This is a genomic window from Kineosporia sp. NBRC 101731, assembly GCF_030269305.1.
Lineage (GTDB): Bacteria > Actinomycetota > Actinomycetes > Actinomycetales > Kineosporiaceae > Kineosporia.
In genome coordinates, this window is record NZ_BSTC01000011.1 from 113,455 (window position 1) to 165,032 (window position 51,578).

The following is a 51,578-nucleotide window of genomic DNA, read 5'->3' on the forward strand; positions in this document are numbered from 1 at the left end:
CCGTCGAGGACATCGCGGTCGCGGCCGGGGTGAGCCGGCGCACCTTCTTCCGGTACTTCTCGACGAAGTCGGATGTGCTGTGGGTGGAGACCCCGGGTGAGAACGAGCAGTTCGCCAAACTCCTGGCCCACGCCGACCCGGCCCTGCCCTACGACCAGGTGATCATCCAGGCCGCGCTGACCACACATCGCATCACCTCGCCCGCGCAGCGCGAATGGGCCCTGCACCGGGCGCAACTGGTGTTCAGTACCCCGGCCGTGCAGGCCCAGATCTGGGGCGCCTTCCAGGAATGGCGCAGCCAGGGAAGGGCTTTCGCGGCCCGGCAGACGGGGCTCGACGAGGCCGGCTTCTTCCCGCTGGCGGTCGGGCAGGCCCTGGTCGCGGCCATGCTCACCGCGCACGAGTACTGGGTCGAGAACCCCGAGACCGAGCTGGAACCGGCTCTGGTGCGGTCTCTCTCGCTACTTCTTCCCCCCGACCCCCGGTTCGTGCGGGATGGAATGCGGGAGGGGCGCTGAGCGTCCCTCCCGCCCTACGCGTCAGTCGGCGATGTAGTACAGCCGCTTGTTGCAGAACTCGTCGAAGCCCAGTGGGCCCAGCTCCCGGCCGAAGCCCGAGCTCTTGGTGCCGCCGAAGGGCAGCTCCGCGGCCTCGCCGGCCGGGGTGTTGACGTTGGTCATGCCGACGTCCAGACGACGGGCGATGCGCTTGGCGCGCTCGGTGTCGACACTGAAGACCGAACCACCCAGACCGAAACGGGTGGCGTTCGCCAGCTCGACCGCCTCGTCCTCACTGCTGACCTTGTAGACCACCGCGACCGGCCCGAACAGCTCCTCGCTGTAGGCCCGCATCTTCGGCGTCACGCCCGTGAGCACGGCGGGGGAGTAGTGGGCCGCCGGGCCCTCACCCAGCACCCCACCGGCGTGCAGGGTCGCGCCCTGGCCGACAGCCTCCTGCACCTGCTCGTCGATCGACTCCGCGGCCCGCCGCGAGGACATCGGGGCGTGGGTGGACGCGTCGATCGCCTTCGCCTTCTCGGTCAGCTGTGCGACGAACTCGTCGTACACCGAGTCCATCACGATCATGCGCTTGTTCGAGTTGCAGACCTGCCCGTTGTTGTAGACCCGGAAGTCCCACGCCGTGGCGGCCAGCTTCGCCACGTCGTCGGTGTCCAGCACCACCATCGGGTCGGAGCCACCCAGCTCCAGCACGCACTTCTTCAGGTACTTGCCCGCCAGCTGCGCCACCACGGCGCCGGCCCGCTCCGAACCGGTCAGCGACACGCCCTGCACGCGCCGGTCGGCGATGATCGTCTCGATCTGCTCGTGCGTGGCGAAGACGTTGACGTACGCACCCTCGGGGACACCCGCGTCCTTCATGATCTGCTCGACGGCCAGCGCCACCTGCGGCACGCTCTCGGCGTGCTTGAGGATCACCGTGTTGCCCAGCACCAGGTTGGGCGCCGCGAACCGGGCGATCTGGTAGGTCGGGAAGTTCCACGGCATGATGCCCAGCACCGGGCCCACCGGGCGACGCTCGACCACGGCCGTGCCACCGGTGTCGCTGCTGGTCGGGATCGTCTGGTCGGCACCCAGCCGCGGACCCTCGGTGGCGTAGTAGTCGAAGATCGCCTGGCTGAACTCCGACTCCTCCTTGCCCTCGTCGTAGGCCTTGCCCATCTCCTGCTGCGACAGCTTCGCCAGCTCGTCGGCGCGCTCGCCGAACAGCTCGGCCACGCGCTTCACCACGGCGGCGCGCTCTTCGAGCGAGCGGCCCCGCCAGGCGGTGAAGGCCGTGTGGGCTCCGGCGATCGCCGACTCGATCTCGGCGTCCGTCGCGAAGGGGAAAGTCTTCAGCACCTCACCGGTAGCGGGGTCGGTGACCTGGTACGACGGCTGCGTAGGGCTCATGCGCTTCTCCTGCAGGGGCTGGTGGTTGCGTCGGGGCTGAGCCTAGTTTGCCGGAGTAGGCTCAGTCTCGGCTGGGGTGAGTGCTGGCGTCAGATAGCTGTTCTGCTACAGGCGCTTCCAGATCCAGGACAAGATCTGGGGCGTTCTCCGGGCGGCGCTGGTCACTTTGCCGGTCACTACGCACATCGGCGGTCGTCTTGGTGCCGCGGCCGGTCTCAAGCTGGGCCGCGATCGCCTCGAGCACCGGGCGTGCACGCTCGGCCCGCACGGTCAGATAGTGCTTCTTCGTGACCGCGCCGTCGGGCGTGTGACCTGCGACCGCGGTGATCACCTCAAGGTCCGACCCTGCCTCGTGCAGGGCCGTGACGGCAGAGGACCGCAAATGCTTCAGCGTCGCTGTCCTGCTGGTCCCGGGCACGATCACATCTTGCATGATGCGGGAGAAGGTCCGCGAGATGTTGCCCGGCTGAAGTGGCCGCCCGTCGACCTGACAAAACACCAGACCATGGTCGGCGTAGTCGGGCCCGTACCGGTCACGCTCGAGGGACTGCTGGGCGTGGTGTGCGTCCAGGCGGGCACCCATGGACCCGATGATCGGCAGGATGCGCCGGCCCGCCTGAGACTTGGGTGGGCCGAAGTAGATTCCCTGATGGGCGCTGCCGCAGAAGGGGCACGCCCATGATCCGGGCTCCCGTACCAGGGCGCGGCGCACGCTGAACTGCTGGCCGGAGGGGTCGCGGTCGTCCCATCGCAGGCCCAGGATCTCGGAGCGCCGCGTGGGCCACAGCACGTACGACCACCACATGGCCTCGAGGCGGTCGCCGGCGATCCGCTCAAGGAACGTCCCGGAGATTTCCCGGCCGACGTCGACGGGCGGGCGGGTGACGACCTGGATGGGCTTGGACCGGTCGACCCAGTTCTGAGTGATGAGGTTGCCGTCGACGGCGTGGCCGAGTGCCGTGTGCAGGATACCGATGATCGTTTTGCGTGTGACCGCCGCCAGTCGCTTGGGGGGCTTCGCGGGGCTCGACTGGTACGTGTACGTGGACAGCGCTTTGGCGACCTGCTGGATGTGGTGGGGTCGAAGCTGTCCGAGACGCACGTGCCCGATGTAGGGGATGACGTGGATGGCGAGCTGGTTCTCGTAGCCGTTGACGGTGTTGGGTCGCAGGCCTTCAACGCGCTCGGGGTCGCCGGGGTCGAAGGCCGTGGCGCGCAGGCCGGCGATCCACTGCTCGAGGAACTGGGCCAGGGTTAGCCCGCGGTCGTGGGCGTACGTGCCATCGCTGATGGCGGTGCGCTTGTCGCGCTGGTCCTGGTCTGCGAGCTCGCGCGTGGGGAAGGTCTCTGACCACTGTGGTTTGCCCAGGAGACCGGTTGCCGGGTCGGGTAGCCCCATGCGGTAGCGCCATCCGACGGGGCAGGAGCACCAGCGCCCCCGCTTGTCCTTCTTCGGGTGGCGGGAGCAGTCCTTTTTGGCTTCGGACCAGGCGCGTGGCATGAGCGCTCAGGCGTCGGGGTCGATGCCGTGCTCGGCGAGGAGGGCGCGTAGGCGGGTCTCTTCTTCCTGCTGATCGCAGAGGAGGGAGATGACCATGTGGGCGGCGCGCCTTTTGGATCCGGTGAGGGTGTGGGCGCGTGCGTCGAGGCCTGCCGTGAAGGTGCTGGCGCTGGCGGTGTCTTTGATGCCGACCTCGCGGGCGAAGAGTGCGAGGACGTCCCACTCGGGCAGGCGCAGTGACGCGGCGACGGCCTTGACGTTCTTGGTGCGGGGGATGTCGGTGAATTGCTCGTCGGGGTCGAGCATGCGGTAGGCGGTGGTCTTGTCGACGCCTGCGGCTTTGGCGAGCCAGGGGCCGGGTTTTTCGTCGGTGATGCGGGCGGCTGCGTCGCGGAGCACCTCGTGTCGGCGCGGCATATCGGGCTTGGTGGGCATAGGTGGATGCTCCGGTCATTCATCGCTTATGGCAAACACGGCTGGGGGCCAGCCTACAAAAGTTGAGTTACGAACCGATCGTGAACGTCGGACGAGATCCCCGTCCATCCGGGCAGGTAGTCGCGGGAAAGGCGCGTCGCAGATTGACCAGAGTAGGATTAGGTCCTACTCTTGAAGTATCAGAAGCAAGGGTGCGCAAGGCGTACTACGGGTGGCATGGGGGCAGAGCATGGCCGAACGTATCCAGTGGGTGATCCTGCGCCGCGGGGTTGAGCTGGGATACCGCCTGGATGCCGTCGGTCTGACGGTCGATGGACTGGCTGAGGTCGTCCCGCTGACTGCCGTCCAGATCAATAAGGTCATCCGCGGCGAAGCCCGCGTCAAAGCGTTCGTCGCGGAAGCGATCCTCGCTGCAATCAGTCCGCGTCTGGAGTTCGATCGCTTCTTCGAGAGCGTTTCCCGCACGTCCAAAGGGTTGGATCTAATCCCACAGGCGCGTCGTACAATGCCTGTCGGGCCCCGGGAAATTGACCCAACCGGGCGAGGCTCCATCCTGGCCGGACGGGGGACCCAGTGAGCAGGGCGACTGACCTATCGGTGCTCCTGCCGCTGCCCCTGACCGTCCCGTTCCTGACCGCTGCCCGAGCGCACGGACTCGACCGGTCCGCGGCGTTCCGCGCCAAGCGAGCCCAGCGACTCCCGTTCCGGCTCCTGTCGGTAGGGGAGCGCTGCCACCAGGCCCTCACCATCGACCTCATCGACCACTTCGGGCCGGACGCCCGAGTGCTCGACCTGATCGGCGACGCCCCAGGGATCGCGTTGCGGGACCTTCTGGACGGGGACATCTCGTTGCCGCTCGCTCAGGCGGGGGCGTTCTTCCGCCGCGACCCGAGCACCACGTACTTCCTGCGACGCCGGGGAATGCTCCCGTTCCCTCTGGTCGGCGACGGCCGGGCCGCAAAGGCTCCCGTGTACGGGCTCCTGGAAGCGGCCGGATTCACGGGCGAGCAGATCGTCCACCTGCGGGACATCACCGCGGCCTCGAAGGCCGCCTAAGAGCTGGCGGCGGCGCCCGGCTGCTGATCGCGTCGGGGCCGCCGCCCACCAACCCATTACCAGGGCACCGCCATGCCCAGATGAGGAGATCACAGTGAGTCTGACACAGGTCGAGAGCGCCGTGCCGGTCTTGGATCCGGCGCCGATGCCGCCGGAGACGATGATCCGCGCCCAGGTCGCGACGGAGCGCGGGTGCAAGTCCCGCGAGGACGTCGTGGTCATGGTGAAGATCGCGGGCGAGGCGCAGAACATGTGGATTATCCCGGCGGAGGTCGACGACTTCCGTGGCTGGGTCCGCGATTCGGAGATCGTCGCCGTCGTCGAGGTGCTGTACGCGCCCACCCCGGTCGTGCCGGCGCAGCGGGTCGGGAGTGCGGCGTGAGCAACGACTACCGGCACGGCCTGAACATCACAGCCCTGGTCGAGTCTGGTTCGGATCGCAGCTACCCCGACGACCCGACGCAGGCTCGCCAGTGGGCGCACTTGCTGCCATCTGGCGAGTACCGCATAGACGGTGACCAGAACTGGACTCGCGATGGCCGTGGTCTGGAGGCGAAGAACTGGGACCGCCCGCAGGAGCTCGTTTTTCCGGAAGGGACGCGCATCGTCCACCGCGACATCTCCATCGGTTACGGCCCATGGGTCGATCAGGAGACGGGCGCGGCTGCCGCCGCTGCTAAGTCGTTCGACCTCAAGATCGGCGACACCGTGCGCGTAGTCGGATGCACGACCGCGGCTCATGTCGGTCTGGTCGGCAAGCTCATGGACAACCCCGAGCACGACGGTCCGACGGTGGATCTCGGTGATCAGTTTGCCGGGACCACCGACGGTGGCCCCTGCTGGGCGGATGAGGTCGCTCCCGTCTGGCAGGTCGGCGAGGGGGTCACTGAGGAGCCTCCGATCGGGACCACGGTTCGCGTCGGCCACGGCTACTTCCGGCGCGGCACCGACGGTAGCTGGTTCGACCTGTCTGACATGAACCGCTATTCGTGGGCCGACCTCCTGGCCATGGCTACCACGAATGGCGTGGATGTCATCTACGTTTCCGATTCCGAGGCCCGGCCCACCTTCGTCGTCGGCGAGGTGGTCACCCCCGAGATGGGCGAGCCACCCGTGGGTTCGGCGGTCAAGGATCGCGACGGGGACCTGTGGACGCACAGGGCCACTTGGGTGAGTGCGGGCTCGACCCTGACTGGCTGGTCCAGCGCAAAGGGGTACGGACCCCTCACCCTCGTCTCCCTGCCCGACCAGCCCACCGAATCCCATGCCCCACAGCCGAAGTCGCAGGAGGTTCCGACGGGTGGCATTCCTGACGCAACGGTCGCCGAGGATGGCCCACCCATCCACGACGACGTGAAGCAGGGCGACAAAGTCACCATCACCGGGACCGTGGCCAGCGTCGGTAAGCACAGCGGACTGCCGGGGTTCTGGGTGGACGACGTGGATCACAGCAGGCAGGAAATCCATGTCACGGATCGCAAGGTTTCGATCGCCCGGCCATCGACGGCGGAGGCCCGCGAGGTGCCGCTGAGTGAGATGCGTGATGGGGATGTGGTCTCGGCGTCGTTCGTGTTCAGGAGTGATCGCACCGACGAAGGGCACTGGAGTGACGGACTGCTGGCAGCCGACGCGGCGGGTGGGTGGCTGGTGTTGCAGGAAGCGTCGGCAACCCGACCCATCAAGGCCCTCCCCACCACTCCCGGCAAGGCCGTGCTAGCCACCATCAGGTACCCGTCGGGCCAGGAGTTCAACAGGGTCATCGGGCTCGACCAGTCGGGCCAGTGGTACGAGATTCTGGATCGCGAGCCTGTAAACGTCGATCAGGTGCTGGACTTCGTGAAGCTGCTGGCGGGTGAGGAGCGATGAGCGCGGACCGTCTGCACCTCTGGGATTACGACCACCCGTACTACGCATGCGAAGGCAACTACTACAAGCGCGATCACGCGCACCGATGGGCGTCCTGGGCTGAGTTCATGAGCGAACTCGGCTCGTCGGACGAGGACCTGAACCTGATCTACCGGTGGGACTGGTTCACCCCTGACCCGACCGATTATGAGGATGGCGAAGAGATCCCGTCGGAGCGAATCAACCTGTTCTTCATCTTGCAGCGCAAGGCCATCTGCATGTCCGCGCACATCGACGTGACCCGCGACCAGGAGCCAGAGATCCGCGCCTTCCTCGTCAAGCGCGCCCGGACCGTAGCGCAAATCTGGGAACCGATTGGAGTTGAACTGTGAACCTTCCCGATGACACGTTCCTCGGCTACCTGATCTGCGATGAGGCCTGGTACGCCGAGACACTGAGGCGAACGGGTGCCGCGAGGAAGTACCCCGAGATCATGGTCTCGGCTTCGGCGCGCGGCGGTGGCTGTGCGTGGGAGTTCCCGATCGAGGAGTTCGAGCTCGGTGGGAGGATGGTTACTCGGGCCCGGATTTTCAACGAGTCCTATGTGGCATTCCAGCAGGTCCCGGAACTGTTCGAGCTGCTGGCCGAACGCCGCCCGCAGACCTTGCAGCATGTCCGGGAGATCCTGGATGAGCTGGGCGCTGTCGATGAAACCCAGCGCGTCACACCCGAGCGCTACCGGACGTTGTCGTGAGCGTCGCGGAACTGGGCGCCGGCCACCCGACGGTCATCACCGAGCCCGGCATGTATGACCTACCGGAGAGGGTGTACCTGTCAGACCCGACACCAAACGGCTCGATGTCGTCGTCGACAGCGAGGCGCATTCTCAAGCCGGGCGGGCCGCGGCGCGTGCAGTGGGAGCGCAAGCACCCGCAGTTCAAGGACGCATACGACCTGGGCACCGTTACCCACCTGCACGTGCTCGGCAAGGGCGCCGAAGTGGTCGAGGTCGAGGCGTCGTCATGGCAGACCAAAGCGGCGCAGGCCGAGCGGGATGCGGCACGCGCCGAGGGCAAGACGCCAATCTTGACGAAGGATCTGCTGAAGGCGAAGGCCATGGCCCGAGCGGTCCTCTCCCACAAGCGGGTCCGTGAACTGGGGCTGTTCAAGGACGGGAATGGCCTGGCTGAGCAGTCGATCTTCTGGGATGACGAGGAGCACGGGATCACGCGTCGGGCGATGCTCGACTGGTTTGGTGACATCCCCGCGGACCTGAAGACGACGAACGATGCGTCACCTGAGGCGATCGCGAAAGCTGTTTACAGCTACGGGTATGACCAGCAGGACGACTGGTATCGGGCGGCGATCCGCTCCACCGGGCACGATGACAACCCGCCGTTCCTGTTCGTTTTCGTCGAGACCGAGGCGCCGCACTTCGTGGCCGTGGTCGAGCTCGATGACGCGTTCCTGGACCGGGGAGAGCGCCGCAACCGGGCGGGCATGGAGCGGTGGGCCAACTGCCGGGAGTCGGGGATCTGGCCCGGTTACACCGAAGAGATTCAGACCATCAGCCCGCCGCGGTGGGCACGCTACGAGGGGGACGACCTGTGACTGTCGAGACTTACACCATGCCCGAGGTTCCCGAAGCCAGTGGGAACCTGGACGGCCTGATCCAGTGGACGCAGGCCGCCGACGCGGTCTACAAGGTCGCGCAGAAGATCTGTGAGACCACGTTCTGCCCGGCCGCGTACCAGCGGAAGCCGTTCGAGGCGACTGCCGCGATCCTCGCTGGTTCGGAGGTCGGTCTCTCGCCGATGGCTGCACTGAAGGCATTCGATGTCATCCAGGGCCAGGCTGCGCCTCGCGCGATCACGTTGCGGGCCATCGTGCAGTCCCGTGGCCACACGATCGAGGTCGTCGAGCAGACGGGCGTCCGGGCCGTCGTCCGCGGCCGGCGGGTGGGCCAGGACGAGTGGCAGACGTCGACGTGGGATCTGGACCGGGCCCGTGGTCTCCAGCTCTTGTCGAAGGACAACTGGAAGAAGCAGCCGGGCGCGATGCTGGTGGCGCGTGCGACGTCGGAGTGTGCGCGGCTCATCGCGGCTGACGCAATCCTCGGTATCCCGTACTGCGCGGAGGAGCTGGAGGACGGCGTCTACCAGGTCACGGAGGCGCGTCCCGGCCGGGCGAAGGTTGCCGGGCGGGCGCTGGAGGCGATCCCGGACCAGCGTGCGCCGGAGGTCGAGGCGACAGCCATCGAGAGTGGCGAGCCGCAAGCTCGGGCGGACGTCAGCGGTTCGGTCGAGATGATCGACCAGGAGCAGGTGGCAGCGCTGGGTGAGATCTGGAAGGCGCTGAAGGTCACTGCGCGGGAACGCAAGGCTCGCGTTACGGCGGCTGTCATCGGGCGTGAGGTGGCGTCTTCGACGGACATGACGTACGCGGAGGCCGACAAGCTGCTGTTGGAGCTGGCTGAGGTCATGGCGTGCGAGGACCCGGCGGCCGAGTTGGACCTGATTGTGGCCCGAGCGCCTGGCGACGTCGTTCCGGAGCCGAAGTGATCCGCGAGCCGGGCGGCCCCCGGTTCCGTCGTGCCGCGGAGATGCTCCGCGATGACCCGTGGCTGGTCGACGAGACGGTCAGCAACAGCGCTGCGGGCAATCTCGACGAGGCGGCGCTGTTGCTGGATCGTGCGTTGATCGGTGACGTGGATGAGCGGCTGTCGACGGTGGACTGGCCGATGCTGTGGGTGGTCGTCCGCCGTGTCGAGCGGGAAGCGACGGTCCCGGCATGACCCATGTCGAGACCAGGTTCGAGCTGGTCTTCCCGGTCGCTGACGTGAAGCTGTTCATCAACGCGAACGACCGCACCCACTGGCGGGTGCGTCATCGCAAGACGAAGCACTGGCGGGGCGTGGCCAAGTTGATGGCCTCTTCGGCCCGGAATCGTGGCGGGTTGCCGCTGATGGAGCGTGCGGCGATCACGGTGTGGTTCACGTTTCCGACGTTGCACCGGCGCGACGTTGCGAACCTCTACCCAACGGCGAAAGCACTTCTCGACGGCGTGGTTGATGCTGGGGTCCTCCCGGACGACAACGACAAGCACGTGCTGGGCCCGGACTGCCGGCGCGAGCCGGGTAAGGGGCCGTTGTCGATGCGGATGGTGTTCGAGCCGCTAGATCCCTCGTGACCGCGCCCCGGTGTGTGGTGCGGGTGGTGTGCGCGTCGGAGTCGTGCTGGCTGGCCGCTGAGCTCCCGGCTGCGGTGTGCCGGGTGACCTCGGACGAGCATGGCCTGATTCTGATGTGGCCGTGTGGCGGGTGCGGGTGTGGCTGGGTCCGCCCTGTGGGCAAGGACCAGGTCGCGCTGCTGCGGGCGTCGGCGGTCGAGTGGACGCCAGGGGCGCTGGCCCTGGCGGCGCGGCTGCTGCATCCCGCAGGGCTCTGACGTGTGGCTCTCGCGCCCGGCCGATCTCCGGGCGCGGGGGCGACACATCAGTGTCGATGAAACAAGGAGCTGAGATGGGCAAGAGCAATGACGTTTCGGTAGAGGTCATCGATCCGGCGAGGGCTACCGCACTGCTTGCCACACAGAAGAAGAACCGCCTGCTGGGGCATGACAAGGTGAAGCAGTATGCGGGCGACATGAAGGCCGGCCGTTGGCGTTCCCGCTGCAGCACTCTGCATATTGACTGGAACGGCGCCTTGATCGACGGTCAGCATCGGCTGCACGCGGTCATTGCTGCGGGCTTGGGGCAAGAGTTCATTGTGAGCCGCGGCCACGATCCAGATGACCAGAACCATCTGGACAACGGCAAGAACAGGACCGCGGCCCAGCAGATGGGCCTGAACGGCGTGCCTGTCCCCGGAAAGCAGGCACCTGTGGCGCGCAACCTTCGGGCGTTCGACGAGGGCGCCCTGCAGGCGAGCATGGGCAACAGGAGCGGTGGCGCCTTCCCGGCGAAGCTCGCAACGATGGAAGCCCAGAAGGCCGAGGAGAAACTGATCCTGTGGGCTATCGGTCTGGCGGGGCCGAAGGCGGTCAAGCGGACGGCGTTCTCGGCGGCGTCGCTGCATTCTGCGGCGGCAATCATCGTCCGGCAGAGCGAGCTTCCTGCAGTGACCGCGGAGGCGGTGGAGGAGTTCTTCGATGAGTGGCTGAACCCGAAGCGGCCGATCGTCAGCAAGGCCATCACGTGGTTGAACGCCCTGGATCCCGGCACGTACACCAGCAAGCCGGGGCCCGCTCAGGTGGGGGCGTTGATCCGATCGTGGAACGACCACCGTGGAGGACATCGGTCGCGGTCTGGTGTCGCCTTGCAGGGCAAGGACGGGAAGTGGATTCCGTTCCCTGACCAAATCGCTCCTTAACGTGCCCCGCCGGCATCCTCGCCGCCGTGTTCCCCCGCCGCGCCGGACCAGTTGGTTGGTTTGCTCGAAGCGGTGCATGGACGAGGCGGAAGCTGGCCGAGTCCTGGCCCGGTACCGCGATCGCCGGGAGCGTGGCTGGGCGGATCCAACGAGGCCGTACACGGCCATCTATGAGTGCAGCGTCTGCGGTACAGGCGTCTGGCATTTGACGACGAAACCACAAGGGGAGAAGACGAAGTGACAACGACTGAGGATGAGATCGTTCCGGACGACACGTCCGCGCTGGGTACACCGGTGGACACGGGGCCGGCCCGGATGATCCTGAAGGTGTCGGCGCGCGACCTGCGGGCGGGCCTGACGTCGGTGAAGGAGCACCAGTCGCTGGATGACCTGCTCCCGGAGCTGTGCCGGATGCGGGCCTACGTGCGGTCGGGGAATCTGTTCCTCTCGGCCACGGACCGGTTCACGCTGGGCATGGCGTGTGTGTCCGTGTGGGAGAACGAGTACGACGATGACGGCGAGTTCTTCGACCTGTCCCGGGTGCAGGTCGGCGAGATGCTGGCGATGTTCAAGGCGGGCAAGTCGTCAGACGACATCGCCGATGACTTCCTGGAGATCAGGGTGTCGGACCGGTTCATCGTGGTGACCGATGTCGCGGGCATGATCCCGGGCAAGTCGGTGTCGTGGCCGCGGATCGAGAACGCCGACGGGTTCCCGAATCTGGTCGACATGATGGGTCGGATTCAGGGCCTGGCCGGGACGGCGACCAGTAGCGCGATGCACACCAACGGGAAGATGCTCAAGCGGTTCGACGCGGCCACGAAGGTGTACGAGAACGTCCTGACGATCCGTCCGACAGGCGAGAAGGCCGGGGCTTTGGCGATGGCATGCGGGGAGTCGTTCCGCGGCGCGCTGATGCCGGTGCCGCTGGCCGAGTTGGCGCTGGCCGAGTTGGAGGCGAACGACCGGGCGTGGGATCAGTGGCTTGGGGCCGTGGACATCGGTACGGGCGAGCTCCCGCCGATCGTGCCGGCCCCACGTGACCCGGAGCCCGACGTCGCCGAGGTCGAGGTGCTGGCCGGCCAGACGGACGCGGTCGAGGCCGCTGGTCTGGAGCTCCTGATCGCTGCGGCCGAGCTGGTGGTCACCGAGCAGTACTGCACGAAGGCGATGTTGCAGCGGAAGCTCCGGGTCGGGTTCGTGAAGGCCGCGGATCTCCTGATCGAGCTGGAGCAGGAGAACATCGTGGGCCCGGAGGCGGACGAGAAGTTCCCGGTGCTGGTTGCGGTCGAGGATCTGCCGGAGCTTCTCGCTGATCTGCGGGAGGGCCCGGCCAGCGAGTAGGAAGGTTGAGGCGCGCCCTTGTGTCGGTATCTGAAACCGCGAAAGTGGGATACGATCCGTCACGAGGGCGCGCTTCTGCGTCCGGATAAAGCTGAAGGCCAGCGCTGGACACGCTGGCCCTCGGACCCCTTACACAGGAAGGGGGTGTTGCCGTGCTTAACGCTACGGCCACTCCACCGCGCGTCAACAAACGCCGATACAGTGGCACCTGCAACAGGTCCCGCGACTGGGCCGTCCACGAAACACTCGCCCACATCGCCCGTGGCGACAAGCCCGCAGACGTGCCGACACTGCTCGGCATGAGCTTGCCCGCCGTCTACGAGGCACTCCGCCGCTCCGGCGAGACCGACATGGCACGCATCATCCGCGAAGACCACCGCGACGCGGCCGAGTTTGATCCTGCCACGATCCGCACCATGGCCCAGCAGCGGCTCATCGAACGTGCCGAAGACGCACAGGCCGACGCCAACGAAGACCCGGCCCCCACCGGCCGCTGGGTGAAGATGCCCTCCGGCGTCCGGAAGTGGGTGTCGGCACGATGACCCTCGCCGAAGCCAAGACGTCGCCGTTCGTCTTCAATGGCAGGGAAGTGCATGCCTTCAACGGCTCCGACGGGAAGCCGTGGTTCTGGGCGGCGGACGTCTGCCGCGAGCTCGAAATCAAGAACATCAGCGACGCCGTAGCGAGCCTTGATGGGGACGAAAAGGGTCTCGCCACTGCCGATACCCCTGGCGGCAGCCAGCAGGTTCGCATCATCAACGAGCCCGGCATGTGGTCTCTGGTTCTCCGCAGCCGCAAGCCAGAGGCGAAGGCGTTCAAGCGCTGGATCACACATGAGGTGATCCCCGTCCTTCGGGTGCACGGTGCGTACTCGATCCCGGGCCAGCGTCAGTCTCCCGTCCTGCCCAGCCGCCGGGAGCTGGCTCAGATGGTCATCGAGGTCGAGGACGCCCTAGCGGCGTCGGAGCAGAAGGTCGCCAAGCTCGAACCGAAGGCTGCATACGTCGACCGGGTAATCCTCGTCGAGGGCGATCTGTCGGTGCGGGACACGGCGCAGATCCTCAAGCGCGACCATGGTCTCGATGTTGGCGAGCATCGCCTCTTCGCCCGGCTGCGCGAGTGGAAGTGGATCGGCGCCGACCGTCGCCCCTACCAGCGGTACATCGAATGCGGCTGGCTCTCCGTCAAGGAACAGAGCTACGAGCACCCCAAGACGGGCGAGCGGACTGCCGCTTCTCCTCAGGTTCGCGTGACCGCCCGCGGACGCCTTGAAATCCACCAGCGACTCGCGGCTGGCCAGACCGCCCTCGAACTGGAAAGCGGTGCTCTCTGATGTCGACGAACACGAAGATCGAATGGGCCACGAAGTCCTGGTCTCCCGTTCTTGGCTGCGACCGGGTTTCGCCGGGATGTGATGGCTGTTATGCCATCCGCACGGTCCACCGCCTCGCGCACAACCCGAGCCCGAAGGTCGGCCCGCTGTACGTTGATTTGACCGAGCGCCGGGATGGGCGCCTGGACTGGACGGGGAACATCCGCACGATCCCTGAACGCTTGAACGACCCAATCGAGTGGCGCAAGCCGCAGCGCATCTTCGTGAACTCGCAGGCCGACCTGTTCCACAAGGACGTGCCCCAAGACTTCATCGTCAAGGTGCTGGCCGTGATGGCCATGGCGCCCCAGCACACGTTCCTGGTGCTGACGAAACGCCACGCCCGCATGCGGTCAATCCTGTCGGACCCGGCATTGCAGGCGGACGTTCAGGCCGAGGTGCGTCGAATGCACGCCGACCGGGACTGGGGCGAGCCGTTGCAGAAGCGGTGGCCGCTGCGGAACCTGCATCTCGGCGTCTCGGTCGAGGACCAGCACTGGGCGGACATCCGTATCCCTGCCCTGCTGGCCACGCCGGCCGCGGTTCGCTGGATCAGCGCTGAGCCACTTCTGGGGCCAATCGATCTCGATCTGCCGCGGTGTGACACCCATGGCCGGGATGAAATTCACGCCGACCAGAACGGTCAGCAGTGGTGCACCGACTGTTCCGCCGACGGGTTCGGCGGCGAGCTGTCTTACGGGCACTGGCTGACCCTTGACGGCGGCCTGGATGGCGTAATCGTCGGCGGCGAGTCAGGCCCGGCCGCGCGGCCGATGAACCCCAACTGGGCCCGCTCGCTGCGAGATCAGTGCGACGAGTACGGCGTCCCCTTCGCCTTCAAGCAGTGGGGTGAGTACCGACCGCTTGCGATGGGGCCGCTGAGCGTTCGGGAAGAGACGACTCCCCGGGACGTGTGGATCGACAACGCTGGGACGGTTACTCCGAACGTCGATCCGTGCGTCGTCGAACTGGACGCCCGCGTCATGCGCCGCGTCGGGAAGAAGGCAGCGGGCCGACTGCTGGACGGGCAGCTCCACGACGAGTACGCGGCGGTGGCGGTATGAAGGCCACCCGCACCGCCCGTAGAACGTTCTCCTGCGACATGCGCCGGGACGTGTGCAATGGCATCCGGAAGGGCGTCCGCTACCAGTACGAGACGCTCCCGCCGGGCGGGGAGCTCGGGTTCGCGAGCTGGACTGTTTGGCGAGCGTGCATGGCTTGCGTCGAGGACCGCCGCGAAGAGGGCTACCGGTGGATCCGGAACAACTACGGCGTGGATGCCTTTCACGGCGGCGAGGTCGCGTTCGATGGCCGGAATGGCTCGTTGGTCGGCACATTCGGCAGTCACCTGCTGGTCCTGCTGGACGGCGACGAGAAGCCCGTCCAGGTGCACCCACGTGACGCCGGCCTGGTCTACATGGTGGAGGCGACGGCATGACGAAGCTGATGCCGTACGAGATCAGTGACGACGGGCGAACACTTCTGATTCGCATGCCCAATGGTGACGGAATCCTGACGACGACGTTCCGCCGCGACGAGGGCATGCCGTGGACCGAACAGGACATCGTGGAGGCAATGGCCTCCGTGATGGCCAAGGTGAACATGGCGCCGGGGCAGGAGAACACCCACCGCCGCATCAAGGTCGGCCCGTACGCCATCTACGCGTCCCTCATGACGGGCCCGCCCACGTGGTGGGTGCCGCAGGTGTCGGTGAAGCGGGAATTCATGGTCGGGTGGCTTCGTGCCGCGCTGGCGATCGCGGTACGGCGAGAGGACGCCCTGTGACCCGCGTCCTCGACGGCACCCCATCCGTGCGCAACATGCACGGCACGTGGACCATCGAGCAGGCCGCCTGCATCCTCAACGCCTCCGGCCTGTACGTGACCGTCCGCGACCTCCACGCCGCGTTCCGCCAACACGGCTGGATCCGCGGCGCCCACGTCGACCGTGAAATCACCAGAGCCGCATGGACATACCTCGACCAGGACGCCGACCACCTCGTCATCACCGGCCCCGGGATCGCCGAAATCCACAAGCGGCTCGGAGGAACGAAACCCATCAAGGTGCACTGCCAGGTGATCCGGTGAGCGCCGGCCGACAGACCACGAACAGGGGAACAATCTGATGCTTCGACTAAACGACTGGTTCTGCGGTGCTGGTGGGGCCACCCAGGGCGCACACACTGTCCCCGGGGTCGAACCCGTCCTCGCCGCCAACCACAACGAGCAAGCCATCGCCACGCACTCGGCAAACTTCCCGGACGTCGAGCACTTCAGAGGCGACATCAAGGACCTCGACGTGGCCGGGCACCCGTACGCGGAGATCTTCTGGGCCTCGCCGGAGTGCACGAATTGGTCCGTGGCCAAGGGAAAGAAGGTCGACTACGACGGCAGCAAGCAGCCGGGTCTCTTCGGTGACACGGAGATCGAAGACGACGTCATGCGGTCCCGGGCGCTCATGCAGGACGTCATCCGCTACCTCGAAGGCATGGACCTCCGGCAGCAGCCCGTGCTGGCCGGCGTCGTGGAGAACGTGACGGACATTCGGAAGTGGGAGCACTGGCACGCCTGGCGGTCCCGGATCGAAAAAATCGGCTACCGGACCCGCCTGATCGCGCTGAACAGCATGCACGCCGAGTCGACCAGGGCACCCCGGGCCCCGCAGTCCCGCGACCGCCTGTACCTGGCCTACTGGCACACCAAGATCGGTCGCGATCCCGACTGGGACCGGTGGCTCCGCCCGTCCGCGCACTGTCCGACCTGCGACCGTGACGTCGCGGCCGTGCAGTCCTGGAAGAAGCCGGGCACCGACATGGGCCGGTACCGGCAGCAGTACGTCTACCGGTGCCCAACCGTCTCCTGCCGTGGACAGATCGTCGAGCCCGTCTTCGTCCCGGCCGCTGCGGCCATCGACTGGACGCTGCCCGGGACGCGGATCGGCGACCGGGCCAAGCCGCTGGCGGACAAGACGCTCGCACGGATCCGGGCCGGGATCGAGAAGTACGCCCGGCCGATCAGCCTGGAGGCCGCAGGCAACACGTTCGAGCGCCGCCCGGGCGTCCGGACCTGGCCGATGGACGAGCCGCTGAAGACGCTGCACACGTCGGCATCCAAGGCGCTGGCCGTTCCCCCGATGCTCATGCCCGCAGGCGGCACATGGAACGACACAGGACAGCCGCTCTCCCAGCCGATGCGGGCGCGCACCACCCGGGAGACGGAAGGGGTCCTGGTTCCACCGCTTCTCGTGCCGGTCGAGGGGCGCGACGGTAAGCAGGCGGGCGCCGTGGCCGAGCACCTGCGGACAATGACGACCCGGAACGAGACAGGCCTCCTCATCCCACCGTTCATCACCGAGCTGCGCGGTGGCGGCTCCGATCACCGGCCCATCAGCGAGTCCCTGGCCACGATCACGGCGTCCGGGAACCATCACGGGCTCGTGACCATGCAGGCGTGGGCCGCGATGTACGGCTACGACAGCGGTGCGCTCCGCAACCACCACCAGATGCCGATGCCGACTCAGACCACGGTCCAGGGCGACGGCGTGCTGACCGGCCAGGGCCTGCCCGCGGTCGAAGACTGTCTCTTCCGAATGCTCGAACCCCACGAGATCCACGCCGGTATGGCGTTCGTCCCGGGCTACATCGTCCTCGGCTCCAAGCGCGACAAGGTCAAACAGCTGGGCAACGCGGTCACCCCACCGGTGGCCGAGGTGCTCGTCTCAGCGCTCGTCGAGTGCATCAGCGGCGAGCCGATCGAGCGCGCAGCATGAACGTCGAGCAAGGGTCGGTCGTCTGGTAGCCACGCAATCAACCCACGCCATCAGAGTTGGATCAGTAGCCAATGGGATAGGATCAGAAGCGGCTCAGAAACGAAACTGCGACCCCCTCATTCCTTGGCCGGAGCGGGGATCGCAGCTGAGGCACCACCGAGCAGGCCCATGTCCATGCACCACTACAGGAGGTCTCGTGTCTGAGGCTAGCAACGCCCGCAATGCCCGCGCAGTAAGTGAGCCCATTGAACGCGGGCAGGGGGTGAAACTCACCGAACAGCCCTACAGCCAGCACGACGTCGATCGTTTCCTGACCACCGGCACTGGCTACCTCGGGCCCGCCGAACGTCGAGCAGTCATCTGGCGACTCCTCGAGGATGGCGGAACACCCGCAGGGGTCGCCCGTCGGGTCGGATGCTCCGCACTGACCGTGCGTCGAGCCCGCCAGGCCCTCATCGAGGCGCGCGGGGACATGGCGGTGGCGTCATGAGTCAGCTCATCTTCCACGGCGCCTGTGGCCAGTCCTGGACCGGCCTGACTCGCGCGCACTGCTCGGGTTGCCACGAGGTCTTCGTCTCGTCGGGGTTCGACAAGCACCAGCGCATCAACGGCGGCAAGGTTACCTGCCTCCCGCCGGCCGACGTCGGCCTCATCGCCCGCGAAAAGCCCTGGGGCGTCCTGTGGGGGATGCCCGGTGGGTATTGGGATGACACCGAGGGCGGTGACGCATGAGCATTCGAAGTATCCCCATCGCCCTACAGCGTGACCCCGAGTTCGGCCGGCTTAGCATCGGGGCCCAGTGGGCATTGTTCAGCCTCACCGCGTCATTCGACCTGAAGGCGGACGGCGTAGCTGTGCTGACTGCGCGCCGCTGGTCGGGCACCTGGTCGACTCACGCCTCCGAGGAGGGCATCGTCTCAGCCCTTGCCGAACTGGAACTGTCGGGTTTTGTGAGGGTGGATGACGAGGAAGGCGAGGTCTTCCACGCGAAGTACTACGAGTGGCAGCGACTCGGGGCCCAGCCTCGCCGAGTAGCTGGCGCCTGGGACCTGCTCGCGAGGCGATCGCCCGTGATACGTGAAGTAGCCCAGGACACCCTGCTTGCCGAAGTGGCTCGGGCGAGCAAGAACGCCAAGCCGTTGGCCGAAGGTCGGAAGTCGGTCTTCGAGCGGGACAGCTGGCGCTGCGTTGCCTGCGGCTGGGGGTTGGGCGACGACATCCCCCTCACCGCCACGGGCCGCCCGCTGCACCGCGGCCTTGAGGTGGACCATGTCTTCCCGAAGTCAAAGGGTGGCGTGGATGGGCCGGAGAACTTCCAGACGCTCTGCACCTCTTGCAATTCCAGCAAGGGTGCGAAGCTCCGGTGAGCGCGCACCTACTCATCGTCGCTGGCTACATGGACATCCCGGAGAAGCACAAGCTGGCGCTGATGAAGATCTGCGACAGCGCCGATGACGGATCCAGGATCGGCTACCCGGGACTGGATGCCATTCGCGCATGGACCGGGGCTGCCAGGTCGCAGGCACTGGCCATCCTTGTGGACCTTCAGAAGTGGGGCCTGCTCATGCAGGTGGAGCAGGGGCACCGAGGTCGCCGCGCGTCCTACAAGGTGTTCCCGGACGCCGGCGACGAGAAGGGGTCGCTGTCGGTCCGACGGGGCGGAGTTTGTCCGGGGGCGGACGCGTTCAAGGGCAGCCCTGGCATCCCTAAGGAGGAGGAACTGGCGCACCGGCTGGCGTCGGCGGACACGCGACGAGCGACTGAACGCAAGGCGAAAGGGTCCAGCCCAGACCGGACCCTTTCGGTTGCCAATGGGTCCAGCCCAGACCGGACCCATTCCGAGGTAAAGGGTCCAGCCCAGACCGGACCCTTTCTAGGCGCAAAGGGTCCGGCGCAGGGCGAGAAAGGGTCCGGAATTTTCGACAAAGGGTCCGGCCCAGACCGGACCCCTTCGGTTCCTTACTTCGGAACTACTACTTCTTCACAAGCCGCTGACGCGGCTTGGGCTGACGACGAACCCAGCGACGGCCTCTTCGAAATCGCCCGCCCCGATCCTCCCGAAGCAGCCCCCGCCCAGGTTCTGGTGGCCGCCTACTGCGATGCGGTGGAAGCCAGTGGCGGCATGCACACCACGTCGATGCGCGGAGCTATCGGCCGCCATGTGAAGCGACTCATCAAGGATGACGGCATCGATCTGCCGGTGCTGCTCGTCGCAGTCCAACGCGCTGGCGCGGCCAGAGCCCGCGACGTCGACCGCTTCCTCGGGGAAGCCCACGACACGTACGCGAAGAGCGACCAAGCACGCCGCGCAATGTTCGCCGCATGGGAACGACTCTCACACCCGGCGGCAACAGCAACCATCCGCCAGATTGGAGCCTGACCATGAACCTCCCCGAAACGGCCCGCCTCTGTCGGGTCATTGCGCAACTTTCCCCGTCACAGAAGATGGACGAGGAGACCCCGAAATTCTGGGCGGTGCCGCTGGGAGACATCGAGCTGCGTGAGGCGCTGGATGCCGCCGGCTCCCTGATCCGCCAGCAGCCCTACATCGGCGTTCACGACATCTGCGCCGAGGTTGAGCGCATGCGCCAGGAGCGGGCCGCCGACAACCTGCCGGCCCCGAACGTGGACCCCGATGACGTCGTGGCGTATCTGGCCGAGCAGCGCGCCCTGGCCGCGGCTGACGTGAACGGGCGCCTGGACCGGGAGGCCTACGAGGCGGGTGGCTTCACGCTGACCGGCGCAGCGCCGTGGGTGGCTGCGGGCGAACTTCGACAGCATCGCCAGGTCGACGTGTCCCGCATCGGCGCCCTGCCGGGAGGCGCCCGGTGAGCATCCACGAGATTCCCCGACAGTCGGACGGCTGGGACTTCGAGGCCCGCCGCCCGCCGCAGGATGTCGCGGCGGAGCGGTCGGTGCTGGGCGGCATGCTGCTGTCGAAGGATGCGATCGCTGATGTCGTCGAGCAGATCCGCGGCGTGGACTTTTACCGTCCGGCCCATGAGGCGATCTTCGATGCGATCGTCGGGCTGGAGAGTCGCGGTGAGCCGGCTGATGCGGTGACGGTGGCTGACGAGCTGAAGAAGCGCGGCGACCTGGACCGGGTCGGTGGCCCGGTGTACGTGCATGACTTGATCGCCGGTGTGCCGACGGCAACGAACGCGGGCTATTACGCGCGGATCGTCGCGGAGCGTGCCGCGTTGAGGCGCCTGGTCGATGCCGGGGCCCGCATCTCAGAGCTGGGCTATGGCGGATCTGACGGCCGCGGAGGAGGTGAGACGAAGGGAATCATCTCCGAGGCGGTTTCGACGCTCCAGGGCGCCACCGAAGGCCGCTCCCGCGATGAATACGTCCGGCTGTCGGAGATCCTGGGGCCAGCCGTGGACGAGGTGGAGGCGGCGAGCCATCGCGGCGCTTCGCTCACGGGGGTTCCGACGGGGTTCGCCGACCTCGACGCTCTCACCCATGGCCTGCACCCCGGGCAGATGATCGTGATTGCTGCCCGTCCGGCTCAGGGGAAGTCGACGTTCGGTCTAGACCTCCTTCGGTCGGCGTCGGTCAAGCATGGTCTGACGTCGGTGATGTTCAGCCTCGAGATGGGTCGCACGGAGATCGCGCACCGCCTCATCTCGGCGGAGTCTCGGGTTCCGTTGCAGAACATCCGCAAGGGGCAGATGCGCGAGCAGGACTGGACGCGCATGGCTGATGCGGTGCGCCGGGTGAACGGCGCCCCGTTCTTCGTTGACGACAGTCCGAACCTGACCCTGATGGACATCCGGGCCAAGTGCCGGCGGCTGAAGCAGAAGCACGACCTGAAGTTCGTCGTGATCGACTACTTGCAGCTCATGACGTCCGGCCGCCGGGTCGAGTCCCGTCAGCAGGAGGTATCTGAGTTCTCGCGTTCCATCAAGCTTCTGGCGAAGGAGCTCCAGGTTCCGATCGTCGCGCTGAGTCAGTTGAACCGTGGGCCGGAGCAGCGCAGCGACAAGAAGCCCGCGATGAGCGACATTCGCGAAAGTGGTTCTGTGGAACAGGATGCCGACGTGGTCATCCTCCTTCACCGTGAGGACGCGTACGAGAAGGAGCACAAGCGGGCGGGTGAGGCTGACTTCATCGTCGCGAAGCACCGCAACGGGCCGACGGACACGATCACCGTGGCGTTCCAGGGCCATTACTCGCGCTTCGTTGACATGGCGCAGCCGTCGTGAACCCCCGTCATACGGCCCAGCCGGCGCCGTGTCGTGGCCGTCGTGCTGCGTCGTCTGCCCCGCCGGTCGCTGAGGCCGTGTGTGGTGCTGTGGGCGCCTGCCTGGCTCTGGCCATGCTGGTGTCGGGCGGGTGGCTTGCGGTGGCTGCGCTGGTCGCTGTGGCGGTCCTGGTGGGGCTTGTTGCGGTGGTGGTCCGGTGGCCGTGATTGCGTTGCTCATGTGGGCCCTGACGGTCGGCTATTGGCTGGGGCGTTGGCGGCCCTTGCGGTGGGCTCGGGACCGTACGGAGCGGTGGCTTCGCTGGGGCTGGCCGCGGTGGATGCCTTTGTGGCTGGTGGCGTTGACGTGGTCGGTTCTGCATCCGGTGCGCGCTGTTCGGGCTTGGCGGCACCGGCATGATCCGCCGCGGCCGAGGATGTCGACGGAGAGCTTGTTCAAGGGTGGTGGATCGTGATGCGGATTCTCGTTACGGGCTCTCGGGATTGGACCGATGAGGATGTCGTCTACGAGGCGCTGGTGACGTACTCGTTGCCGGGTGACGTGATCGTGCATGGTGCGTGCCCGACGGGCGCTGATGCGTTCGCGGATCGGTGGGCCGTGTCGAACGGTCGGGCGGTCGAGCGGCACCCGGCGTTGTGGCGGGTGCACGGGAGGTCCGCTGGGCCGATACGGAACCAGCAGATGGTCGCGCGTGGGGCTGAGGTGTGTCTGGCGTTCCCGCTGGGTGTCTCGCGTGGGACTCGCGGGTGCATGGCTATGGCTGGGGCTGCCGGGATTCCGGTCAAGATTTTCGAGGGGGAGCAGTGACGTTGACCCGCACCCGGCTCAAGCCTGGTCGCCGTGAGCTGACTGCGGCGCAGCAGGAGGGCTACGACGAGGTTCACGCCAGGTCCGCGCAGGTGACCCTGGCCGAGCTGCGGAAGGCTCGGGGTGCGGGGGAGGATGTCGAGGCCCGGGACGAGATCCTGGGGACGGGCCGTGGGGGTGAGTTCTCGCACCGCCGGGACGCTTCCGACTCGCAGGATCAGGACGGCGGATTTCAGCCCTGGAACGGCTTGTGGGTCTCGCGTGCTGTGCACGATCTCCTTCATCGGGACTTCGCTTTTGCCCGTGCGGGTGGCTGGCGGTTGCGGTCGTGGGAGGACCCGAGCCTGGTTCCGGTGTGGCTCTCGCTGCCTTACCCCAGGTGGTGGTGGATTCGGCCGGCGCCTGATGGTGGCCCGCATTTGATTGTGGAGTGTGAGCGTCAGCCGACACGTCCTCGTCTGCCGTTTGAGTCATCCGTTCGACCCATGCCTGAATAGTTGGATCAGATCCTACGAAGATGTTGCGCCATCGCTAGTGGGATGACATCCTATTGATGTCGGACCAAGAACTACTCGGGGGAGTAACGATGACCACCACCGCCAGCGAAACCATCCACACCTGCGGCGCACCGATGCTCTTCCCCGGACAGGCACTCACCCCCTGCACAGCACCCGTCGCGTTCGACGGCGACCGCTGCGACGGACACGAGGGCTTCTGATGGGCGGCAACTGGTGGGACGACGCAGCGCACGCCGAAGCGTACGAGGCAGAGAGCGACTTCGACCCCCGGGAAGACGCCATCCCCGACCCCCGCGAACTCGCCACCCTGTCCGCCTGGGACACCCGCCCCGCCACGAACACCAGCACGGAGGTGCCGTTCTGATGACGACGACCACACTGCCCGACACCATCCAGTCGCTCCTCATCCGCCAGATCGGCGCCGGGGACACCCTGGACGCCATCGGAACCCTCCAGATCGCGACCCTCGCGTTCGACGAGCTCGACACCCTCGACTGCGACTACCACCAGGGTCCCGTCCCGGCGGTCGACCTGGCCTGGTGCGACGCGTGCGTCTCGAACGTGTGCGAGTCCGAAAACTGCCAGCACGACCACGAAATCCAGCACGAAGGAGGGAACCTGTGACCGACACCCTGACCCGCACCGACCAGCTCGTCCTGAACTGGTACACCGACCACAGTCCAGTCCCGCTCGGCGCGGACACTGTGTCCGGGATCGACATGACCGCGGACCAGGCCGCCGCGGTGATCCGCGAGTGGGGGTACTCCAAGCGCAACGCTCGCGCCACCGACCCGTACACGGTCATCGCGACCACCGTCGACGGCACAGGCCGCGAAACGATCTGGCGGGGCCGCCTCCCCGAGCTCGCCGAGAAGCACCCCAAGGTGAGCGCCCTCCTGGACGAGTGGGCGGACCGTCCACTGTCGGTCGAGCAGCACCGTCTCCTCGGGATGATCCTGCGCTTACTCACCGACGGGCTGCCGGCTGACGAGGCCCTTAACGAGCTTCTAGCGACCGCAAAGGTGGACTCCTGATGTTTCCTCTGGCCAAGCGGTTCTGGACGCGCGTGGATGACGACACGGTCGTGGGGAACGCGTGGGGCCTGAACCCGATCGCCATGCGCGTCCTTGACATCGACCCGAACAGTTCGCAGCCGCTCTCGCCCGCTGAGAGAGACGAGTTCATCCGCCTGTACCTGCGGTGGGCGAATCGCCTCGGGGACCCTGAGATGTCGCAGGCACAGCGGCGGATCATCGACTTCTGTCGCGCCGAGTACGCCGAGACCGGTCACTTCCCGGAGCCCGGCGAGATCGCGAAGAGCTTGTCCCTGGACAAGTCCACCGTTCACCTGGGCCTGAGGTTCTTCGCCGAGCAAGGAGTGATTGAAGCGTCAACGACGGGTACGCGCATCAAGCGGCGCATCCCCGACCCGCGCACTGCCGAGGAATTCGCGCAGGAACCGGCATGAGCTTCCTCGTCGCCTCCCTGGCCCTGTTCGCTGGCCTGACTCTCCTGGGTCTGGCCGCTACGTACATCCCCCTGCCGGAGTACTCGTTCATCGCCGGTGGAGTCCCGGTGCCGTACCGGGACGACCGAAGCACCACGCCCACCACCCGCTGAAACCCACCACACATTGCGTGTCCACGCCGTGGATGCGTACACCCTGCACGCCCACTTGAGAACGGGGAACGGCCAACCATGGCAGATTTCAAGACTTTCGCCGATGCGATCCACGAGCGGTTCACGGCGATGTCCGGGAGCGAGCTGTACGTCGTCGACGCCGAAGGCATCTGGTCGGCGTACCTCAGCGCGTTCCCGACGGGAAGCAACCCGATGTTTCGGGAGCGCACGGAGCACGACTGCTCGACGTGCCGGCACTTCGCCAGGAACGTCGGCAACGTCGTCGAGATCGCGGACGGCCAGCTGCGTTCGGTGTGGGGTGGGCTCGACCTGCCGGAGCCGTATCGCACGGTGTCCGCAGCGCTGGACGAGTACGTCACCTCCCGCCCGATCGTGGGCATCTTCCGAATGTCGGAGCCCAAGTACGGCACGCAGCAAACCCGATCCCTGGTCGGCGAGACGGTGGAGACGTGGAACCACTTCCACGGTGAGATCGTCGAGCGGCACCGGTCCCGTGAGGTCGCGACCGTTCGGGGTGAGTTCCTGGCGTCGGTGCAGGTTTTCCGTCGCGGCCTGGAGGAACTGTCCGGCTCGGCGATCGATACCGTCGTGGACCTCATCGACAACAACTCGCTCTACCGCGGCGAGGAGCACATGCGGGCGGTCACCGGGTTCCGTTCGCTGCTGAACCACTACAACCAGTTGGTCGGTGAGGCGCGGAACACGTACGTGTTCGCCAACGCGAGCAACCCGGCCGCCCGTTTCCGGAACACGGTGATCGGCACGCTGGTCCAGGATCTCTCGGAAGGCATGAGCCTGGAGGCGGCGGTCCGGAGCTTCGAGGCCAAGGTTGCGCCGGCGAACTACAAGCGGCCGAAGGCGTTGATCACTCCGGCGATGGTCGCGGACGCCATGAAGACGATCACCGCCCTGGGGATCGAGTCTTCGCTGGAGCGCAGGTTCGCGCACCTCGCCGATGTCGGCGTCAACGACGTCCTGTGGGTCAACCGCGACGTGAGGCCGCAGATGAAGGACGGCAGCATCGCCGACATCCTCATGGCCGCGGCAACAACGGCGCCTCGGCGGGACGCGGCGGCCGAACCCATCTCGATCGCCGACTTCATGAAGAACATCCTCCCCGGCGCCACGGACGTCGACCTGCTGGTGAAGAACGCCAACGAGCCCAACTTCTGCAGCATCACCACCGGAGCCAACCCCGGTTCCCCGTCGATCCTGAAGTGGGGCAACGACTTCGCGTGGTCCTACGGCGGGAACGTCACCGACTCCATCAAGGAGAAGGTCAAGCGGGCCGGCGGGAATGTGGCGGGCAAGCTGCGGGTCAGCCTGTCCTGGTTCAACTACGACGACCTCGACATCCACGTGATCGAGCCGAACGGCAACCGGATCTACTACGGCAACCGGCAGGACAAGCTGGACGTCGACATGAACGCTGGCGGTCGCTCGTCCCGGGAGCCGGTGGAGAACGTGTCGTGGACGTGGAACATCCAGGACGGCGACTACCGGGTGGAGGTCAACAACTTCGCCAAGCGGGAGACCGTGGACGTGGGCTTCGTCATCGAGACGGAGAGTGCCGGGGTGATCCAGAACTACCGGTACGACAAGGCGGTCCGCAACAACGAGACGGTCCCGGTCGGCGTGATGGCCGTGGAGGACGGAAAGATCGTCAAGTTCGCGCCCGGCAAGGACATCATCGGCGGTAGCGCCTCGAAGGACATCTGGGGCGTCCGCACTGAGGACTTCGTGAAGGTGAAGGCCGTCATGTACTCCCCGAACTACTGGGGTGACAGCGAGGTCGGCAACCGGCACTACATCTTCGCCCTAGACGGCTGTGTCAACGACCAGCCGACCCGCGGGTTGTACAACGAGTTCCTCAAGGCCGACCTCGACAAGCACCGCAAGGTTTTCGAGGTTCTCGGCGACCGCACCAAGTGCGCGGCCGACCCGGACCAGATTTCCGGCCTTGGCTTCAGCTCGACATCCGGGGCGACTATCACCGCCAAGGTCACCAGCGGGGGCCGTCAGCGCCTCCTCGCCATCCAGTTCTGACAACTATCAAGGAGAACGACCGTGAGCATCTTCGAGACCGCCACCCGCAACGCCTTCCGGTTCGACTCGAACCGGGGCCTGATTTCCACCGAGGACCTGTGGGATCTCCCGCTGGCCTCCAAGGCCGGGTTCGACCTCGACTCAGTGGCGAAGGCCGTCAACGACGAGCTGCAGTCGGCCAGCCAGACCAGCTTCGTCCAGACCGAGGCCGATCCCCGCAAGGGTGAGCTCGAGACCAAGCTCGAGATCGTGAAGCACATCATCGCGGTGAAGATCGCCGAGAACGAGGCCAAGCGCAACCGGGCGGCCCGCGCCGCCGAGAAGGAGCGCCTGCTGGGCATCCTCGCCGCGAAGAGGGACGACGAGCTCCAGGGCCTGAGCGCCGAGGAACTTCAGGCCCGGATCGCCGCTCTCGCGGACTAGCGGCTGACTCTCGCCGCCCGGCCGATCTCCGGGCGGCGGGGGTGAACTTCTAGGCCAAGACCACAACCAGAAACGGGGTACGACATGGACAACCTGACGCTCGACCAACTCGGCGACCTCCTCACGAAGGCAGCCGCTGAGGGCATCCGGATCGGCAAGGCCAGGACGGACGGCGACCACACGGATGCGGGGATCGCCGGGCACATCCTGATGGAGGCCGGGCTGATCGGTTCGCAGGCCCAGTTCGACTGGCTCGGCGATCCGTTCCCGGCGGGTTTTCGCGGGACGGTCAAGGAGGCGGCGGGGGTTGTGCGCGGTGCCCATCCGGGTGCTGATGTGCAGGTTCTGTCGCCGCGCCTGGTGACTGTGATCGAGCAAAACGGCGACCAGGAGACGTTCCTCGGGCTCGACTCGGTGACCCGCCAGCACGCGGACGCCGGCGTGGTGGACGCGATGGGGGTGCAGCCGTGAGCGCGAGTCACCGCACCTCGGTTGACATCGTCGGTTCAAGCGCAGCTCCGGGCGGGTTTCTCGCCACCTGCGTCTGTGGCCTGAGGGGACGTGAAATGCCTTTCTACGACGAGGCGGAACAGCAGGGGCGCGACCACGAAGACGAGATGACGGCGGCGGGAGCATGAGCCGCATCTGGCGCACCGGGGATGCCCCTCTGGCGCCGGGGACTCGGGTCCGGGCGCTGGTGGTCGAGAACGTGACGGCGGCTGTCCGGAAGTACGGAACGGTGGCCGAGCGACAGGGCCATGGGGCTGGGCTGCGCGTCGAATTCGGCAAGGAGATCGAGAGCAACGACGGCTACTCGGATCGCGAGTGGTGGGTTGCCGAGGCAGAAGTACTCGACGACGGGGGAGAGCAGTGACCGAGAAGCTGTACCGGGCCGTCTGGCCGAACATCATGCGGCAGGCGAAGAGTGAAGTCGACGTCCGTGCCAAAGCTGCCGAGACCGGCGGTACGCCGCGCCTGGAAGTCGCCGAGTGGAAGCCTCTCGACTCGGACGAGCCGACGGACATCGTCGACGAGGAGCGCGTCCGGAAGCTTCAGCGGTTCGCCGAGCTGGTCGGGCCGGTCGTCACGAACACTGCACTCCTCACCCTGATCGTCGACGAGGAGCGCCTGACCGAAAAGGAAGTCAGCGAACTGGTGGCTCTCACTGATGATCTCGGGGTGACGGCGAAGTGAGCAGATACGCCTACCGGATCAAGCGCAGCGACGTAGCGTCGGTGCTCGTCGATTCCTGCATCATCGAGACGGCCGACAACCCGACCGTCCCGTTCCGCACATGGACGGTCTTCGATCCTGGCGCGAGGGAGACCTACCCCAGCTTCATGGGGGAGCAGATGCAACGCCTCTGTATCGGCTGTGGCGACCTGGGATGGGTCCGAGTTCATGGCCACGAGGGCGACTGCGGGCAGGGCCAAGAGTGGGTTCCTGACTGGCTGGTGCCGTCGTGATCCGCCGCGCCACGTGGGCCGCCTGGTCCGTGTTCTCGGTCGCCCTGGCTGTGGGATGGATGGCGTGGATCCGGGTCTTCGGTCGGCCGGCGAACCCGGGGAAGGGGTGGAGGCGCCTTACAGCCTGAAGATCGACCCACCTGCAGGACGTGCGAGAAGCGTGCCGTGGCAGCGGTTCGGCGGGCCACCGGGGCATCCGGTGCTTAGCTCAGCTGAAGTACTCCGAGCCATGAAAGAGCTACGCCAGCAGGGCGTCACCAGCGGCAATCTGCACGACCGGCTAATGGGCGCCTGGATGGCCGCCACGGCCTGCGAATTCTTCGATGTAGACGAGACGGAAGGGTAAGAGCATGGACAACGACTGCGACCGAAAAATGGTCCGCGAGGCGCGGCTGCCCGATCGACTTCCCGTGGTCGAGCGCGAGAACTTCCCCTTTCGTCCGACGCGGCTGCGGGAGCAGATCGTGGACGGCGTGTATCGGGCGGAGTTCACGGGTCCGATGGTGGTCGAAGGTCGGGAGTGTACGGGCCTTGCAAGGTGGGCGTCGGACGACTCAAGTTTGGGCGAGATTCCCAGTACGGTGCGGGCATTCCTGGTTGGTGAGAGCGCGATGCGGAACTGGCTGGCCGGGGTGATGGCTCCGTGAGCCTTCCCGCGCCGGAGCCCCCGGAGTACGACGACTTCGACGACGACCTGGACGACAGCTACACCGACGATGACGGCGCCGATCTGGCCTACGAGGGGATGGGGTACGACGGATGATCATCAACGGCATCGACTACGAAGCTCGCGCCGCCGAACTCATCGCGGCCGGATCCAGCAACCCGAACGAGGACGACGACACCGTGCTCGGCCGCCTCGTCTACTGCAACCAGCACCGCCGCGTACATGCGACCGGATGGTGCACCGTCAGCAACCTCGAAAAGGTCGCCATGCCTGCAAGCTGGACGGAGGCTGTGCTGTGACCCGCCCACTGGACCAGGCCGACGTGGATGCCGTGCTGGAGCAGAGGTACGGCGTCGACATCCTCGATGCGGCCACGACGATGGAGAGCTTCGCAGCGAGATTCGAAGCCTTGTCGTGGCTCAACGCGGCCGTTGCTATCGGGTGGACGCCGCCCGCACGTGACGAGGAGGCCACCGATGCCCGGTGACGTCGAGGCAGGACAGAGCGTGAGGGTTCTCGCCGAGAAGGACGGGCCAACCACCGGATGGACCGGCATGGTGACTCGGGCGCCCCATCAAGGAGTTGGAGCCGTCCATGCCTGGCATCCGTATCGGGGGCACATCGAGATCACCGACTGGGAGATCGTCCCGCTCGGTCCTATGGAGCCACCCGCTGCCCCCGTCCCATCTGCCATCGCAAGCGGTGATGAGGTGGAGCGCCTGACCGCCGAGTGTGAGGCCGCCCGTGCCACCGCCGCGAGTCTCGAAATCAACTGGGTGATGCTGCGTCAGCGGATTGTGGGCCAGCTCGCGACCACGTTCCAGGAGAGCGCTTACGAGCGCGTTCTGTCGTGGATGGATGAACTGCTCGAGCGGGCCGAGGGGGAGTCCGAACGCTATGTCCATCTTGCCCGCGAACTAGAGGGCCTGGCCGCGAACAAGGGCATGCCCGAGGGCGTCGTCAATCAACTGAAGCGAGGTGCGCTCGGCTTGATGATCCTTGCGTCCGGCTGGCACGAGGGGGAGGTGGGGGCTGGTGAGTGACGCTTTGATCATTGCGACGAGTGCGGTCAGCGGCGCAGGCATGTTCACCACGCGTCACTTCTGGGTGGATGAGGACGACTGTGAAGTGCCCCCTGGTGACCCACGGGCTTCGCATATGGACGTGATAACCGCCCCGGACCCCGAGAAGTGCGCGCGTGTCGCGCTGGAAGCGGTTGGCTACGAGGCGCTCAAGGTAGAGCGTGACGCCCTGGCCGCCCAGCTCGACCAGTACCGGGCGTGGCTGGTGGAGATGCTCAACGAGTTGGAGGCAGTTCGGTTCGCTGCGGCCGGAGATAGGGACACGTCCGTGTGGTCCAACTGCGACTTCCAGCATCGGGTGCTGAGCCCAGCCCTCAAGCGCCTCGACGAGATCACGGGGAAGGGGGCTCCACAGTGAAGGTAACGCCGAACTACAACATCAGTCTTCCTGGGAACCTGGTTTACCGCCGCCGGGGGGACGTGCCACTGGGGGAACTCATGGGCATGGCCTATGGTCCGGACGACGCAAAGATGGTCGCCGCCGTGCTCAATGGCGAAGAGGTCTGGGAGCACGACCACTTTCCGCCCTATGCGTCCACCTGGTACGACGTGGAGGACTCTACGGGCGACCGGATCATCTCGCTGCGGAACCACCCAGATGCCGACCTGGTGGCACGGTTACTGAATTCCGCGAGAGTGAAGATCGCCGAGGATCTCTGATGGGCGACGTGGCTCACCTACGACAACCTCCACCGATTACTTCCGTCGACGGCCAACTTGGCCCGCTGGACTGCACGTGGCGGGTGGAGGCATCCAGCCCGGTGATGAGCCCACGCATCCAGGCCCGCGACTCCCGGGGCGTCCTGCGGTGCTCGCTGAAACTCGAGATGCTGGGCGGCGACCTGGATGCCGAGTCCGTTGCCCAGCTGCTCGCCAGGATCATCGGGGAGTACGAGCCCGGACCGTCAGCGCTCATGCTCGCGGCGATCGAGAGCGGGCAGATGTGAGCCAGGCAGATGATCTCGTGGCCCGGTTCCGGAAGTGTGAGCTGAGTGCCGAGCAGCTTGTGGCTGAGATTGCTGCACTCACGCGGCCGGTCGTGGCCGTGAAGCCGGAAGCCGTGAAGCAGGCCGAGAGAGCGCTCTGGCGACTCAGAAGACACCTGGAGAGATGAAGATGCCCGAACCCGACGCGTACGAGATCGAGACCGCCTGCATCGTCATGCACGATGCCTATGAGGCGGCGGCCGCCGAATCCGGCTGGGAGGCGCAGGAAGCCAGTCGCAAGCCCTGGGAACAGGTCCCGGAGTCCAATAAGGCGACCATGCGGAAAGCAGTCACCGCGCTGATGCAGCACTTGGGCGCCTGACGGCCGTGATTTTTCTATTCGGCGGCACTCTCGCAGCGTGGATCTACATAGCGGTCGGATGGAAATACGACGAGAGCGAGTACGGGCACTGGTGGCCCGCCGTTCTCGTTGGTGCGCTGCTTGGTACGGCAGTCTGCGCCGGAATCATCTGGATCCACTAGCAGAACTATCCGCTGATCCTGAGGTCAGCGTCGAGTCCAGCAAGTAGAGCCCCGTGGCCCGCCAGTGGGGAATCTGGCGGGCCACGGCCCAACCGAGGAGAGCAATGAGCTACATGCGCGTCGATTTGAACACGCCTGCGATGACGCACACTTTCGAGGGGGCGCCCGTCTACCGAAAGCATGCCGAGGTGGCCATCGAGGAGGTGCCCGTGGGTACCGTCGTGGAGACAATCCTCGCCGACGGAACCGCCGAGACCACGCTGACCGCGACGGCCGAACGCTGCATCAAGGTCACCAACCCCGGCGGGGAGGTTTACCTGATCGAGAAGGCCAAGCGCGACGAGCGCTACGAGCACATCGAGGGCGATCGCTGGCGTGCCAGAGGTCGAGTCCACGCCTTCCGGAACCCCCACGGAAAGCCCGTTGTCATCGATGCGCCGTGGGGCGAACCGCAGTACGGCGGCACGGAGGTCATGTTCGCGGTGGCACTCGATGGCGGGGTCCTCGGATCGAACCGGTACCTCATTGGCGGTGCCGAGTTCGCGGAGACGTACCGGGCCGAGGAGGACAAGACCGCATGACCGAGACGACCACGACCCCGCTCCACTTCGCCGATGCCGTGCCGCGAGAGAAGAACATGTGCGGCCACTTCGCGGGAATGGCCATGGCGCACCTGCATGCGTTCGACCGCGCGATCCTGGCGGGATCAACCCGAGGCGACCGCCGGCAGGCATCCGACGCCCATCTCCACCCCGCCAATGCGGCTTTCGCTGCTGCGGCGGCCATCAAGGGCTGGGGGCCCAGGAAGATTAACGAGGCGCTGGCCTTCCCCGAGGGCATCCGGGAGTGGTGCTGCCAGTGGCTGACCGACGCCGGTATGGCGCCGGAGGACATCGGCCGGCTGACGTGGACGGTCGCGCGGTGAGCACGCCGCACATGGTCACGTTCGTTCACGACGGCAAGACGGTGACCATCCCGGACCCGCGTGACCCGCACGGTGTCGAGGACCGGCTACGAGGCGGAATGGCCACGCTGGACGACATGGTCTACGCGGCAACGGTGATGGCGGCGTACCGGGAGATGTTCAAGTGGCCCCAGCAGCGACGGAACCGGCTGATACGGAAGATAAAGGAGGTAATGGGATGGCCGACGCCATTGGCCGGCGAGCTTGGATAGCTCTTCACGGCGTGGACCGGGAGCATCAGATCGAGAGCGACCTCATCGATGCCCTGCATGAACTCGGCGAGAAGTACGGCGTGCACGTCGACTACGCGTCCGGGCCGCTATACGAGGACGGCGACCAGACGGACCGGGAGCTGGCCCTCTACAAGGACGCCTACGGGAAGCTGTCGTACGCGACTGGCGAGGCGCTCGGACGTGCACTCGGCTACCCCGCGCATGTCCCCGAGCAGACCGGTGGCAGCGCGGACGAGGTGTGTACGGGCGACAACACTCCCGAGACGCTGGCGGCCGAGGCTGCGGGGAAGATCCGGGAACTGACGGCGGAGCGGGATCGGTTGCGCAAGACCCTGCTGATGATCCGCGATGCCGTCCGTGATGCCGATCTGAGCGATGGTTCAGCTCGCGCGGCCGTTGGAGCCATCGCCGCGTCCGTGGAGGGTTTGAGCGACGAGACGATTCGACGTGGACAGGTCATTCACGAAGGGCTGGAAAGTGACTGACGTGCCTGACTCCTGGACGATCCGAGTCTGCCGATCATGCCGTGAGGTGGTGACGGTCCCGCCGTACTGCTCCCACGGCGCGGGTGTGCCGGCCGATCGGATGCTGGTCGGGGACTGGTGGGTGTGGGTGGAGGTCATGGACGCCGAGCCTGTGCATCGTCTGCTGCGGATGCTGGCGTCGGCTGCGGCCCGGTATGACGCTCGGGTGCCGGGGATTGGCCAGTACTCGGAGCTGGTGCCGTACTTGAGCGCTGCTGACCTGGTGGCGAATTCGGAGCGGCCGGGGCGGACGGATGCTCGGGTGGTTGAGGAGCTTGACGCGATGCGGGGGCTCCTGGTGGACGTGCTGCGGGTGCTGGAGTCTCCGGCGCCTCGTGACGGCCTGGATGTGGCCCTGGCGCCTCGTGCGGGGGATGTGGCGGTCAGGGTGCGGGAGATGCTGGGCTAGATCTCTCGCTTCGGCGGTCGCTCTGGCAGTTCCGCCCCGTCGCGGCGAGCGAACCAGGCCCAGAGCTGGCGTGTGATTGCAGACCGGTCTGCTCCCGATGCTTTCGCTGCGGCGTCGAAGTCGCTGATGAGCTCGTCGTCGACTCCTCGGATGACTCGCTGCTTGTGTGCGTGCTGGTTGGCCATGGGGAAAGTTTCGCAGGTGGGTTGCCACCCCGGCAAGAGTGGTGCATAGTTGGGGTGGCAAGCCACCCGTGAACAGGAGTGATGGCAGTGGAGACGTTGCAGACCTTGGCCCCGATCCGCCGGATCTCGGTGTCGACGTTCAACAACCGCATTGACTCGATCGCGCACTACGACACGGCAGACTTCGGTCTCGACATGGATCAGCCGTACCAGCGTGGCCACGTCTGGGGCTTAACCCGGCGTCGAAATCTCATCCGGTCATTCCTTCTGGGTGTGCCGATTCCGTCCCTCATCATCAACAACCGGTGGGAGGCGAAGTTCAGTCACCCCGGGTGGGACGAGAAACGCTGCAACTCTCACGCCGTCATCGACGGCAAGCAGAGGTGCACGACGATCCTGATGTTCATGCGCGGCGAACTGGCCGTCCCTGCCTCTTGGTGGACCACCGAGCAGTTCGACATGCCCGCCACGATCGAGACCGACGACGGCTTGTATGTCGACTGGAACGGGCTGACCCGGCAGGGGCAATTTCGATTCCGCGACCGCACGATCGGCGTCGCCGAGGGCCAGTTCTCGACGCTGGCCGAGGAGCAGGCCGTGTTCGACCTCGTGAACTTCGGTGGGGTCGCTCAGGGCGAGACCGACAACGTCTGAACCCCAAGCCAACCGAGCAGGAGGAAGTGCCGTGAGCGAGCACGAGGCAACCGCAACCCGTCAGACGCACGGCCTGCGCCTGTGGCGTCCAGGCTGCACCTGTGGCTGGACGAGTAACGAGCAGGCCGACAGTGAGCGCCGGGCCCTGCGGATCGCCCGTGAAGAGCACGCCACCGGCACGTCCACCGACTGACCGAGAGCAAGGAGAACCCGATGACCACCGCAACGCTCCCATGGGAGCCGGCCGACGTCCGCGCGGTCGACGATGAGCCGCAGTCGTTCATCTACCGTGGCCGCATCTACGTCGTCCGAGCGATCCACTTCGGGTGGCTCGAGGACAACGCCCGCGCGTTCCGGGTGACCGCCTCGACCGGGCAGGGAACCGGCGGCGCGGAATACGAGCTGCAGCAGGGTAGTCCGTGGCGTGTGCGTGAGGTTGTCAGTGGCGATACCGGGGAGGGCTGAGATGGGCAGCATTTCCACCCGCCACCGGATGGCGGGGCTCCCTTCGCGCGGTGCGTCGTGCGGCCAGGGAAGCGCGTCAGCTACGAGACGGCCGGATGACGAAGCCCCAGCCTCGGAGGGATGAGGCTGGGGCCGATCTTGGGTCAGGCCGACCGCTGGCGGGGGATGTACTCGAGCTGGAGCGCAGCCCTATCGACGAAGTCCCGGAAGATGTCCTCGGGGTGTGTCTCGCCGGAATCATTGCTGATGACGATGCGGCGCCCGATGCGGTGGATCATCCACCAGATGCCGCCGACCTGGATGATGCGGTGGCAGCCGGGATCTTCCTGGCCGGGAGGGATCGGGAGGACAGATTCGGACCGGTCATCGCCCGGTGGACGGCTCCGCAGTGACGCTGTCGGGCGGGCGATGCACGCTCATGCATCCGGCGTACGTGTGGTCCGGATTGATGGATGCGCCCGGCTGCGCGGTGGCCGTCACCGTGCGCGCCCGGTCGGGGCAGGCGGTTGTCACCGGGGAGACCGCTGGCCTGGACGGGCTGGCGTCACGATCGCCGCATCCGACCAAGGCGATGATCGACAGGCCGATCAGCGATACCGCTCGGATGTCGTGGATGGTGCGCTGCATCAGCCTGTTTGTCACCGCGCGTGTATATCAGCGCTGAGTCGTCAGACGGAAGCATCGATGGTCATTGCCTGCAGTGCCTGGTCGGCGAGCAGGCACTATTTCGCTATGATTTTGCACTCATTGCGACGATTGTCCATTTGCGGAAATCTGGAGCTTCTACCGGAAGCGATCTAGAAGGACCTCGTGACAACCAGACGCCCCATGTTCCTGATGGCTCCCCTCGCAGCATGCCTCTTAGCCCTAATCAGCGTTTGCGTAGCCCCGTCAGCGCAAGCGGACGAGGTCCCCGACCCTAGGGCCGATTGTGTGCGGGTCACTCTCGACGGTCGTGAAGTCTGCGCCGTCTTCACCGTCGAGGCCGACCCCGACGCGGAGGAGATGGTGAAGCGCAGAGACGCCGCGGTCGCGGCCGAGGCTTCTCTAGATGCCACCGACGCTGAGATTTCCGCAGCTGTGGTCGACGTGCCCAAGATCTGCATTGATTCAGCCAAGGACATCACTCTGAAGTACAACCGTACCAACATCTGTTACGCCGGGCTTGGAGAGTTTTCCTTCGTCGACCTCACCACCTGGGAGGAAATTGGGCACATCAAGTTCAACTTTTGGCAGTTCAGCATTCTCGACCGCCTCGATTTGACCTTCAGTAACCATTGGGAGGTCATGCCCTACTACATGACCGGTGCCGCCGTCGGCGCGCAAATGGTCGCGTCCGCGTCCTGCAACTCCTACTGTTCTCTGGCAGCGGGAGGTGGGACGGCAAAGTCAAAAACCATGGCCATAGACAAGCTCGTGCGCTGGGAGACTAAGGCCACGTCGAAGGTCGCCGCCAGTAAGGTTTCGAAGTACAACAAGGTGGATTGGGCCGCGCAGATCCTGCCCATCGGCGGCACCCCGTCCGAGTACTTCCCGACCGTGAACAAGAACATCCGTTGTGACCGAACGCTGCCCGGGCATAAGAAGGGTGGCTGCGTTGTAGCCAGTTTCGTACCCACAATCACCTTCGCAGAAGCTGATTACCCGCAGTACTACAGCCATGTTCTTCGGTCCATCGGCAATGGTTCTCCCAGTCGCCTGACCCGGATGGCCAACGCCTCGCTCAAGAAGAAGAACGGCTCGAAAGCCTGCCCCTCGCACTGGCCGCGGCCCACGATCGACCACGAGTGCGACGAGTTCCCGATGCGTTCGACCTATGAAGGTGCTTACACCGCGGCGGGCCAGGACGCGAACGGCGACTGGAAGGGTACGGCCATCGGGCGTACGTTCAAAGGATGCGGCATCACGGCGCTGAAGACCGGCACCGTTCCCGGAGCCCAATGGAGCTCGTGCATGATTGACAAGGACCAGAACCAGGCGGCGGGTCAGAAGGTTAAGAACTTCTACCTGCAGCAACGACTCCTCGACCGCGATCCGTACAAGGTGGCACTCAAGGCCAAGGCCGCCCAATGAACGCAGAGATCATCGAGGCCGACGACCACATGTTCGTGATCCTGCCTGAGGGTGAGCTCCTGCCTGAAAGCAGACCGCCTCGCGAGGAGATCAACGGCTTGGCTGACTGTTTCGAGGGGTGCGTCGTCATTCAAACCGGCATCGCCACCGGATCCGTCACTGTCACGGCCGAGTTTCTCGATGAAGCGCCGGATCCCGATGGTACCGACCCCGATGATCTGGACCGCTGGGACGACGTGGTCGAGGTCAGCGTGCACCTGCCGGTACCCGGTGCCCGGATCCGGGCGTTCGAGGACGAGGGCCCCGAGGACTGGCCAGACGTCAATCATCAAGGGCCCGGTTGGTACCGTCTTCGCGTCTACTGCCGGGGCCGGGACACCGAGATCGATGCCACCGTGGATGAGTCACAAGAGCGATACCAGATCGTGGTGTGGCCTGCCCCGCAAACGCTTCCGGTCATGCTGCGGGTGACCGACCGCGTCGGACGGAGCATGCGCCGCAAGGCCTCCAGGGCGTCCGCCTGAGGATTTCTGATGCAGGCGGAACAGCGCCAATTATTGCGCTGAACTCGGGATGGCCCGGGTTCAGCCCGGAGGAGCTCCGGAGCCGGATCGACGCGCTCGGCTGGCGCCCGACGCCCGCAAACGACGAAAACCCCCGGTGCGCCGCCGGGGGTTTTTCGTTGTCCGTGGCCGTCAGATGCCAGTGATCTCCGTGGACATGCGGGGCGCCGGCACGTACGGGCCCCACGCTGCGACCGAGTCAGCTGCCAGGCGCAGCCACGACGGGAGCGGCACCCGGCCCTCGTGCATGGGGCGCACCCAGGGCCCGTCGGGGGAGTCGACGACCTGGACGGTGATCCCCTCGACCTCGATCGGCTCGGACTCGCACCAGGATTCTCGGAGGTCGCTGCCGTCGTCGGGGGAGCCGATCAAAGCGTGGCCCGCGGGATCGCCGCAGAAACCGGTGTGCTCGTGTCTGGTCGTCGTCTGCATCGACTGCCCCTCACCGCCCCCACCATCATGAGGACTGTTTGACAAGGCCACCATCTAAGCGTGTCAACTACTTGTACGTAGCGTCACACGCCCGAATCCAGCCAACGGGCCGGTTTAGGGGACGGGTGTTCGTGGGATGACGGGACCACACAGGTGGCCAACGCCAGCATCTCTGGCGCTCTCACCATGCAGTGGCAAGAACGCCAGCGGGGGCATCCCCCACCACCACGACACACCTACCGTCCCCGGCATGGCCGTCCGCGACGTCATCGCACGGGCCATCGCCGGCGAACGAACTGCACAGGCACTCACCCAAGCCGACCTTGCGGCACGGGCTGGCGTCAGTCCAGGCATCCTGGCCCGCATCGAAGCTGGCACGCGCGAAGTAACCCTCGACGAACTCCTACGGCTCGCCCAGGCGCTCGACGTGACCGGATCAGACCTTCTGCGCAAAGCCAGCCCGCACGACCGGGCCCGCTTCGGTCTCTAGCCGTCCAGGCCCATCGCCCGCGACTCGCGGGCGCTCACACGCCGCAGCAGATCCCACACGGTGCAGTCCAGCGCTTCGCACAGCTCAGGGATGTCCTCCGTGTACAGCGGACGCACACCGGTCTCGATCGCACCGACCGTCTGCCGGGACCAGCCCATCCGACGCCCCAGTTCCGTCTGGGACATGCTCGCGGCGGCGCGTTCGGCCGCGATGGCACGACCGACCGCCAGGCGCGTTGAGCTACTCACCCCACGCAAGCTGCCAGCGGCGCATGCAATCGGCCGATCTACACGGCGAAACGCCAGGATTACTGGCATTATGCAAGCCATCCGGAGCAGCGCACCTGTACGCGGAGCCGCAGCGCCGCCCCGGAGATCCCGGGCAAGCCCCGCCCCGTCACCGGACACGACTCCGGAGGCGGGGCGGGGAAGCTCCCACGGAAGGGACGCCATGGTCGAGCTCGTCGCAGGCCCAGCAGGCGGCCTCACAGCGCCCGGGACGACCACGGCGGACGTCGTATGGGTCCGCGTCCAGCCAGGGCCCGACGGCAGCCCACAGCCCGTCCACCACGCCGGCCAACTCGTCTACCTGCGGCCCGGGGAGTACGTCCAGGACATGAACCCCGACTGGATCGCCTACACGCGCCGTAGAGACGGCACCTGGCGATACCGGCCCTGGCCGCGACCACCCGCCCAACACCCACGCCGCGACATCCGGCAGACATGAGGGAGCCCTCGGGACCGCAGGCGCGGCAAACCGGGGGCTTCCACGTTCCTGAGGTCAGAACGGCGGCGAGGCATCCCCACCGAACCCGGCACCCGCCGGGGCAGCAGACGCCCAGGGGTCGCCGGAGGGCTGGCCGTTCGACGGCTGGGAGCCGCCTGACGAGCCTCGACCGGAACCACCACGCTCGGCTTTCACGACCTTCGCCGTGGCGTACTTGAGGCTCGGGCCCAGCTCGTCCACCTCGAGCTCGACGACCGTGCGCTTCTCGCCTTCCTTGGTGTCGTACGTCCGGGACTTCAGCCGGCCCGTCACGATCACCCGCGAACCGCGGGTCAGGGACTCGGCGACGTTCTCGGCGGCCTCGCGCCAGACACTGCACCGCATGTACAGCGTCTCGCCGTCCTTCCAAGAGTTCGACTGCTTGTCGAACGAGGATGGCGTCGAAGCTACGGTGAAGTTCGCGACGGCCGCGCCGGAGGGAGTGAACCTCAGCTCCGGGTCGTTGGTGAGGTTCCCGATCAAGCTCAAGGTCGTATCGCCGGCCATAGTTCCTCCTGGTTACGTTCGACCAATCTTCATGGTCAGACCCCAGGATATCTTGCGCCACCGACAGTTTCGGGGATCTAGACGTCCACCGACGGCTCGAACATGTCCTGCGGCCACGGCTGCACCGACACCGACGTCAGCACCACCACATCGGACACCCGATCCAGGCGCCCCTCGACAGCGGCTGCCCCAAACCGTGACGGCCACACCACCGCCCGATACCCTGGATGCCCTGCCGCCGGAAGACCATCGAAGTCCGCCGCGAACAGCTCCTCCACGGGCATCAACTCGACCAGCTCGAAGTCCGTGTCCGGGACCATGCCCGACGCGACCAGCGCCCCCAGCATCAGCCGGTACTCCGGCGTCCGAACCACCTGCCGCCTCACGAAGCCTCGCGGGCCTCCGCATAGGCGCCATCCAGCCGGTCCAGCAGCCGCTCAACCACCGTACGCACCGGCGCCGGGAAGAACTCCAGGTCGCCCCGGTCCCGCAGCACCCCGGGCCGCTCCCGGTACCAGGCGCGCATCTCCGGCGACGGCAGCGCCTCCACCTGCTCGGGGCTCAACCAGCCCAGCCCAGACCCCGGGAACGGCAGCTCACGGCCCGACGCGCGCACATCCGCCAGCCGCTCGGCGGCCTCCACCGGCGTGGCATCCGCGATCATCGCCCGCCACTCCGCCGGCGTCATCCGCTTCCCGTCCATGCCCAACCCCCAGGTCTCGACTGCCGTCCAGCGTACGACGAGGCACCGACAAGCATGGGCAGAACGGCACTCACTGAGCGTCGAACAGGCGTCCACGCACGGTAGGGTTAGGGACGGCCCCGGAGCTGTAACTCCAGGGCCGTCGACACCGAACCACCCGACTAAGGAACTGGCTCGGCGGCACCAGTCTGACACGGTGCTGTCGCGCTCCGGCATCTGGAGCAACCACAAATGAGCACTCCGACTCTCGCTCTACTACCCGACCTCATCGGTCGTGACGAGTGGACTAGGCAATGCAAGGCCGAGCGCGGCCTCAGGACTTCCTCCAAGCTGATTTGCCTGTTGCTCGCCGATTGCTGGGACGAAAAGCGTGACCCGGAAGCGCCGATCACCATCCCCATGGGCGAGCTGGGCAAACAGGGAAGCCTGTCTCGTGCGGCCGTCTACCGGTCGATACGAGAGATCGTCGACCTTGGCTACATTGCACAGATGAGCGCGCCGCGACAGCATCGCGCGCCGACGTGGCGCCCTCTCGTCCCCGAGCAGGCTGCGGCCGTGGCTGCCGAGTTGAAGCGACGCCGTGACGCGTCGCCCGGCGTCGTCTACTACCTACTGATCGGCGATTACATCAAGGTCGGGTACACGGCGGACCTGAACAACCGCCTCAACAGCTACCCGCCAGACACGCAGGTTCTGCACTCCCACCCGGGGACGCTCGACGACGAGGCCGACACGCACGTAAGCCTTCGCCCGCACCTGGCCGCCCGTCGCGAGTGGTATCTCGCCAGCCCTGAACTGCTCGCTGCCATTGAGGAGATGAAGGCTTGAGCGCGACGGTGCCAGGCCAGCGCACCGACGCCGAGATGGAGGCGGCCCTCGGGGTCGTCCTCAATCACTGCACGGCCCGCAGCACAACGAAGGTCGTCTGCATGATCCTCGCCGCCACATCGGAGCCACCGACCATCGCCGAGATCGCCGACATGGCGAACGTACACGAGCGCGGCGTTCGTCGGGCGCTCCGGGAGCTTGAAGAATCAGGTGACATCCGCCTTGTCGAGCGCTCCATACGTGGTCGCCCGAACGTCTACGAGATCGCCTTGCAGTGCCTGCCCGGATGCCGGGGCGCCGACCATGTGATTGAGCCCGAGAGGAGCGCCAAGGCGAAGGGCAAGGCGGTGATCTCGCCCAGCCTGCGCCGCAAGGTCCACGAACGAGACTTCTACCGGTGCCTGGGCTGTGGGACGCATCTTGACCTCACATGCGACCACGTCATTCCGGAGAGCCGCGGCGGGAAAACGGAGCTCGACAACCTCCAGACTCTGTGCATGCCGTGCAACTTGGACAAGGGCGTTCTGAGCCAAGATGAATGGAGTGCTCGACGGGCAGCGCGGGCCATCGCCCCGCAGCTCACCTTGCCAGCCTGACCCTCGTCACGCGAAGGCCCCGCCCGGTATCGATCCGTGCGGGGCCTCGTCGCAGGTGCTGCTAGTCCGGCAGCCGACTCATGGAAGCTCGCACCAGCTGTTCCAGCTCGCCGCCCGGCAGCGGCGTCGCCGAACCTGTCGACATGAACCGGATGGTCGCGCCACGCACCGCCACGTACACCGAGTCGTCGGTGTACGTGTTCCCGTCCGTCCAGACGATCGTGTCCCGGACCGCGATCGAGTCTTCCCCGAAGGCCGGGAATGACACCTCGCTTATTCGATGCTTCTCCGTGCCCTGGTCGTTCGTGAACGTGAACTTGCCACAATTGCCCAGGTGCTTACGCAGCTGGTCCAGGCGCCAGGATGCCGACTTGCCCTTCACGCGGTAGACGCGCTGCGAGAACGACGACGCGAACACGCTGCTGCCATCAGTGAAGACGGCGACGGCGAGGTCTTCGGTCGGGAACCTGGCGGGAGTCGTGAGGACCCACTCGCATGCCTTCGGGCGCACCGTCCAGTCGAAGCCGCTCTCGCCCTCAGGGACTGAGCCCCACCCGGACGGCAGGTCCTTCACGCGGACAAGCATCGCCCTGGCCTGCTTGCGCGTCAGCGGCTCAACCTTGGCCGGCGCCGATGCTTCCTCGGCCGCCTCGGCGGCAGGGCGAGTCGATGGGGCTTCCGGCGATGCGGAACAAGCAGCAAGGAGCAGGGCCGCAACCGCGGTGATCGAGAGTATGCGCACCCACACAGGCTGCTGGCTACCGATGCGTAGGGTTCGAGAACCGGTGAACTACTCGATCGGGATCAGGTACTCGAGCTCGTAGCGGTCTGCGGCTATGACGATGTCGCACGTCTCCACAGGCTTCTCTCCGGCCATGTGTGTCCTCTGGATCACGATGACCCACACGTCCTCCGGGATGGCCAACAGGCGCCGTTCCTCGGCCGTTGAAGGGCGCGTCTTGATGCCCTCCCAGATCGCGTCGACATGGACGCCTATCAAGTCCATGCGCGCCACAACGCCAGCGCCTGCACCGGTGCCAACCTCGGGCTCTTCGATGTCCGTGCCGCCGACGAGAGCCACGGGCTCCCAGGACTCGGAAAGCTGTATGGGCTGCCCGTCAGCCACCCACCGATACGACGTGTGCATGACGGGGTCGCCAGGGCCTATTCGCAGTCGGTGTGCGATCTGCTCGCTTGCCCGCTCCTGAACTGTCTTCGGCGTGGGGGAGAACGTGGGCCGTACGCCGGCCGCGGTCGCGTCACGCCACAGCGGCGACGTGAGCCCATCTGGCCGCGGTGCCCGCTTGTAGCGATCCGACCGACGCACGATCACGGCTGGCTTCTCGCGGACGAACGTCCCTCGTCCTGGCCTGGTGTCGATGAGGCCTTCGCTGCGAAGGATGTTGAGTGCCAGCCGGACGATCGGCCGTGGTCGCCCGAACCAGTCTGCGAGGGACTGCTCGGACGGTATGCGTGCCCCCGGCGCGAGCTCGCCATTGGCTATCTGTGCCCGTAGGGCGGTCGCGATGACTACGTGCTGAGGGTCGTCTGGGGCCACATCTTCGAAGTTACTGGACGCGGTTCCCGCTGGCACTAACCGGTACTGCCCAGTCTTTGAGATCTTCCCCGTAAATCGTGCTCTCGTATTGACCGGTACTAACCGCAGCGCTAACTTCAATGTCACGCAGTGATCGCACTGCATGCACTGCAAGTGACGACACGAAGGGACGGCCGAACGTGACGGAAGACCTCTCCACCACGCAGGTCGCCAGGCAGCACGAGGTCCACCCGACCACCGTCCTGCGCTGGATCGCCTCCGGAGAGCTCGACGCCACCTGGGTCGGCCGCCGACTGCGCATCAAGCAAGCCGACGCGGACGCAATGCGCCGCCCGGTCACCCAGCAGCTCACCATCACCGGCTCCACGGGGGAGACGACATGACCCAGGACCAGCAGGCCACCCAGTACGAGTGGCAGGCCCGGCGCACCGCGCAGGCCGAACGCGAACGCCAGCGGCTCCGTGACATGCGGGAAGTCCGCGAGGCCGCGCACCAGGCCGCCGAAGCCGCAAGGGGGCAGCGATGAGCGACGAGACCCAGACCGCCACCTGGCTCATCGGGCAGGGCGAATACAGCGACATGCGCATCCACGGAACCTTCACCGGCACCCAGCACCAGGCCGCCGAACTCGTCGCCGACCTCGAACAGTCCCGCCGCCGCGTCGACTACGACGAGACCGTCACCCTCGTCGGGGACGCCTACTGGTACACCGAGACCACCGTCATCGCCAGCGCCGCAGACATTCTCGCGGTCAGCAAGTCGTGAACCTCAACGACCTGCACCCCCTCGCCATCGCCTGCGCTGAAATCCGCCACGAGGCCGAGGTCAGCGACACGACCGGCAGCCGCCAGGCGTGGGACGACGCCGTCAGCGTTCTCGGCCAAGACATCGCCGCCCGACAGGTCACGGCCGCAAGGGGATGGATCTGATGGCCACCTGGACCCCCACCCAGATCACCCCGTACGACGACGACACCGCAACGGAGTCCATCGGGATCGGGAACATCGCGATCTGGGGCGCCCGCATCAACGGCGCCGTCCGCGCCTACATCGGCAACGGGCACAGCACCACCAGGCACACGACAGCCGCCCTGCGTGACTTCGCCCGGCAGGCCCTCGCTCTCGCCGACGCCATCGACGCCGAAGCCGCCCGCAAGACCCTCACGGAGGCCGCCACGTGAACCCCTGGATCACACCCGGGAAGAACGTCCGCCCGGCACCACCACCGCCCCCGCCCGCACCGAAGAAAGGCTGGTTCCGATGAACGCCGCGATCGTCTTCCCCGTCATCCTCCTCAGCTGGTTCGTCGGGCATCACGTCGGCGACCACCTCATCCAGACCGACCGGCAGGCCCGCGAAAAGGGCGGTGCACACGGACACGGCGCGTGCCTGTCGCACGTCGCGACGCTCACCGTGACCAAGCTCGTGCTCCTCGCGGAAGCGTTCACTGCGCTCGACCTGTGGGGCACAACGACCACGTGGGCGCTCCTCGCCGGCGTCGCCCTCGACGCGGTCACCCACTACTGGGCCGACCGCCGCCACACCCTCGCGACATTCTCCGAGCTGACCGCGAAGGGGAACTTCTACCGCCTCGCCCCGCCGCTGGGTGGCGCGCACCTGATCGATCAGTCCTGGCACCTGGCCTGGCTGTTCGTCGCCGCGCTCATCGCCGCCACCGGCAGCTTCGCCCTCCTGGCCACCGCAGCAGCAGCTTTCGCCGCCATCGCCGCCACCGTCTACCTCTCCCAGAAGGAGACCGTCTGATGTTCGCCCGCAACCAGGCCACCGCCGGACGAGAAATGCGCGAAGGTCTCGCCGACATGCCGGAGCCGACGACGGTCACTGTCGAAATCAGCGTCACCCACACCGGCAGGTTCGGCGCACCGACCAACCGCGTCTCGAAGCAGGAACGTGACTACGTCGACGAGCACCCCGTCACCACGTACCGCCGACTGATCGCCGAGCACCTGCCCCGCATCGAACAGTCGCTCATCGCAATCCACGGTGACCCTGACGAGGTGCAGAAGGCAGCCGGCTGATGCTCATCACCCGCGAAACCGTCGCCCAGTACATGGGAAGGCGTGACGTCTCGTGGTGGCTGTGCAGGCGCTGCGGGATCGGTGACGCCACACCCCGCCAGTTCCGTTCCCTAGAAGTCGAGCGTGAGCAAGCCACCAGTCACGAAGTGTCGTGCCCGGGCCGCCTGCTGGCCACGTCGTCAACACACCCGAGTAACCCGGCGGTGCAGCCGTGAACAAGGCCTACGTCGGCGCCGCGCTCCTGGCCGCGATCCTCCTCGGCCGGCACATGCCCGCCCTGCCCGTGTGGGCGATCATCCCGCTCGGTGTTGTCGGTCTCGCCCTGGTCGTCTACATCGTCCGCATGGGTGTCCGGCAGGACCGCGACCGGGCAGAGCACTTCGGCTGGGACCAGGCGGCCGACGAGCAGCCCGAGGAAATCCCCGCGTGAAGCTCACCCTGGCTCTCTCCCTCTTCATCTGGGCCCAGTCGCTCATCGTCTGGTGGGCCATCACCAAGATCCGGCCCACAAAACCCCTCGACTACGCCAAGCCCGAACCACCCGAGCAGGACCCGCCCGACGAAGACGACGACCCAGAACCCGAACCCGCCGAACCCGGACCCGACTACGGCACCCAAGCAGATTGGACCCTCGCCCGATGAACGCCACCATCGCCGCCATCGGCGCAGGGATCGCCGTGACCGCCGGAATCCTCGCGGCCACAACAGTGAGCGAACCCGCCGCCGCGGCCCAAATCATTCAGCCCGCCCAGGCCGCAGCCCCGAACCCGGGCCTTCCCACCACGGTCAAGCCGTGCGTCACGGGCTCGCCCTACCAGGACTGCGTCACCCGCGCCGAAGCCCGACGGCAGGTCGAAGCCGCCGGATACACGTGGGCCCAGTTCCTCTCGATCAGCACCGACCGGCCCGAGTACGAACAGATCTTCGTCGACCTCACCCTCGACGGCCTCGCCGACTGACCCACCCGAAAGGCACACCGTGAGAATCGCAAACAAGGCCGCCGCGCTGGCCCTCACCGCAGGATCCGTCCTGACCGCAGCGCCCGCCCACGCCGAAACCACCCAGCACCTCTCCCTGTCCTGCACCAGCGGCGGGACCACCGTCCGCGTTGCCTTCGACTACATGACAAACGGCTACACGGTCCGCTACTGGAACGCCGCCTGGACCACCACCCCGGAAACCAAGCTCGACCGAATCGACCTCTCCCAGAACCCCTGGGCCGGCAACAGCTCCTACCAGACGTGGTGGGCCAAGGGCGGCAAGCCCTCCACCCACGACGACGTCAAAGCATCCGGTAGCAAGACCGGATTCATCACCAGCGTTCAGGCCGGCCACGACGTCCCCGACATCCGCGTCCGCCTGCGCGTGTGGGGCGGCAAAGGCAAGACGACCGGGTCCTGCCGCACCTCCAGGCCGCTGCAGTTCACCTCCTGAGCGCCCCCTGAACGCCGTGCCGTCTCTCACCCGCCGAGCGGCGGCACGGCCCTCACCCTCCAAGCCCTCTGACCGAAAGGACATCCCGTGATCACCCCCGGTGCGGTCGTACTGCTGGCAGTCACTGGCTGGATGCTCTACACCGGCCGGCGCGTCGTCGCGGGCCTCCTCCTCGGCGTCTTCCTCGGCTCCACCGAAGCCGGCGCCGCACTCATGGAAACCGTCAACACCGTCTCCTCCAGCCTCGCCGACGCCATCGCGAGCATCTACGACTCGATCGTCAAGTGACGACCGCCGAAGCGGAAACCACCGCACCCGACTGGGGCACGCCCGAACCCGCGGGCATGCAGCCCGTCCCGCAGACCGAAGATGACGACGGGGTCCTCGACGACATCGAGGAAATGGTCGCCGACGTCAAGCGCCTCATCATCGCCGGGCCCGTCGCCGCGATCACCGCCCTCGACGCGACCGCGATCACGGGTAGCGCGTCCTGGCTCGCCGCCGGGCCCGCTGGTCTCGCGATCGCCGGCGGCACCACCGCAGCAACGGCAGCCGTCGGGTACGCGGCACACCGCGCACACCAGAAAGAGAAGGCAGCCAAGGAAGGCAAGCCCGACCCGAAAGCCGTCACCAGCGCACTCAAGCAGGCCGAGAAGGCACGGACGCAGGCCGAGAAAGCTCGCGCCAAGACCGCCCGCCAGACCGCCCGCAACCGCGCCACCGGTCTCGGCAACAAGGCTGGCTGGCACGCGACCACCGGCCGCGGCGCACTGTCCGGCCTGTCGATGCCGTCCCGTGGCGCCCGCAAGGGCCCCGCTGGTTTCTCCCTGCCGAAAGCTGGCGGCGGAAGCCGGGGGAGTGCCGGGACCAGTCGCACCGGAGCAGCAGCGGCAGGCAAGGGCGCGATGCGGGGCAGCAAGCCGTCCTCGCCGCTGTCCCGTGGCGCCGGTATCGGTGCTGGGAAAACTGGGCCCGGCAAGCCCGGCGCCGGGATCGCGGGCAATGGTGTCGGTGCCAAGACCGGTTCCCGGTCGGCTGGTCTCGGGATGCCGACGGCGAAGGGCTCGCCCAAGTCAGGTGGGGGCGGATCGTCGAGCCGTGGCGGTAGCCGCAGCGGCGGATCGGGTCTCCTGTCTCGCCCGGGATCCTCCGGCGGTGGGCTCTTCGGTCGCAAGGCAGGAGCCTCCGGGTCCGGTCGAGGTGCCGCTGGCAAGGGGCTCTTCGGCGGCGGATCGACGGCCGGCCGATCGGGTGCTGGCGGCAGCAAGGGCGGCGGTCACGCCAAGGGCGCCGGCGGGTTCGGCACGAAGGCTCGCGGTGGGGGAGCGCACCGCACTGCCCGTGGACCTCTGGGCCGCCTCCGGAACGCAGTCACCGGGCGGAAGAACGCCAGCGGCAGCAAGACCGGCACCAGCGCAGCCCGAGGCAAGACGGGCGCGAACACTCCAGCGAAGTCTTCTCGTCTCGGCCGCGCGGTTAGTCGGGTCGCCGGACCCAAGAACGCCGCCCGGCTGGGAAAGGCCGTCGGGGGAGCGAAGCGGGTAGCTGGTGCAGCCAAGCGCGGCTACCAGACCGGCCGGGCCGCCATCCGCGGCGCAGCATCAGCCCGCGGCAAGAGCCCCATGCAGATCGCTCGCGCAGCAGGTGCCGCCATCGCCCGCCAGCAGGCCAAGCACGGCCAGAAGACGGGCAAGAAGATCGGCCGGATCGGGAAGTTCAGGCGCCGCGTCACCCGGACCGCCCTCGCACTCGGCCTCGCTGGGAGCGTCGCCGCCTGGCGGGGCATGCGCACCAGCGGTGCCTGGATGAAGTGGCTCGCGTTCGCGGCCGTCCTGCGCGCTTTCGGCAAGGAGATCCCCGACAACCCCCGCGTCGCCCGCGACAAGAAAGAAGCCAAAAAGCGCCGCCAGCAGGAAGAGCTCGACAACCCGCCCGTCCGCGACACCGTCAACCAGGGCCCCGGCCCTGCCCTGAACGAAACCGAAAGGAGCACCGCCGCGATGAGCGCATTCGCACTCCAGCTCAAGGCGAAGGCCGACGAAATGGTCTCCCTCGCCTCCAGCTACACCCCCGAAGGCATGGTCCAGTGGGGCGAAGACATGGCCGGCCTCGAGGAAGTCCTGGCCTCTGTCGCCTCCGTCATCCAGGTCCTCCAGCAGGGCACCGACCAGCTCCCCATCGACCCGGCCGTCCGCAACGCCATCGAGCCCGTCATCTCGTGCCAGATGTCCACCGCGTCGACCGCCGGTGAGATCAGGAACGTGTTCGAGATCGTCCACGCCGCCGAGCTCGAGCGCCTGCGGAACCCGCGGCCGAACGAGGCCATGTGGGACACGGTGAACAACCAGGCATGAGTACCGCGACCGAGACCCGCACCCCGGGCGCGGCCACCGTGCCGCGCCCGGCCAAGGGCAAGAAGGAAGAAGCGCCGGCGCCCAAGCGGGTCGAGGTCGACTGGACCACGTGGCGGCACGGCCCGATCGCCGCCCCGGTCAACGCAGGCGGTGCGCTGGCCGCAGCTGCTCTCATCGGGCGAATCACCGAAGTGGCTCCCGCGTGCGGGATTGGCGTCGGTCTGGCCGCCGCGGTCGGCGTGACCGTCCGTGCCGCGATGCGCGACATCAGCCCCGCCGGTCTCGCCGCACGCGCCACCTGCTGGACCGCCGCCGGTGGCTGGCTCACCTGGGCCCTGGCCGGCGCACCCTGGCCGACCGCCGTCGGCACGCTCATCGCCGGGACCATCGGCGCGGCCCTCGCAGCGCCCGAGTTCGCCGACCACGAGACCCGGGTGAAGGCCCGCGAGAAGCAGGCCCAGGACGAGGCCGTCATCACCGAGGCCAAGATCGCTGCGAACAAGGCCCTCGCTGATTTCGGCGCCGAGTGGGATGCCCGCATCGCCCGCGTCTGCAAGGTCCAGGGACTCAAGATCGTCGGCGTTCAGCACTGGCCGTCCGGTGTCGGATACGACCTCGAGGCGCGCCTGCCGTCCGGTGGCGTGACCCGCCAGCAGCTCGACCAGTACCTGCCCGGCCTCGCGACCGACGTGCCCCTACCCAACGGGTGCGGCATCGAGATCGAACCCGGCAAGGACCGCGGTCACATCATTTTCAAGGTCTCGACGGTCGACACGACTGCCGAAGCGATCCCGTTCCCCGACGACTACTCACCCATCAGCCTCAACGACCTCCTCGCGGTCGGCATGCACAAGGGCGGCGCCCTCGCCCTCATCGACCTCCTCAACAGCAGGGCGTTCATCGCCGGCCAGATCGGGTCCGGGAAAACGAACCTGCTGCAGGTCATCAACGCGATGATCGCCCGCTGCACGGACGCGCTGAACTGGCACATCGACCTCAACGGTTCCGGCATGAGTTCGCCGTGGCTCCTGCCGTGGCTCGACGGCGAAATGGACACACCCCCCATCGACTGGGTCGCGCCCACCGTCGACGAAGCCGTCCGCATGATCCACGCGGCCATCCGCATCGCGAAAGCCCGCAAGCAGGCCTACAAGCGGCTCATGCGCAAGCTCAACGTCGACAAGCTCACCATCAGCCCGGAGATCCCCGGCATCGTCATCACCCTCGACGAAGGCGCCGAAGCGACCGCAGCGAACCGCGGCGACAACCGCCTCGCGACCGGCCTCGAATCGCTCATCACGATCAGCCGCGCCGCGCGCCTCGCGATCGTCCTGTCCAGCGTCCGCGGCACCAGCGACCTCGTGCCCGCAGCGATCCAGGCCCAGGCCGGAACGAAGATCGCCATGCGTCCCTCCGACGCAGCCGAAGCCGCGTACGTCCTCGGCTGGGACTGCCAGAAGCTCATCGACGAAGCAGCCACCCCCGGGTCCGGTCTCATCCGGCAGCCCGGCGCCCCCATGCGATCCCTCGTCGCCTACCGGCTGGAGCCGGACCAGATCGAGGCCATCTCCAAAGCCACCATCGCCCGCCGACCCACCCTCGACGCTCCCTCCGCCCAAGCGGCCGGGGACGACTACACCAACCGCTGGGCCCGCTTCGGCGCCTGGCTCCAAACCCAAGGAGAAGAAGCACCGATGCCACCCACACCCCGCACCCCGAACGACCCCGCCCCGAGCCAGCCGACCAAGCTGCCCGAGCTCGACGACAAGTACAAGGGCCCGGGTGGCATGGCCCGTGCCCAGCAGGACATGAACGACGCCCTCGAGAAGGCGAAGGAACGGGCCCGCGAAGTCCAGGCCGAACGCGACCGCGCCGC

At 66.8% G+C, this 51,578-nt stretch carries 86 protein-coding genes (2 of these 86 only partly in view); 75 read left to right on the forward strand and 11 right to left on the reverse strand.

The window, feature by feature from the left end; genetic code table 11:
* Window positions 1–518, forward strand: partial view of an acyl-CoA-like ligand-binding transcription factor gene (locus QSK05_RS26275; RefSeq protein WP_285600007.1) — the 3' portion only. Its footprint begins 100 nt before the window's first position; only the last 518 of its 618 coding nucleotides appear in the window; its start codon lies off the left edge, out of view; it ends in the stop codon at window positions 516–518.
* A 21-nt stretch (window positions 519–539) separates the two neighbouring features.
* On the opposite strand, the gene QSK05_RS26280 is transcribed toward QSK05_RS26275, so the two are convergent.
* From QSK05_RS26280 to QSK05_RS26290, 3 genes are all read right to left on the reverse strand, one after another.
* Window positions 540–1,910 carry an NAD-dependent succinate-semialdehyde dehydrogenase gene (locus QSK05_RS26280; protein WP_285600008.1) on the reverse strand — a complete coding sequence of 457 codons (1,371 nt, stop codon included), beginning with the start codon at window positions 1,908–1,910 and terminating at the stop codon, window positions 540–542.
* A gap of 61 nt (window positions 1,911–1,971) precedes the next feature.
* Window positions 1,972–3,411 (reverse strand): tyrosine-type recombinase/integrase, encoded by a 1,440-nt coding sequence (locus QSK05_RS26285; protein ID WP_285600009.1) that lies wholly within the window; start codon window positions 3,409–3,411, stop codon window positions 1,972–1,974.
* A gap of 6 nt (window positions 3,412–3,417) precedes the next feature.
* Entirely contained in the window at window positions 3,418–3,846 is a 429-nt protein-coding gene (locus tag QSK05_RS26290; RefSeq protein ID WP_285600010.1) for a hypothetical protein, read from the reverse strand.
* Between the two features lie 229 nt (window positions 3,847–4,075).
* Here QSK05_RS26290 and QSK05_RS26295 point away from each other — a divergent pair, with 229 nt between their 5' ends.
* From QSK05_RS26295 to QSK05_RS26555, 54 genes are all read left to right on the forward strand, one after another.
* Window positions 4,076–4,423 (forward strand): hypothetical protein, encoded by a 348-nt coding sequence (locus tag QSK05_RS26295; protein WP_285600011.1) that lies wholly within the window; start codon window positions 4,076–4,078, stop codon window positions 4,421–4,423.
* Complete coding sequence (locus QSK05_RS26300; protein WP_285600012.1) at window positions 4,420–4,902, forward strand: hypothetical protein; 483 nt, start codon at window positions 4,420–4,422, stop codon at window positions 4,900–4,902. Before QSK05_RS26295 ends, QSK05_RS26300 begins: the two co-directional genes overlap by 4 nt.
* A gap of 94 nt (window positions 4,903–4,996) precedes the next feature.
* Window positions 4,997–5,284: a hypothetical protein gene (locus QSK05_RS26305; RefSeq protein WP_285600013.1), complete on the forward strand. Its 288-nt coding sequence runs from the start codon at window positions 4,997–4,999 to the stop codon at window positions 5,282–5,284.
* A complete protein-coding gene (locus tag QSK05_RS26310) occupies window positions 5,281–6,768 on the forward strand; it encodes a hypothetical protein (protein WP_285600014.1) in 1,488 nt (495 codons plus the stop codon). Before QSK05_RS26305 ends, QSK05_RS26310 begins: the two co-directional genes overlap by 4 nt.
* Window positions 6,765–7,139 carry a hypothetical protein gene (locus tag QSK05_RS26315; protein WP_285600015.1) on the forward strand — a complete coding sequence of 125 codons (375 nt, stop codon included), beginning with the start codon at window positions 6,765–6,767 and terminating at the stop codon, window positions 7,137–7,139. Before QSK05_RS26310 ends, QSK05_RS26315 begins: the two co-directional genes overlap by 4 nt.
* Complete coding sequence (locus QSK05_RS26320) at window positions 7,136–7,501, forward strand: hypothetical protein (RefSeq protein ID WP_285600016.1); 366 nt, start codon at window positions 7,136–7,138, stop codon at window positions 7,499–7,501. The genes QSK05_RS26315 and QSK05_RS26320 overlap by 4 nt, the downstream gene beginning before the upstream one ends.
* A complete protein-coding gene (locus tag QSK05_RS26325; protein WP_285600017.1) occupies window positions 7,498–8,358 on the forward strand; it encodes a PD-(D/E)XK nuclease-like domain-containing protein in 861 nt (286 codons plus the stop codon). The genes QSK05_RS26320 and QSK05_RS26325 overlap by 4 nt, the downstream gene beginning before the upstream one ends.
* On the forward strand, window positions 8,355–9,308 hold the full coding sequence (locus QSK05_RS26330; protein WP_285600018.1) for a hypothetical protein: 954 nt from the start codon (window positions 8,355–8,357) through the stop codon (window positions 9,306–9,308). The genes QSK05_RS26325 and QSK05_RS26330 overlap by 4 nt, the downstream gene beginning before the upstream one ends.
* A complete protein-coding gene (locus QSK05_RS26335) occupies window positions 9,305–9,541 on the forward strand; it encodes a hypothetical protein (protein ID WP_285600019.1) in 237 nt (78 codons plus the stop codon). Before QSK05_RS26330 ends, QSK05_RS26335 begins: the two co-directional genes overlap by 4 nt.
* Entirely contained in the window at window positions 9,538–9,936 is a 399-nt protein-coding gene (locus QSK05_RS26340) for a RusA family crossover junction endodeoxyribonuclease (RefSeq protein ID WP_285600020.1), read from the forward strand. The genes QSK05_RS26335 and QSK05_RS26340 overlap by 4 nt, the downstream gene beginning before the upstream one ends.
* A gap of 331 nt (window positions 9,937–10,267) precedes the next feature.
* The gene (locus QSK05_RS26345) at window positions 10,268–11,116 is read left to right on the forward strand and encodes a hypothetical protein (protein WP_285600021.1); all 849 of its coding nucleotides are present in this window, start codon (window positions 10,268–10,270) and stop codon (window positions 11,114–11,116) included.
* 237 nt (window positions 11,117–11,353) lie between these two features.
* On the forward strand, window positions 11,354–12,460 hold the full coding sequence (locus QSK05_RS26350; protein ID WP_285600022.1) for a DNA translocase FtsK: 1,107 nt from the start codon (window positions 11,354–11,356) through the stop codon (window positions 12,458–12,460).
* A gap of 299 nt (window positions 12,461–12,759) precedes the next feature.
* Window positions 12,760–13,002, forward strand: a complete 243-nt coding sequence (locus tag QSK05_RS26355; protein WP_285600023.1) for a hypothetical protein — start codon at window positions 12,760–12,762, stop codon at window positions 13,000–13,002.
* Window positions 12,999–13,793, forward strand: coding sequence for a phage antirepressor KilAC domain-containing protein (locus QSK05_RS26360; RefSeq protein WP_285600024.1), 795 nt, complete (start codon window positions 12,999–13,001; stop codon window positions 13,791–13,793). Before QSK05_RS26355 ends, QSK05_RS26360 begins: the two co-directional genes overlap by 4 nt.
* Window positions 13,793–14,896 (forward strand): phage Gp37/Gp68 family protein, encoded by a 1,104-nt coding sequence (locus QSK05_RS26365; protein ID WP_285600025.1) that lies wholly within the window; start codon window positions 13,793–13,795, stop codon window positions 14,894–14,896. The genes QSK05_RS26360 and QSK05_RS26365 overlap by 1 nt, the downstream gene beginning before the upstream one ends.
* The gene (locus QSK05_RS26370) at window positions 14,893–15,270 is read left to right on the forward strand and encodes a hypothetical protein (protein WP_285600026.1); all 378 of its coding nucleotides are present in this window, start codon (window positions 14,893–14,895) and stop codon (window positions 15,268–15,270) included. Before QSK05_RS26365 ends, QSK05_RS26370 begins: the two co-directional genes overlap by 4 nt.
* Window positions 15,267–15,617 carry a hypothetical protein gene (locus QSK05_RS26375; RefSeq protein ID WP_285600027.1) on the forward strand — a complete coding sequence of 117 codons (351 nt, stop codon included), beginning with the start codon at window positions 15,267–15,269 and terminating at the stop codon, window positions 15,615–15,617. The genes QSK05_RS26370 and QSK05_RS26375 overlap by 4 nt, the downstream gene beginning before the upstream one ends.
* Complete coding sequence (locus tag QSK05_RS26380; RefSeq protein ID WP_285600028.1) at window positions 15,614–15,919, forward strand: hypothetical protein; 306 nt, start codon at window positions 15,614–15,616, stop codon at window positions 15,917–15,919. The genes QSK05_RS26375 and QSK05_RS26380 overlap by 4 nt, the downstream gene beginning before the upstream one ends.
* Window positions 15,920–15,956: 37 nt before the next feature.
* Window positions 15,957–17,600 carry a DNA cytosine methyltransferase gene (locus QSK05_RS26385; RefSeq protein ID WP_285600029.1) on the forward strand — a complete coding sequence of 548 codons (1,644 nt, stop codon included), beginning with the start codon at window positions 15,957–15,959 and terminating at the stop codon, window positions 17,598–17,600.
* A gap of 196 nt (window positions 17,601–17,796) precedes the next feature.
* The gene (locus QSK05_RS26390) at window positions 17,797–18,090 is read left to right on the forward strand and encodes a hypothetical protein (RefSeq protein ID WP_285600030.1); all 294 of its coding nucleotides are present in this window, start codon (window positions 17,797–17,799) and stop codon (window positions 18,088–18,090) included.
* Window positions 18,087–18,332, forward strand: a complete 246-nt coding sequence (locus QSK05_RS26395) for an FDXHR family putative zinc-binding protein (RefSeq protein WP_285600031.1) — start codon at window positions 18,087–18,089, stop codon at window positions 18,330–18,332. Before QSK05_RS26390 ends, QSK05_RS26395 begins: the two co-directional genes overlap by 4 nt.
* Entirely contained in the window at window positions 18,329–18,967 is a 639-nt protein-coding gene (locus QSK05_RS26400; protein WP_285600032.1) for an HNH endonuclease, read from the forward strand. The genes QSK05_RS26395 and QSK05_RS26400 overlap by 4 nt, the downstream gene beginning before the upstream one ends.
* A complete protein-coding gene (locus QSK05_RS26405; RefSeq protein ID WP_285600033.1) occupies window positions 18,964–19,980 on the forward strand; it encodes a hypothetical protein in 1,017 nt (338 codons plus the stop codon). Before QSK05_RS26400 ends, QSK05_RS26405 begins: the two co-directional genes overlap by 4 nt.
* 65 nt (window positions 19,981–20,045) lie before the next feature.
* A complete protein-coding gene (locus QSK05_RS26410) occupies window positions 20,046–20,432 on the forward strand; it encodes a hypothetical protein (protein ID WP_285600034.1) in 387 nt (128 codons plus the stop codon).
* Window positions 20,429–21,808: a replicative DNA helicase gene (gene dnaB / locus QSK05_RS26415; protein WP_285600035.1), complete on the forward strand. Its 1,380-nt coding sequence runs from the start codon at window positions 20,429–20,431 to the stop codon at window positions 21,806–21,808. Before QSK05_RS26410 ends, dnaB begins: the two co-directional genes overlap by 4 nt.
* A 453-nt stretch (window positions 21,809–22,261) precedes the next feature.
* A complete protein-coding gene (locus tag QSK05_RS36470; protein ID WP_352302760.1) occupies window positions 22,262–22,615 on the forward strand; it encodes a DUF2493 domain-containing protein in 354 nt (117 codons plus the stop codon).
* Window positions 22,616–23,201: 586 nt separating this feature from the next.
* Complete coding sequence (locus tag QSK05_RS26420; RefSeq protein ID WP_285600036.1) at window positions 23,202–23,333, forward strand: hypothetical protein; 132 nt, start codon at window positions 23,202–23,204, stop codon at window positions 23,331–23,333.
* Complete coding sequence (locus tag QSK05_RS26425) at window positions 23,333–23,497, forward strand: hypothetical protein (protein ID WP_285600037.1); 165 nt, start codon at window positions 23,333–23,335, stop codon at window positions 23,495–23,497. Before QSK05_RS26420 ends, QSK05_RS26425 begins: the two co-directional genes overlap by 1 nt.
* Entirely contained in the window at window positions 23,497–23,757 is a 261-nt protein-coding gene (locus QSK05_RS26430; protein WP_285600038.1) for a hypothetical protein, read from the forward strand. The genes QSK05_RS26425 and QSK05_RS26430 overlap by 1 nt, the downstream gene beginning before the upstream one ends.
* Window positions 23,754–24,167 (forward strand): hypothetical protein, encoded by a 414-nt coding sequence (locus QSK05_RS26435; protein WP_285600039.1) that lies wholly within the window; start codon window positions 23,754–23,756, stop codon window positions 24,165–24,167. Before QSK05_RS26430 ends, QSK05_RS26435 begins: the two co-directional genes overlap by 4 nt.
* Complete coding sequence (locus QSK05_RS26440) at window positions 24,167–24,601, forward strand: LexA family protein (RefSeq protein WP_285600040.1); 435 nt, start codon at window positions 24,167–24,169, stop codon at window positions 24,599–24,601. Before QSK05_RS26435 ends, QSK05_RS26440 begins: the two co-directional genes overlap by 1 nt.
* Window positions 24,598–24,753, forward strand: a complete 156-nt coding sequence (locus QSK05_RS26445; RefSeq protein WP_285600041.1) for a hypothetical protein — start codon at window positions 24,598–24,600, stop codon at window positions 24,751–24,753. Before QSK05_RS26440 ends, QSK05_RS26445 begins: the two co-directional genes overlap by 4 nt.
* 78 nt (window positions 24,754–24,831) lie before the next feature.
* Window positions 24,832–26,820 carry a DUF8224 domain-containing phage-derived protein gene (locus QSK05_RS26450; protein WP_285600042.1) on the forward strand — a complete coding sequence of 663 codons (1,989 nt, stop codon included), beginning with the start codon at window positions 24,832–24,834 and terminating at the stop codon, window positions 26,818–26,820.
* Window positions 26,821–26,841: 21 nt separating this feature from the next.
* Window positions 26,842–27,243: a hypothetical protein gene (locus tag QSK05_RS26455; RefSeq protein WP_285600043.1), complete on the forward strand. Its 402-nt coding sequence runs from the start codon at window positions 26,842–26,844 to the stop codon at window positions 27,241–27,243.
* 84 nt (window positions 27,244–27,327) lie between these two features.
* Entirely contained in the window at window positions 27,328–27,714 is a 387-nt protein-coding gene (locus QSK05_RS26460; RefSeq protein ID WP_285600044.1) for a hypothetical protein, read from the forward strand.
* A gap of 163 nt (window positions 27,715–27,877) precedes the next feature.
* Window positions 27,878–28,117, forward strand: a complete 240-nt coding sequence (locus QSK05_RS26465) for a hypothetical protein (RefSeq protein WP_285600045.1) — start codon at window positions 27,878–27,880, stop codon at window positions 28,115–28,117.
* Complete coding sequence (locus tag QSK05_RS26470) at window positions 28,114–28,437, forward strand: hypothetical protein (protein ID WP_285600046.1); 324 nt, start codon at window positions 28,114–28,116, stop codon at window positions 28,435–28,437. The genes QSK05_RS26465 and QSK05_RS26470 overlap by 4 nt, the downstream gene beginning before the upstream one ends.
* Window positions 28,434–28,709 carry a hypothetical protein gene (locus QSK05_RS26475; RefSeq protein ID WP_285600047.1) on the forward strand — a complete coding sequence of 92 codons (276 nt, stop codon included), beginning with the start codon at window positions 28,434–28,436 and terminating at the stop codon, window positions 28,707–28,709. The genes QSK05_RS26470 and QSK05_RS26475 overlap by 4 nt, the downstream gene beginning before the upstream one ends.
* Before the next feature lie 350 nt (window positions 28,710–29,059).
* Window positions 29,060–29,356 (forward strand): hypothetical protein, encoded by a 297-nt coding sequence (locus QSK05_RS26480; protein ID WP_285600048.1) that lies wholly within the window; start codon window positions 29,060–29,062, stop codon window positions 29,354–29,356.
* A gap of 112 nt (window positions 29,357–29,468) precedes the next feature.
* Complete coding sequence (locus tag QSK05_RS26485) at window positions 29,469–29,675, forward strand: hypothetical protein (RefSeq protein WP_285600049.1); 207 nt, start codon at window positions 29,469–29,471, stop codon at window positions 29,673–29,675.
* The gene (locus QSK05_RS26490; RefSeq protein WP_285600050.1) at window positions 29,672–29,863 is read left to right on the forward strand and encodes a hypothetical protein; all 192 of its coding nucleotides are present in this window, start codon (window positions 29,672–29,674) and stop codon (window positions 29,861–29,863) included. Before QSK05_RS26485 ends, QSK05_RS26490 begins: the two co-directional genes overlap by 4 nt.
* On the forward strand, window positions 29,853–30,419 hold the full coding sequence (locus tag QSK05_RS26495) for a hypothetical protein (protein WP_285600051.1): 567 nt from the start codon (window positions 29,853–29,855) through the stop codon (window positions 30,417–30,419). Before QSK05_RS26490 ends, QSK05_RS26495 begins: the two co-directional genes overlap by 11 nt.
* The gene (locus QSK05_RS26500) at window positions 30,412–30,816 is read left to right on the forward strand and encodes a hypothetical protein (protein WP_285600052.1); all 405 of its coding nucleotides are present in this window, start codon (window positions 30,412–30,414) and stop codon (window positions 30,814–30,816) included. The genes QSK05_RS26495 and QSK05_RS26500 overlap by 8 nt, the downstream gene beginning before the upstream one ends.
* Complete coding sequence (locus tag QSK05_RS26505; protein WP_285600053.1) at window positions 30,813–31,118, forward strand: hypothetical protein; 306 nt, start codon at window positions 30,813–30,815, stop codon at window positions 31,116–31,118. Before QSK05_RS26500 ends, QSK05_RS26505 begins: the two co-directional genes overlap by 4 nt.
* 104 nt (window positions 31,119–31,222) lie before the next feature.
* Window positions 31,223–31,405: a hypothetical protein gene (locus QSK05_RS26510; RefSeq protein WP_285600054.1), complete on the forward strand. Its 183-nt coding sequence runs from the start codon at window positions 31,223–31,225 to the stop codon at window positions 31,403–31,405.
* Window positions 31,406–31,574: 169 nt separating this feature from the next.
* On the forward strand, window positions 31,575–31,766 hold the full coding sequence (locus tag QSK05_RS26515) for a hypothetical protein (RefSeq protein WP_285600055.1): 192 nt from the start codon (window positions 31,575–31,577) through the stop codon (window positions 31,764–31,766).
* 265 nt (window positions 31,767–32,031) lie between these two features.
* On the forward strand, window positions 32,032–32,508 hold the full coding sequence (locus QSK05_RS26520; protein ID WP_285600056.1) for a hypothetical protein: 477 nt from the start codon (window positions 32,032–32,034) through the stop codon (window positions 32,506–32,508).
* Entirely contained in the window at window positions 32,505–32,852 is a 348-nt protein-coding gene (locus tag QSK05_RS26525) for a hypothetical protein (protein ID WP_285600057.1), read from the forward strand. The genes QSK05_RS26520 and QSK05_RS26525 overlap by 4 nt, the downstream gene beginning before the upstream one ends.
* On the forward strand, window positions 32,849–33,103 hold the full coding sequence (locus QSK05_RS26530; RefSeq protein WP_285600058.1) for a hypothetical protein: 255 nt from the start codon (window positions 32,849–32,851) through the stop codon (window positions 33,101–33,103). Before QSK05_RS26525 ends, QSK05_RS26530 begins: the two co-directional genes overlap by 4 nt.
* Window positions 33,070–33,609 carry a hypothetical protein gene (locus QSK05_RS26535; RefSeq protein WP_285600059.1) on the forward strand — a complete coding sequence of 180 codons (540 nt, stop codon included), beginning with the start codon at window positions 33,070–33,072 and terminating at the stop codon, window positions 33,607–33,609. The genes QSK05_RS26530 and QSK05_RS26535 overlap by 34 nt, the downstream gene beginning before the upstream one ends.
* A gap of 46 nt (window positions 33,610–33,655) precedes the next feature.
* Window positions 33,656–34,057: a hypothetical protein gene (locus QSK05_RS26540; RefSeq protein ID WP_285600060.1), complete on the forward strand. Its 402-nt coding sequence runs from the start codon at window positions 33,656–33,658 to the stop codon at window positions 34,055–34,057.
* A 266-nt stretch (window positions 34,058–34,323) separates the two neighbouring features.
* On the forward strand, window positions 34,324–34,896 hold the full coding sequence (locus QSK05_RS26545; protein WP_285600061.1) for a DUF262 domain-containing protein: 573 nt from the start codon (window positions 34,324–34,326) through the stop codon (window positions 34,894–34,896).
* A 31-nt stretch (window positions 34,897–34,927) separates the two neighbouring features.
* Window positions 34,928–35,089 carry a hypothetical protein gene (locus tag QSK05_RS26550; RefSeq protein WP_285600062.1) on the forward strand — a complete coding sequence of 54 codons (162 nt, stop codon included), beginning with the start codon at window positions 34,928–34,930 and terminating at the stop codon, window positions 35,087–35,089.
* Between the two features lie 20 nt (window positions 35,090–35,109).
* A complete protein-coding gene (locus tag QSK05_RS26555; RefSeq protein WP_285600063.1) occupies window positions 35,110–35,361 on the forward strand; it encodes a hypothetical protein in 252 nt (83 codons plus the stop codon).
* A gap of 143 nt (window positions 35,362–35,504) precedes the next feature.
* Here the strand turns inward: QSK05_RS26555 and QSK05_RS26560 are convergent, their stop codons facing one another.
* Window positions 35,505–35,639, reverse strand: coding sequence for a hypothetical protein (locus QSK05_RS26560; protein WP_285600064.1), 135 nt, complete (start codon window positions 35,637–35,639; stop codon window positions 35,505–35,507).
* A gap of 95 nt (window positions 35,640–35,734) precedes the next feature.
* Between QSK05_RS26560 and QSK05_RS26565 the strand changes: the two genes are divergently transcribed.
* The 3 genes from QSK05_RS26565 (at window position 35,735) to QSK05_RS26575 (ending at window position 37,958) form a co-directional block, all read left to right on the forward strand.
* The gene (locus QSK05_RS26565) at window positions 35,735–36,025 is read left to right on the forward strand and encodes a hypothetical protein (RefSeq protein ID WP_285600065.1); all 291 of its coding nucleotides are present in this window, start codon (window positions 35,735–35,737) and stop codon (window positions 36,023–36,025) included.
* A 269-nt stretch (window positions 36,026–36,294) separates the two neighbouring features.
* Window positions 36,295–37,434: a hypothetical protein gene (locus QSK05_RS26570; protein WP_285600066.1), complete on the forward strand. Its 1,140-nt coding sequence runs from the start codon at window positions 36,295–36,297 to the stop codon at window positions 37,432–37,434.
* 29 nt (window positions 37,435–37,463) lie between these two features.
* Entirely contained in the window at window positions 37,464–37,958 is a 495-nt protein-coding gene (locus tag QSK05_RS26575) for a hypothetical protein (RefSeq protein ID WP_285600067.1), read from the forward strand.
* 171 nt (window positions 37,959–38,129) lie between these two features.
* Here the strand turns inward: QSK05_RS26575 and QSK05_RS26580 are convergent, their stop codons facing one another.
* Window positions 38,130–38,429 (reverse strand): hypothetical protein, encoded by a 300-nt coding sequence (locus tag QSK05_RS26580; RefSeq protein WP_285600068.1) that lies wholly within the window; start codon window positions 38,427–38,429, stop codon window positions 38,130–38,132.
* Between the two features lie 250 nt (window positions 38,430–38,679).
* On the opposite strand from QSK05_RS26580, the gene QSK05_RS26585 reads away from it, so the two are divergent.
* On the forward strand, window positions 38,680–38,919 hold the full coding sequence (locus QSK05_RS26585; protein WP_285600069.1) for a helix-turn-helix domain-containing protein: 240 nt from the start codon (window positions 38,680–38,682) through the stop codon (window positions 38,917–38,919).
* On the opposite strand, the gene QSK05_RS26590 is transcribed toward QSK05_RS26585, so the two are convergent.
* From QSK05_RS26590 to QSK05_RS26605, 4 genes are all read right to left on the reverse strand, one after another.
* Window positions 38,916–39,167 (reverse strand): helix-turn-helix domain-containing protein, encoded by a 252-nt coding sequence (locus QSK05_RS26590; protein ID WP_285600070.1) that lies wholly within the window; start codon window positions 39,165–39,167, stop codon window positions 38,916–38,918. The two genes, QSK05_RS26585 and QSK05_RS26590, sit on opposite strands and share 4 nt — an antisense overlap.
* A gap of 532 nt (window positions 39,168–39,699) precedes the next feature.
* Window positions 39,700–40,191 carry a single-stranded DNA-binding protein gene (locus QSK05_RS26595; RefSeq protein WP_285600071.1) on the reverse strand — a complete coding sequence of 164 codons (492 nt, stop codon included), beginning with the start codon at window positions 40,189–40,191 and terminating at the stop codon, window positions 39,700–39,702.
* A 77-nt stretch (window positions 40,192–40,268) separates the two neighbouring features.
* A complete protein-coding gene (locus QSK05_RS26600) occupies window positions 40,269–40,577 on the reverse strand; it encodes a hypothetical protein (RefSeq protein ID WP_285600072.1) in 309 nt (102 codons plus the stop codon).
* Complete coding sequence (locus QSK05_RS26605; protein ID WP_285600073.1) at window positions 40,574–40,894, reverse strand: hypothetical protein; 321 nt, start codon at window positions 40,892–40,894, stop codon at window positions 40,574–40,576. Before QSK05_RS26605 ends, QSK05_RS26600 begins: the two co-directional genes overlap by 4 nt.
* 231 nt (window positions 40,895–41,125) lie before the next feature.
* On the opposite strand from QSK05_RS26605, the gene QSK05_RS26610 reads away from it, so the two are divergent.
* Window positions 41,126–41,722: a hypothetical protein gene (locus QSK05_RS26610; protein ID WP_285600074.1), complete on the forward strand. Its 597-nt coding sequence runs from the start codon at window positions 41,126–41,128 to the stop codon at window positions 41,720–41,722.
* Window positions 41,719–42,318, forward strand: a complete 600-nt coding sequence (locus QSK05_RS26615) for an HNH endonuclease (protein WP_285600075.1) — start codon at window positions 41,719–41,721, stop codon at window positions 42,316–42,318. The genes QSK05_RS26610 and QSK05_RS26615 overlap by 4 nt, the downstream gene beginning before the upstream one ends.
* Before the next feature lie 61 nt (window positions 42,319–42,379).
* Here the strand turns inward: QSK05_RS26615 and QSK05_RS26620 are convergent, their stop codons facing one another.
* Together QSK05_RS26620 and QSK05_RS26625 are read right to left on the reverse strand one after the other, a co-directional pair.
* Window positions 42,380–43,060 carry a hypothetical protein gene (locus QSK05_RS26620; RefSeq protein ID WP_285600076.1) on the reverse strand — a complete coding sequence of 227 codons (681 nt, stop codon included), beginning with the start codon at window positions 43,058–43,060 and terminating at the stop codon, window positions 42,380–42,382.
* Between the two features lie 48 nt (window positions 43,061–43,108).
* The gene (locus QSK05_RS26625) at window positions 43,109–43,876 is read right to left on the reverse strand and encodes a GntR family transcriptional regulator (RefSeq protein WP_285600077.1); all 768 of its coding nucleotides are present in this window, start codon (window positions 43,874–43,876) and stop codon (window positions 43,109–43,111) included.
* Between the two features lie 179 nt (window positions 43,877–44,055).
* On the opposite strand from QSK05_RS26625, the gene QSK05_RS26630 reads away from it, so the two are divergent.
* From QSK05_RS26630 to QSK05_RS26695, 14 genes are all read left to right on the forward strand, one after another.
* Window positions 44,056–44,259 (forward strand): helix-turn-helix domain-containing protein, encoded by a 204-nt coding sequence (locus QSK05_RS26630; protein WP_285600078.1) that lies wholly within the window; start codon window positions 44,056–44,058, stop codon window positions 44,257–44,259.
* On the forward strand, window positions 44,256–44,402 hold the full coding sequence (locus QSK05_RS26635; RefSeq protein ID WP_285600079.1) for a hypothetical protein: 147 nt from the start codon (window positions 44,256–44,258) through the stop codon (window positions 44,400–44,402). The genes QSK05_RS26630 and QSK05_RS26635 overlap by 4 nt, the downstream gene beginning before the upstream one ends.
* Window positions 44,399–44,641: a hypothetical protein gene (locus QSK05_RS26640; protein WP_285600080.1), complete on the forward strand. Its 243-nt coding sequence runs from the start codon at window positions 44,399–44,401 to the stop codon at window positions 44,639–44,641. The genes QSK05_RS26635 and QSK05_RS26640 overlap by 4 nt, the downstream gene beginning before the upstream one ends.
* On the forward strand, window positions 44,638–44,805 hold the full coding sequence (locus tag QSK05_RS26645; protein WP_285600081.1) for a hypothetical protein: 168 nt from the start codon (window positions 44,638–44,640) through the stop codon (window positions 44,803–44,805). Before QSK05_RS26640 ends, QSK05_RS26645 begins: the two co-directional genes overlap by 4 nt.
* Window positions 44,805–45,056 carry a hypothetical protein gene (locus QSK05_RS26650; RefSeq protein WP_285600082.1) on the forward strand — a complete coding sequence of 84 codons (252 nt, stop codon included), beginning with the start codon at window positions 44,805–44,807 and terminating at the stop codon, window positions 45,054–45,056. Before QSK05_RS26645 ends, QSK05_RS26650 begins: the two co-directional genes overlap by 1 nt.
* 79 nt (window positions 45,057–45,135) lie before the next feature.
* Complete coding sequence (locus tag QSK05_RS26655) at window positions 45,136–45,639, forward strand: DUF3307 domain-containing protein (RefSeq protein WP_285600083.1); 504 nt, start codon at window positions 45,136–45,138, stop codon at window positions 45,637–45,639.
* Window positions 45,639–45,914: a hypothetical protein gene (locus QSK05_RS26660; RefSeq protein WP_285600084.1), complete on the forward strand. Its 276-nt coding sequence runs from the start codon at window positions 45,639–45,641 to the stop codon at window positions 45,912–45,914. Before QSK05_RS26655 ends, QSK05_RS26660 begins: the two co-directional genes overlap by 1 nt.
* 211 nt (window positions 45,915–46,125) lie before the next feature.
* Window positions 46,126–46,344 carry a hypothetical protein gene (locus QSK05_RS26665; RefSeq protein ID WP_285600085.1) on the forward strand — a complete coding sequence of 73 codons (219 nt, stop codon included), beginning with the start codon at window positions 46,126–46,128 and terminating at the stop codon, window positions 46,342–46,344.
* Window positions 46,341–46,556, forward strand: a complete 216-nt coding sequence (locus QSK05_RS26670) for a hypothetical protein (protein WP_285600086.1) — start codon at window positions 46,341–46,343, stop codon at window positions 46,554–46,556. The genes QSK05_RS26665 and QSK05_RS26670 overlap by 4 nt, the downstream gene beginning before the upstream one ends.
* Window positions 46,553–46,873 carry a hypothetical protein gene (locus QSK05_RS26675; RefSeq protein WP_285600087.1) on the forward strand — a complete coding sequence of 107 codons (321 nt, stop codon included), beginning with the start codon at window positions 46,553–46,555 and terminating at the stop codon, window positions 46,871–46,873. Before QSK05_RS26670 ends, QSK05_RS26675 begins: the two co-directional genes overlap by 4 nt.
* A 19-nt stretch (window positions 46,874–46,892) precedes the next feature.
* Window positions 46,893–47,348, forward strand: a complete 456-nt coding sequence (locus QSK05_RS26680) for a hypothetical protein (protein ID WP_285600088.1) — start codon at window positions 46,893–46,895, stop codon at window positions 47,346–47,348.
* An 87-nt stretch (window positions 47,349–47,435) separates the two neighbouring features.
* On the forward strand, window positions 47,436–47,636 hold the full coding sequence (locus QSK05_RS26685) for a hypothetical protein (RefSeq protein ID WP_285600089.1): 201 nt from the start codon (window positions 47,436–47,438) through the stop codon (window positions 47,634–47,636).
* Window positions 47,633–49,702: a hypothetical protein gene (locus QSK05_RS26690; protein ID WP_285600090.1), complete on the forward strand. Its 2,070-nt coding sequence runs from the start codon at window positions 47,633–47,635 to the stop codon at window positions 49,700–49,702. Before QSK05_RS26685 ends, QSK05_RS26690 begins: the two co-directional genes overlap by 4 nt.
* Window positions 49,699–51,578, forward strand: the 5' portion of a protein-coding gene (locus tag QSK05_RS26695; protein WP_285600091.1) for a hypothetical protein. It continues 316 nt past the right edge of the window; 1,880 of the gene's 2,196 nt are visible here — the first part of the coding sequence; the start codon lies at window positions 49,699–49,701; its stop codon lies beyond the right edge, outside the window. Before QSK05_RS26690 ends, QSK05_RS26695 begins: the two co-directional genes overlap by 4 nt.

Coding starts and splice junctions, on each gene's coding strand:
- QSK05_RS26280 (WP_285600008.1), bottom strand. CDS start 1,910: ATGAGCCCTACGCAGCCGTCGTACCAGGTCACCGACCCCGCTACCGGT.
- QSK05_RS26285 (WP_285600009.1), bottom strand. CDS start 3,411: ATGCCACGCGCCTGGTCCGAAGCCAAAAAGGACTGCTCCCGCCACCCG.
- QSK05_RS26290 (WP_285600010.1), bottom strand. CDS start 3,846: ATGCCCACCAAGCCCGATATGCCGCGCCGACACGAGGTGCTCCGCGAC.
- QSK05_RS26295 (WP_285600011.1), top strand. CDS start 4,076: ATGGCCGAACGTATCCAGTGGGTGATCCTGCGCCGCGGGGTTGAGCTG.
- QSK05_RS26315 (WP_285600015.1), top strand. CDS start 6,765: ATGAGCGCGGACCGTCTGCACCTCTGGGATTACGACCACCCGTACTAC.
- QSK05_RS26340 (WP_285600020.1), top strand. CDS start 9,538: ATGACCCATGTCGAGACCAGGTTCGAGCTGGTCTTCCCGGTCGCTGAC.
- QSK05_RS26345 (WP_285600021.1), top strand. CDS start 10,268: ATGGGCAAGAGCAATGACGTTTCGGTAGAGGTCATCGATCCGGCGAGG.
- QSK05_RS26355 (WP_285600023.1), top strand. CDS start 12,760: ATGAGCTTGCCCGCCGTCTACGAGGCACTCCGCCGCTCCGGCGAGACC.
- QSK05_RS26360 (WP_285600024.1), top strand. CDS start 12,999: ATGACCCTCGCCGAAGCCAAGACGTCGCCGTTCGTCTTCAATGGCAGG.
- QSK05_RS26365 (WP_285600025.1), top strand. CDS start 13,793: ATGTCGACGAACACGAAGATCGAATGGGCCACGAAGTCCTGGTCTCCC.
- QSK05_RS26370 (WP_285600026.1), top strand. CDS start 14,893: ATGAAGGCCACCCGCACCGCCCGTAGAACGTTCTCCTGCGACATGCGC.
- QSK05_RS26375 (WP_285600027.1), top strand. CDS start 15,267: ATGACGAAGCTGATGCCGTACGAGATCAGTGACGACGGGCGAACACTT.
- QSK05_RS26385 (WP_285600029.1), top strand. CDS start 15,957: ATGCTTCGACTAAACGACTGGTTCTGCGGTGCTGGTGGGGCCACCCAG.
- QSK05_RS26395 (WP_285600031.1), top strand. CDS start 18,087: ATGAGTCAGCTCATCTTCCACGGCGCCTGTGGCCAGTCCTGGACCGGC.
- QSK05_RS26400 (WP_285600032.1), top strand. CDS start 18,329: ATGAGCATTCGAAGTATCCCCATCGCCCTACAGCGTGACCCCGAGTTC.
- QSK05_RS26410 (WP_285600034.1), top strand. CDS start 20,046: ATGGACGAGGAGACCCCGAAATTCTGGGCGGTGCCGCTGGGAGACATC.
- QSK05_RS36470 (WP_352302760.1), top strand. CDS start 22,262: ATGCGGATTCTCGTTACGGGCTCTCGGGATTGGACCGATGAGGATGTC.
- QSK05_RS26420 (WP_285600036.1), top strand. CDS start 23,202: ATGACCACCACCGCCAGCGAAACCATCCACACCTGCGGCGCACCGATG.
- QSK05_RS26425 (WP_285600037.1), top strand. CDS start 23,333: ATGGGCGGCAACTGGTGGGACGACGCAGCGCACGCCGAAGCGTACGAG.
- QSK05_RS26430 (WP_285600038.1), top strand. CDS start 23,497: ATGACGACGACCACACTGCCCGACACCATCCAGTCGCTCCTCATCCGC.
- QSK05_RS26440 (WP_285600040.1), top strand. CDS start 24,167: ATGTTTCCTCTGGCCAAGCGGTTCTGGACGCGCGTGGATGACGACACG.
- QSK05_RS26445 (WP_285600041.1), top strand. CDS start 24,598: ATGAGCTTCCTCGTCGCCTCCCTGGCCCTGTTCGCTGGCCTGACTCTC.
- QSK05_RS26450 (WP_285600042.1), top strand. CDS start 24,832: ATGGCAGATTTCAAGACTTTCGCCGATGCGATCCACGAGCGGTTCACG.
- QSK05_RS26460 (WP_285600044.1), top strand. CDS start 27,328: ATGGACAACCTGACGCTCGACCAACTCGGCGACCTCCTCACGAAGGCA.
- QSK05_RS26465 (WP_285600045.1), top strand. CDS start 27,878: ATGAGCCGCATCTGGCGCACCGGGGATGCCCCTCTGGCGCCGGGGACT.
- QSK05_RS26480 (WP_285600048.1), top strand. CDS start 29,060: ATGGACAACGACTGCGACCGAAAAATGGTCCGCGAGGCGCGGCTGCCC.
- QSK05_RS26485 (WP_285600049.1), top strand. CDS start 29,469: ATGATCATCAACGGCATCGACTACGAAGCTCGCGCCGCCGAACTCATC.
- QSK05_RS26495 (WP_285600051.1), top strand. CDS start 29,853: ATGCCCGGTGACGTCGAGGCAGGACAGAGCGTGAGGGTTCTCGCCGAG.
- QSK05_RS26510 (WP_285600054.1), top strand. CDS start 31,223: ATGAGCCCACGCATCCAGGCCCGCGACTCCCGGGGCGTCCTGCGGTGC.
- QSK05_RS26515 (WP_285600055.1), top strand. CDS start 31,575: ATGCCCGAACCCGACGCGTACGAGATCGAGACCGCCTGCATCGTCATG.
- QSK05_RS26520 (WP_285600056.1), top strand. CDS start 32,032: ATGAGCTACATGCGCGTCGATTTGAACACGCCTGCGATGACGCACACT.
- QSK05_RS26525 (WP_285600057.1), top strand. CDS start 32,505: ATGACCGAGACGACCACGACCCCGCTCCACTTCGCCGATGCCGTGCCG.
- QSK05_RS26535 (WP_285600059.1), top strand. CDS start 33,070: ATGGCCGACGCCATTGGCCGGCGAGCTTGGATAGCTCTTCACGGCGTG.
- QSK05_RS26545 (WP_285600061.1), top strand. CDS start 34,324: ATGGCAGTGGAGACGTTGCAGACCTTGGCCCCGATCCGCCGGATCTCG.
- QSK05_RS26555 (WP_285600063.1), top strand. CDS start 35,110: ATGACCACCGCAACGCTCCCATGGGAGCCGGCCGACGTCCGCGCGGTC.
- QSK05_RS26560 (WP_285600064.1), bottom strand. CDS start 35,639: ATGATCCACCGCATCGGGCGCCGCATCGTCATCAGCAATGATTCCGGC.
- QSK05_RS26575 (WP_285600067.1), top strand. CDS start 37,464: ATGTTCGTGATCCTGCCTGAGGGTGAGCTCCTGCCTGAAAGCAGACCG.
- QSK05_RS26580 (WP_285600068.1), bottom strand. CDS start 38,429: ATGCAGACGACGACCAGACACGAGCACACCGGTTTCTGCGGCGATCCC.
- QSK05_RS26585 (WP_285600069.1), top strand. CDS start 38,680: ATGGCCGTCCGCGACGTCATCGCACGGGCCATCGCCGGCGAACGAACT.
- QSK05_RS26595 (WP_285600071.1), bottom strand. CDS start 40,191: ATGGCCGGCGATACGACCTTGAGCTTGATCGGGAACCTCACCAACGAC.
- QSK05_RS26605 (WP_285600073.1), bottom strand. CDS start 40,894: ATGGACGGGAAGCGGATGACGCCGGCGGAGTGGCGGGCGATGATCGCG.
- QSK05_RS26610 (WP_285600074.1), top strand. CDS start 41,126: ATGAGCACTCCGACTCTCGCTCTACTACCCGACCTCATCGGTCGTGAC.
- QSK05_RS26635 (WP_285600079.1), top strand. CDS start 44,256: ATGACCCAGGACCAGCAGGCCACCCAGTACGAGTGGCAGGCCCGGCGC.
- QSK05_RS26640 (WP_285600080.1), top strand. CDS start 44,399: ATGAGCGACGAGACCCAGACCGCCACCTGGCTCATCGGGCAGGGCGAA.
- QSK05_RS26650 (WP_285600082.1), top strand. CDS start 44,805: ATGGCCACCTGGACCCCCACCCAGATCACCCCGTACGACGACGACACC.
- QSK05_RS26655 (WP_285600083.1), top strand. CDS start 45,136: ATGAACGCCGCGATCGTCTTCCCCGTCATCCTCCTCAGCTGGTTCGTC.
- QSK05_RS26660 (WP_285600084.1), top strand. CDS start 45,639: ATGTTCGCCCGCAACCAGGCCACCGCCGGACGAGAAATGCGCGAAGGT.
- QSK05_RS26675 (WP_285600087.1), top strand. CDS start 46,553: ATGAACGCCACCATCGCCGCCATCGGCGCAGGGATCGCCGTGACCGCC.